Origin of the sequence: Streptomyces rectiviolaceus, from assembly GCF_039533825.1 — a bacterium.
GTDB lineage: Bacteria > Actinomycetota > Actinomycetes > Streptomycetales > Streptomycetaceae > Streptomyces > Streptomyces rectiviolaceus.
In genome coordinates this window covers 1-54,841 of the sequence record NZ_BAAAUG010000061.1, presented here as the reverse complement: position 1 = coordinate 54,841, position 54,841 = coordinate 1, and the positions used below count along the sequence as shown (strand labels likewise).

Below are 54,841 nucleotides of genomic sequence, written 5' to 3'. Positions count from 1 at the left end.
CTTCGAGGAGAAGTTCGACGTCACCGCCGCCGCCGCGGTCGCCGCTGCCCCGGCCGGCCCGGGCGCCGTTGCCGAGGCCGTCGAGGAGCAGGACGAGTTCGACGTCGTCCTCACCGGCGCCGGCGAGAAGAAGATCCAGGTCATCAAGGTCGTGCGTGAGCTCACCTCGCTCGGCCTGAAGGAGGCCAAGGACCTCGTCGACGGCACCCCGAAGCCGGTCCTCGAGAAGGTCGCCAAGGAGGCCGCCGAGAAGGCTGCCGAGTCCCTCAAGGCTGCCGGCGCCTCCGTCGAGGTCAAGTAACCTCGCGAGTCGTCTGACTCCTTTTGAGCGTCGCTCAGGCGACGCCTGCCAAGGGCGATCACCCATCTGGGTGGTCGCCCTTCGGCGTTCTCCGGCGCACCCCGACGGCTGCCTTGCGTAGCTTGCCGCGACGAGTATGGTGATCTTCGTCGTGCCTCGGAACGGCCGTGACGGTGACGATCGAGAGCCAAGTCGGGGCAGGGGGGCCTTGACGAACTGCACGCAGCGCGCAATTCTCAGGACGCGTCGTCACAACGATCCGGATCCGAGGCATGGATCGGCGGCGAAGAGGGCAGTATCGATGTGCATCGAGGGCGTGGCTTGCAGCAGGGGTTGAGAACAACGAGGGTCTTCAAAAACCCGCACTGGACATCAGTGGGCCTAGTGGCTACACTGACCCTTTGCGCTGCCTGTTAGCTGCCTCCTGCCCGTCACCAGGGGCATGCCCATGCTTGAGCACTGTGGATCGAAACTCCCCTGACCGGGGAATTCTGCCTCTGTGTCCAGCCTGGGACCGGTACGCGCGTAGTGAGTCCGAGCCCTCGGAAGGACCCCCTCTTGGCCGCCTCGCGCACTGCCTCGACCGCGAATACGAACAACGGCGCCAGCACCGCCCCGCTGCGCATTTCCTTTGCAAAGATCAAGGAGCCCCTCGAGGTTCCGAACCTTCTTGCGCTGCAGACCGAGAGCTTTGACTGGCTGCTCGGCAATGAAGCGTGGAAGGCTCGTGTCGAGGCGGCTCTGGACAGCGGACAGGACGTCCCCACCAAGTCCGGTCTGGAAGAGATCTTCGAGGAGATCTCTCCGATCGAGGACTTCTCTGGGTCGATGTCCTTGACGTTCCGCGACCACCGTTTTGAGCCTCCGAAGAACTCCATCGACGAGTGCAAGGAGCGCGACTTCACGTTCGCCGCCCCGCTCTTCGTCACTGCCGAGTTCACCAACAACGAGACCGGCGAGATCAAGTCCCAGACGGTCTTCATGGGCGATTTCCCGCTCATGACGAACAAGGGCACCTTCGTCATCAACGGCACCGAGCGTGTCGTCGTGTCGCAGCTGGTCCGTTCGCCGGGTGTCTACTTCGATTCCTCGATCGACAAGACGTCCGACAAGGACATCTTCTCCGCCAAGATCATCCCGTCCCGGGGTGCCTGGCTGGAGATGGAGATCGACAAGCGCGACATGGTCGGTGTGCGCATCGACCGCAAGCGCAAGCAGTCGGTCACCGTTCTGCTCAAGGCTCTCGGTTGGACGACCGAGCAGATCCTTGAGGAGTTCGGCGAGTACGAGTCCATGCGCGCCACCCTGGAGAAGGACCACACCCAGGGCCAGGACGACGCGCTGCTCGACATCTACCGCAAGCTCCGTCCGGGCGAGCCGCCGACGCGCGAGGCTGCTCAGACGCTGCTTGAGAACCTCTACTTCAACCCCAAGCGCTACGACCTCGCGAAGGTCGGCCGCTACAAGGTCAACAAGAAGCTGGGTGCGGACGCTCCGCTCGACGCGGGCATCCTCACGGTCGAGGACATCATCGCCTCGATCAAGTACCTGGTGAAGCTGCACGCCGGTGAGACCGAGACCGTTGGTGACAGCGGTACGTCGATCGTCGTCGAGACCGACGACATCGACCACTTCGGCAACCGTCGTCTGCGCAACGTCGGCGAGCTCATCCAGAACCAGGTCCGCACGGGTCTGGCTCGTATGGAGCGCGTCGTGCGTGAGCGCATGACGACCCAGGACGTCGAGGCGATCACGCCGCAGACCCTGATCAACATCCGGCCGGTCGTCGCCTCCATCAAGGAGTTCTTCGGCACCAGCCAGCTGTCGCAGTTCATGGACCAGAACAACCCGCTGTCGGGTCTCACCCACAAGCGCCGTCTTTCGGCGCTTGGCCCGGGTGGTCTCTCCCGTGAGCGGGCCGGCTTCGAGGTCCGTGACGTGCACCCGTCTCACTACGGCCGTATGTGCCCGATTGAGACTCCTGAAGGCCCGAACATCGGTCTGATCGGTTCGCTCGCCTCGTACGGCCGCGTCAACGCGTTCGGCTTCGTCGAGACGCCGTACCGCAAGGTCGTCGAGGGCGTCGTCACCGACGACGTCGACTACCTCACGGCCGACGAAGAGGACCGCTTCGTTATCGCCCAGGCCAACGCCGTGCTGGGTGAGGACATGCGCTTCACCGAGTCGCGCGTCCTGGTCCGCCGTCGTGGCGGCGAGATCGACTACATCCCCGGCGACGACGTCGACTACATGGACGTCTCGCCGCGCCAGATGGTGTCGGTCGCGACCGCGATGATCCCGTTCCTCGAGCACGACGACGCCAACCGTGCCCTCATGGGCGCGAACATGATGCGTCAGGCCGTGCCGCTGATCACCGCCGAGGCTCCCCTCGTCGGCACCGGCATGGAGTACCGCTGTGCGGTCGACGCCGGTGACGTGATCAAGGCCGAGAAGGCGGGTGTGGTCCAGGAGGTTTCCGCGGACTACGTCACGGTCACGAACGACGACGGCACGTACACCACGTACCGCATCGCCAAGTTCTCCCGGTCGAACCAGGGCACCTCGGTCAACCAGAAGGTTGTCGTCGACGAGGGCGCCCGCGTGATCGAGGGCCAGGTTCTGGCCGACGGTCCCGCGACCGAAGAGGGCGAGATGGCCCTCGGCAAGAACCTGCTCGTCGCGTTCATGCCCTGGGAAGGTCACAACTACGAGGACGCGATCATCCTGTCGCAGCGCCTCGTGCAGGACGACGTCCTCTCCTCGATCCACATCGAGGAGCACGAGGTCGACGCCCGTGACACCAAGCTGGGCCCGGAGGAGATCACCCGGGACATCCCGAACGTCTCCGAAGAGGTCCTCGCCGACCTCGACGAGCGCGGCATCATCCGTATCGGTGCCGAGGTCGTCGCCGGCGACATCCTCGTCGGCAAGGTCACGCCCAAGGGTGAGACCGAGCTGACCCCCGAGGAGCGCCTGCTCCGCGCGATCTTCGGTGAGAAGGCGCGCGAGGTGCGCGACACCTCGCTGAAGGTGCCGCACGGTGAGATCGGCAAGGTCATCGGCGTACGCGTCTTCGACCGTGAAGAGGGCGACGAGCTGCCGCCGGGCGTGAACCAGCTGGTTCGTGTCTACGTGGCGCAGAAGCGCAAGATCACGGACGGCGACAAGCTGGCCGGTCGTCACGGAAACAAGGGCGTCATCTCCAAGATCCTTCCGATCGAGGACATGCCCTTCCTTGAGGACGGCACGCCCGTCGACATCATCCTCAACCCGCTGGGTGTCCCGTCCCGAATGAACCCGGGTCAGGTCCTGGAGATCCACCTCGGCTGGCTCGCCAGCCAGGGCTGGGACGTCTCCGGTCTCAGCGAGGAGTGGGCGCAGAGCCTGCAGCGCATCGGCGCCGACCAGGTCGCCCCGCGGACGAACGTCGCGACTCCGGTCTTCGACGGCGCCCGCGAGGACGAGCTGACCGGCCTCCTCGAGCACACCGTCCCGAACCGCGACGGCGACCGCATGGTCATGCCGTCCGGCAAGGCGCGGCTGTTCGACGGACGCTCCGGCGAGCCGTTCCCGGACCCGATCTCGATCGGGTACATGTACATCCTCAAGCTGCACCACCTGGTCGACGACAAGCTCCACGCTCGCTCGACCGGTCCGTACTCCATGATCACCCAGCAGCCGCTGGGTGGTAAGGCTCAGTTCGGTGGCCAGCGCTTCGGTGAGATGGAGGTGTGGGCGCTTGAGGCTTATGGCGCCGCTTACGCCCTCCAGGAGCTGCTGACGATCAAGTCCGACGACGTGACCGGCCGCGTGAAGGTCTACGAGGCCATCGTCAAGGGCGAGAACATTCCCGAGCCCGGCATTCCCGAGTCCTTCAAGGTGCTCATCAAGGAAATGCAGTCGCTCTGTCTCAACGTGGAGGTGCTGTCCTCGGACGGCATGTCCATCGAGATGCGCGATACCGACGAGGACGTCTTCCGCGCGGCGGAGGAGCTCGGTATCGACCTGTCCCGGCGCGAGCCGAGCAGCGTCGAAGAGGTCTGACGGGTTGGCCGGCCGGATCTCGTATCCGGCCGGCTCTCCCCGGACCCGTTCAGACCATGATTGAGACACGACCCCGAAAGAGGGATTGACGACAAAGTGCTCGACGTCAACTTCTTCGACGAGCTGCGGATCGGCCTTGCCACCGCGGACGACATCCGACAGTGGTCCCACGGCGAGGTCAAGAAGCCGGAGACCATCAACTACCGCACGCTCAAGCCCGAAAAGGACGGACTCTTCTGCGAGAAGATCTTCGGTCCGACCCGGGACTGGGAGTGCTACTGCGGTAAGTACAAGCGTGTCCGCTTCAAGGGCATCATCTGCGAGCGCTGCGGCGTCGAGGTAACTCGCGCCAAGGTGCGTCGTGAGCGGATGGGCCACATTGAGCTGGCCGCGCCTGTCACGCACATCTGGTACTTCAAGGGCGTTCCGTCGCGCCTCGGATACCTGCTTGATCTTGCCCCGAAGGACCTCGAAAAGGTCATCTACTTCGCGGCGTACATGATCACGTTCGTGGACGAGGAGCGCCGCACGCGTGACCTGCCCTCCCTGGAGGCGCACGTCTCCGTGGAGCGTCAGCAGGTCGAGAACCGTCGCGACTCCGACCTCGAGGCCCGCGCCAAGAAGCTCGAGACCGACCTGGCCGAGCTTGAGGCCGAGGGCGCCAAGGCCGACGTACGCCGCAAGGTGCGCGAAGGTGCCGAGCGGGAGATGAAGCAGCTGCGCGACCGTGCGCAGCGCGAGATCGACCGTCTCGACGAGGTGTGGAACCGCTTCAAGAACCTCAAGGTCCAGGACCTGGAGGGTGACGAGCTGCTCTACCGCGAGCTGCGTGACCGCTTCGGCACGTACTTCGACGGTTCGATGGGTGCCGCTGCACTGCAGAAGCGCCTTGAGTCGTTCGACCTGGATGAGGAAGCCGAGCGGCTTCGCGAGATCATCCGTACCGGCAAGGGCCAGAAGAAGACCCGCGCGCTCAAGCGCCTCAAGGTCGTCTCCGCGTTCCTGCAGACCAGCAACAGCCCCAAGGGCATGGTGCTCGACTGCGTGCCGGTCATCCCGCCGGACCTGCGTCCGATGGTGCAGCTGGACGGTGGCCGCTTCGCGACCTCCGACCTGAACGACCTGTACCGCCGCGTCATCAATCGCAACAACCGCCTGAAGCGGCTTCTCGACCTCGGTGCTCCCGAGATCATCGTGAACAACGAGAAGCGCATGCTCCAGGAGGCCGTGGACGCCCTCTTCGACAACGGTCGTCGTGGTCGCCCGGTCACCGGTCCCGGTAACCGCCCGCTGAAGTCCCTGAGCGACATGCTCAAGGGCAAGCAGGGTCGTTTCCGTCAGAACCTTCTCGGTAAGCGCGTGGACTACTCCGCGCGTTCCGTGATCGTCGTCGGCCCGCAGCTGAAGCTGCACCAGTGTGGTCTGCCGAAGGCCATGGCTCTGGAGCTCTTCAAGCCGTTCGTGATGAAGCGCCTGGTTGACCTCAACCACGCGCAGAACATCAAGTCGGCGAAGCGCATGGTCGAGCGCGGCCGCACGGTCGTGTACGACGTCCTGGAAGAGGTCATCGCCGAGCACCCGGTTCTCCTGAACCGTGCGCCGACGCTGCACCGCCTCGGCATCCAGGCCTTCGAGCCGCAGCTGGTCGAGGGCAAGGCCATTCAGATTCACCCGCTCGTCTGCACCGCGTTCAACGCGGACTTCGACGGTGACCAGATGGCCGTGCACCTGCCGCTTTCGGCAGAGGCGCAGGCCGAGGCCCGCATCCTGATGCTGTCCTCGAACAACATCCTGAAGCCGGCAGACGGCCGTCCCGTCACCATGCCGACCCAGGACATGGTCCTTGGCCTCTTCTTCCTCACGACGGACGAGGAAGAGCGCAAGGTCATCGGTGAGGGCCGTTCCTTCGGCTCCTCGGCCGAGGCGACCATGGCGTTCGACGCCAAGGAGCTCTCGCTCCAGGCGAAGGTCGACATCCGCTTCCCGGTGGGCACCATCCCGCCGCGCGGCTGGACCCCCCCGGTCGTTGAGGACGGGGACCAGGAGTACCAGCAGGGCGACAGCTTCCGGCTGCGTACGACCCTGGGCCGCGCGCTCTTCAACGAGCTGCTGCCCGAGGACTACCCGTTCGTCGACTACTCGGTGGGCAAGAAGCAGCTCTCCGAGATCGTCAACGACCTGGCCGAGCGCTACCCCAAGGTCATCGTGGCGGCGACGCTCGACAACCTGAAGGCGGCGGGCTTCTACTGGGCGACCCGTTCCGGTGTCACCGTGGCCATCTCCGACGTCGTGGTCCCCGAGGCCAAGAAGGCGATCGTCGCGGGCTACGAGGCGCAGGACGAGAAGGTCCAGAAGCAGTACGAGCGCGGTCTGATCACCAAGGACGAGCGCACGCAGGAGCTCATCGCGATCTGGACCAAGGCGACCAACGAGGTTGCCGAGGCGATGAACGCGAACTTCCCCAAGACGAACCCCATCTTCATGATGGTTGACTCGGGTGCCCGAGGAAACATGATGCAGATGCGTCAGATCGCCGGTATGCGTGGTCTGGTGTCGAACGCCAAGAACGAGACGATCCCGCGCCCGATTAAGGCTTCGTTCCGCGAAGGCCTGTCGGTGCTCGAGTACTTCATCTCGACTCACGGTGCTCGTAAGGGTCTTGCGGACACGGCTCTCCGTACCGCTGACTCCGGTTACCTCACCCGTCGTCTGGTCGACGTCTCTCAGGACGTCATCATTCGCGAGGAGGACTGTGGCACCGAGCGCGGTCTGAAGCTGAAGATCGCGGTCAAGGGCGAGGACGGTGTGCTCCGCAAGACGGAGAACGTCGAGACCTCGGTGTACGCCCGCATGCTGGCCGAGGACGTCGTCATCGACGGCAAGGTCATCGCGCCGGCGAACGTCGACCTCGGTGACGTCCTGATCGACGCCCTGGTCGCCAACGGCGTCGAGGAGGTCAAGACCCGTTCGGTCCTGACCTGTGAGTCCGCGGTCGGCACCTGTGCCTTCTGCTACGGCCGTTCGCTCGCCACCGGCAAGCTGGTCGACATCGGTGAGGCGGTCGGCATCATCGCCGCCCAGTCCATCGGTGAGCCCGGCACGCAGCTGACGATGCGTACGTTCCACACCGGTGGTGTGGCCGGTGACGACATCACCCAGGGTCTGCCCCGTGTCGTCGAGCTCTTCGAGGCTCGTACGCCCAAGGGTGTCGCCCCGATCTCGGAGGCGGCAGGCCGCATCCGTATCGAGGAGACCGAGAAGACCAAGAAGATCGTCGTCACGCCGGACGACGGCAGCGACGAGACTCCCTTCCCGATCTCGAAGCGTGCCAAGGTCCTCGTGCGTGAGGGTGACCACGTCGAGGTGGGCCAGAAGCTCACCTTCGGTGCCACCAACCCGCACGACGTGCTGCGGATCCTCGGTCAGCGCGCGGTCCAGGTCCACCTGGTCGGCGAAGTCCAGAAGGTCTACAACAGCCAGGGCGTGTCGATCCACGACAAGCACATCGAGATCATCATCCGGCAGATGCTGCGCCGCGTGACGATCATCGAGTCCGGCGACGCTGAACTGCTGCCGGGCGAGCTCGTCGAGCGCTCGAAGTTCGAGACCGAGAACCGTCGTGTCGTGACGGAAGGTGGCCACCCGGCCTCCGGCCGTCCGCAGCTGATGGGTATCACCAAGGCCTCGCTGGCGACGGAGTCGTGGCTGTCCGCGGCTTCCTTCCAGGAGACGACCAGGGTCCTGACGGACGCGGCGATCAACGCCAAGTCCGACTCCCTGATCGGCCTCAAGGAGAACGTCATCATCGGTAAGCTCATCCCGGCCGGTACGGGTCTCTCCCGCTACCGCAACATCCGGGTGGAGCCGACCGAGGAAGCGAAGGCTGCGATGTACTCGGCCGTCGGTTACGACGACATCGACTACTCGCCCTTCGGCACGGGCTCCGGCCAGGCTGTTCCGCTGGAGGACTACGACTACGGCCCCTACAACCAGTAGGACCTACGTCTGTTGAAGGGCGGTCACCCCTCGGGGTGGCCGCCCTTCGGCGTGTTCAGGGGCGGGGCCCTTGGACGTACGACTGCAGATGGTGCAGTCGCGTGTAGTGGTCGGGGTGCGAGGACAGGAGCTTGTTCAGCGGGCTCTCCTGCGGGCGGGCACGCATTCCGTACTGTGCCGTGAGCGCCGCGGACTGCTGTTGCTCGGCCCGGTGCAGCTTGTCGAGCACGGACATCAGCATCGGGGCGAAGCCGAGAGCGGCCGCGTGCCGGTCGGCCCGCAGCTCCGCGCGGCGGCCGATGGCGGCAAGGGCGTAGGGCAGTCCGAGGAGCAGCAGCGGGAGACCGTACAGCGTGGAGATCGTCGCGAGGGCGATGCTGCCGAAGACCAGCAGCATGATCCCGATGCCGACACAGGAGAAGGAACGGGACACCCGGTAGACGACGCGGGAGAGGGCGCGGAGGAACCGCCAGGCGAGCCGACCCGGCAGCGCGTACCAGTAGCCGAGCAGCGACGACCAGGCATGGCCACCGACGTGGTGACCGAGTTCGTGGGCCATGACGGCGGCGAGTTCGCCGTTCGGCAGGTGGTTCATGGCGTAGCTGGTGACGCCGACGATGTGGCCCGCTGCCGCGACCGCGTTGAGGCTGTCGCTGTCCTCCACCCACAGCTCGTAGGCGCGTCCGTCGACGCCCGCGCGTGAGGTGACCTCACGCCATACGGGTTCGAGCCGGGCTCGTTCGTCCGGCATGGGGTAGCGCAGGCGCAGCAGGTGCCGGGCGATGGCGCTCTCCGTCGGGCGGTGGATGACGAGCAGGCCGCTGGCCAGCCAGGCGATGACGACGAGGATGCCGAGATCGCCGAAGAGCAGCGAGAGCAGAACCATCACCAGGAGGCTGCACAGGAAGTTCGGGACGTGCAGGAGGAGAGTGCCGATGGCGGTGGCGTCGGCACCGCGCTGGTGGGCGGAGAGGTGGATGCGGCGCGGGTCGGTGTTGATGTGGTGGGGGTGAGCGGGGTCGTCCGGGGTGGGTGCTGCGGGTGCTATGGGTGCTGTGGGGGCCGCTGGTGCGCTTGGCGCTGCGGGGGCGGGGATGGCGGGGGCCGTGGGGTCCGGGTACTGCGGTGGTGTCGGGGAAGGGGCTGCGGGGGTCGGGTACTGGGGAGGTGTGGGCCCGGGGTACTGGGGCTCGGGCGGTCGTGTCATGGCGGGTGTCCTTCGAGGGTCCGGGGAGCGGGGGCGGCGTCAGCCGATGAGCAGGGCGGCCGGGAGCAGCAGTGTTCCGGCGCAGAAGGCGATCAGGCCGGTGCGGATCCACTGGTGCTTGCGCGCGGCGATCCGGCTGGTCTCGGTGAGCGCCGCGGTCAGACCGGCGGTCGGGTCGTGCTCGGTCTCGGTGAGTGCGTTCGCCAACTGCCCGGAGCGAACGGCCTGTTGGATGTCGCCGAAGTACGACAGGGGCTGCCCGGGCCGCCAGGCTCCGACGCGATAGCGCGGCAGGACGGCCAGGAGGAGGGCGAAGAGCGACAGGGTGAGGGTGCCGCAGCCCGTCCACCAGGCGACCGTGCCGACACCGGTCAGCGCATCCGGCGTCCAGCCACGCCCGGCGAGGAGCCCGCTGAATACACCCGCCGTCATGCCGAGGGCCGCGACGAGCACGGAGGCCTTGCCGTCGGCGTGGATGATCTCGGCACGCAGATCGGCGAGCAGGCGCTCGGCGACGCGGGTGCCGGGAGGGGGAGTGGCGGGAGGGGGAGTGGCGGTGGTGGCGGCGGTGGTGGTACGCGGGGAGGCCGAGGAGGTCATGATTCTTGGTGCTCCTGAGGCTCCTGTGACCCCTGTGGCTCCTGCTGGGCCTGTGGCCGGCGCTCCGCAGCCGACGGCATCGTGGGGGTGCTTCCGTAGCCGGGCGGGGGCTGCCACCCCGGGATCGAGTCGTCAGGCCGTGGCTCCTGCGGTGTCAGCTGGGTCGGCATCGGCGGAGGCGCGGCCGGGCCCTGCTGCGGTACTCCCGGGAGCCGCCGGGTGAGGATGTCGCTCACGGTGCGCAGCGCCAGCTGTTTGGGCCCCTCCAGCTCGTAGTTCTCGGCGTTGTCGGCGCTCAGGAGCTGCTTCACCAACTCCATCTGGGCCTGGATCAGCTGGAGCTGGTCCTCCCGCATGCTCGTCATGACGAGCTGTGAGTCCTCGGGGTGCTGCGCGAGGTGCAGCGCCCACGCCTGCACACCGCCCTGCTCCAGGTGCCACTGGTAGAACGCGATCTTGTCCGCCTCGACGCGCTGGAGCTCCAGTTCCTGATGCCCTTGGAGCAGCGCCTGTTCGTGCTGCCACCGCTGCTGCTGGAGGGCGAGTTCCTGCTGCGCGGTGCCGTACTGCATGGCCCGCTCGACCTGCAGGGAGTCCTGCTGCCGTGCGCGCCGGTCGAACTCGACGTCGTACTCCATGCCTCGCCGCGTGGCGTGGACCTGCTCGGTGGAGCCGTGGTCGATGGCCTGGAGGCGTCGCTGGTGGTCGATGGACTCCCGGTCCCTGCGCAGCCGCAGCGTGCAGGTCACCCTGAGCCCCGCCCCGGCGCCGAGCGGCCCCCACCCGGACATGGCCCGCAGCAGCTCCGCCTCGGCCTCGGCGCTCCGGTCGATGGAGAGGCGGCGCGTGACCGGCCGGGCGGCCTGCTGGAGTTCGCTGCTGAGCAGGGCGGGTACGTCGCGATGGCCGCCGGCCACGAAGCACGCCGGGTCGGCCACCTGCCAGGTCATGTCGGCCTCGGCGCCGAACTCGAACGCGTCGTTGTCGCTGGGCAGAGCGAGCTCGGCCCGGAAGGGATGGACGCCCATGTCCACCTCGTACACGGCGGTGTACCGGCGGGCCGCCACCTCTGAGCGTGATGGCCGCAGCGGCGGCAGGAAGGCGTCGTACGCACCCTTCGGGCTGGTGAACACCAGGGCGTGGTCGATGCGGGTCAGCGTCTTGCGGGAGAACTCGAACCGGGACAGCTGCCGCACGGTCAGTACGGGGTCGACCAGTGAGGTGTGCCGGTCCGCCGACTGCTGCCACTCGGGCGGACGGCGTTGGAAGTCGGGCATGGCGTGGGCTCCTTGGGACGTGCGGTGGTGGCGTGAAGTGCGGGGAAGGGCAAGGGCACTCGGCGCGAGGACCTGCAAGGCCTGCGTGGACCTGCACGGACCTGCACGGACCTACGCCGAGCCAGGGCCGAGCGCGGTGGCCAGGCGTTCCGCGACCGGCGGAGGAGCGCCGGCGCCGTCCGCGCCGCGCATGGTGCGCAGGAGGTGGCTCACCCGCTGGTGCTCCGTGGCCGTCGTGACCAGGGCGGGGAGGAGCGCGGCCAGGGCCCACTCGGTGGCAGGCGCCCGGTCGGCGATGAGCACCCAGTCGCGCAGGACGTCGAGGGCGGGGCGCGTGAACGTGCGGTCGCCGAGGGCCCTGCGCCAGAGCGCGGCGATGTCGTGCCCCGCGGGGCCGCCGGCCGCCTTGGCGTACCAGTCCAGGACCAGCGGCATTCCGTATCGCTCGTCGTCCTCCGTGTGCCCGCAGGCGCTGATGAAGCCGCCGAGGGCCAGGCCCTGGACGGGTCGGTCGTCGTCGAGGGTGCGCAGGAGTTCGGTGAGCACGCGGTCGCGGGCGTCGGAGAGCAGGAGCAGGGACACCGCGTCGGCGAGCTCCCTCAGCATCAGCTCGTCCGCCTGGTCGGCATGGTCGGCCCGGTCGCCCTCGTCGTTCTTCTCGTACTGCTTGCGGACCGCTCCGCGCAGTGCGGTCAGGGTCTCCTCGGGGCGCTCGGGGCCGATCACGGAGTAGGCACGGACGGCGGCCCAGGCCGGCCCCGTGTCCTCGCCCTGGCACCAACTGTCCAGGATCCGGGGGATGTTGGGGGTGCCCAGGAGGTGGGTGAGGGCCAGTGCGTTGGCCGCGACCAGGCGGCGCCGGTAGGTCTTCGAGCACGCCCACGGCTCGATGACGAGCGCCATCGTGGACGGCAGATCGGTGCGGGCGAGCACGGCGACCGTCGAGGCCGCGCGGGTGCGCACCAGGGGCCGTCCGTCGTCGGCGAGCCGCTGCAGCCAGCGCACCAGGGCGGGCCGGGCCGACGGGTGGCCGGTCCACACCTCGCGCAGCAGCACGAGCGCGGCGCGGTCGTCGTGGTAGGAGGCCTTGAACTGGGTGACGGGGCCCCACTCGGTGTGCTCCTCCTCCTGATAGCTGTCCGCGCGGGCGAGCTGGAGGCGTTTGCCGATGTGGGTGCCGAAGACCGGGACGGTGGGGTGGATGCCGGGGTTCTCGGTCTTCTGCAGGAACGCGTAGAGCAGGTCGCTCAGTTCGGCGGTGAGCGCGTACGGCCCGCCGTCGAAGGCTGCGAGCGCGACGAGGAACGCCTTGTCCCGCAGGTGGATGACGGCCTCGTCCTCCTCGAACCACTCCTGCACCTGACCTTCCAGCGCGGCGAGGGAGAAGTCGGCGATCTCCGTCTCGCCGGTCTGCCCGATGGCGTACTTCCCGAGCTTGGCGGCGTACAGGGCGGCCTCGCGCACCTGGTGGTTCCGGCCCAGGAACTCGGCGACCTCGGGCCGGTCCAGCAGCTGCGCCGACCGGTCGGCGCCGACCAGGGCGCGCAGGCCGGCCTCGAGGACCGGACCGGGAGCGGGAGGGCGCCAGGCGTGGCCGCGGATGCCCTCAAGGGCGGTGTTGGGCCCGACGGTGATCACCAGCAGACCGTTGTCGGCAAGCTGGTCGCGGGCGGCCAGCAGATGGGTGTCCCGCAGCGGCTGGCCCCGGCGGGTGAGCGGATCACGCAGTACGTATCCCCGGACCCCTTCGGCTTCGCCGCCGAGCTGCCCGGCCAGCTCCGAGGGGGAGGTGTCCCGGTCGAGCAGGCGTACGGAGCCGGCGCCCAGGGAGTGCATCAGCATGAGGGCTGCGGTCCAGCGGCCGGAGTGCCGCGGCCCCGACAGGACGAGGACCCGCTCCTTGCGCAGCCGCTCCACCAGCTCGTCGAAGTCGGTTCCCGCGCTGACGAACAGCTTGGCAAGCCGGTCGAGACGCTCTTTGGGGATCTCGCCGGAGGACGTCGTGGCCGAGGCCCCCAACGGCCCGAACTGGTAGTAGATCTCGGTCTTGCCGCCCATGATCACGTCGCCCGCGACCCGGCCCCCGCTGACGCCGTGCTGGTCGCCCCCGACAGCACTGCCGCCGAAGCCCGCGCCGTCCGCGAAGCGCATGGTCCGGGGGCTGTGGTCACGCAGGTCACGCCGGGCCGACCAGGCGTTCTGCGGGCGGTCAGGCTCCTCACCCGCGGGTGGCTGTTCGGCACCCTGCTCCTGCTCGGGCTCGCCGGGCTCCGTGCCCTTGTCGCCCGGCGGCGGTGCCGGGCGCTCGGCCTCGTCCACGCTCACCGCTGCTCACCGCCGTCTGCTGCGCTGCCTGCTGCGCCGCCCGCTGTGCCGCCGAGGTGCACGTCTCCGGTGACCTGCCCGCCGGAGACCCCGTGCTGGTCACCGGCGACCAGGGCGCCTCCGAAGCAAGGGGAGCCGCCGTTGAACTGGAAGACGGCACCGCCCGATGCGGGGGCCGCCTGCCCGGTGGGGGCCTGTCCCGTGGGTGCCTGCTGCTCCGGTGCCGGACGGCCGTCCCCCTTGTCGTCCGGCACCGGAGCTCCCCCTTCCCCCGTGTCACCGTGGTTCTGGAAGCCCGCGGGCACCGGCCCGTGCAGCCAGGCCTGGAGCGGGCCGTTCTTGCTGTCGACGGTCACGGCGTGGAAGGCGTCGGCAGGCACGCCCAGGTGGTCGTGGCGCACGATCCCCTCGTACACGCTCTCCGCCACGCACAGCGTGTAGTCGTCCGTGCGCTCACGCAGCGCCGCGCGGAGGATGTCGGCGTCGAGCAGCCGGCAGGCTTGGTTGAGGGCCGAGCCGACCCAGCCGTCGTGCTCGTCGATCGCCACGTAGCCGGTGGCGAGGACGGCGCGCAGCCGGATCTGCGCGGAGGTCGACGCCATCCGGTTCATCGCGCGCAGCCGCACCGGCACCTCCGTGAGCAGGGCGCGCAGCAGCCCGATCACCGAGGCGTTGGCGTCCACCAGCTCCATCACGGAGTCACCGCGGTCGGCGCGAAGCCGCATCGTCTCGTCGACGCCCGCGCTCTCCAGGGTCCGGTCGGTGATGTCGTAGAGCATGCGCCGCAGGTAGGCCTGCTCCACGTCGTCGCGGTCGCTGTACCTCTCGATGTCGAGCAGCAGGATCGTGCGGCTCACGGGGTCGTTCATGTTCGCCCTTCGAGTCGGGGGGGGGTGCTGAGAAGCAGCGTGGCCGCGCCGCGGCCGTGGTGGTGAGGGCGGATGACGCACTCGGAGTGTGACCGTGTGCACAGAGTCGCTCTCGGGTCAGGCGCGGTCGCTGTGGGTCACTCAGGGGCGCGGGGTGCCGGTGTGCCGGGAGCGGGTGGCTCGGCACGGGCGATGCGTCGCAGGACGTCGGGCCGAGTGATCACCAGGGCCCGCCGCCCGGTGACCACCGCGCCGCGCGTCCGCAGCTCCTTCAGGAGCCGCTGCACCATTTCGCGGGAGGCCCCCACGGACCCGGCGAGTTCCTGCTTGCTGAGCGGCACGCCGAGCTCGATGCCTTCGTCCGTACGCCGCCCATGGGTGCGGGCCAGGTCGAGGAGCAGCGCGGCGAACCGCTCCTTCACGTTCATCGACGCGAATTCGAGGCGGCGCCGGTCGGCGGCACGGGTGCGGTCGGAGGTGAGTCCGAGCAGGGCGAAGGAGACGGCGGGCGAATGCGCGAGGAAGCCGGTGAACTCCTTGAGCTCCACGGCCACGGCCCGTACCGGTTCGAGGGCGGTCACCGTCGCCGAGCGCGGGCGCCCGGTCAGCGCGGCCGACTCGCCGATGATGTCGCCGGGGCCGCGCAGGGCGAGCAGGGCCTCGTACCCGTTGGCGGCCGACGCGGTCACCTTGGTCCAGCCGTTCACGATGAACAGCACGTGCGAGGAGGGCTCGTGCTGGTGCAGGAGTTCCACACGGGGTCCGAAGCGCAGTTCGTGGCCGAGCGAGAGCAGAGCGGAGCGGTCCTCGCCCTCCAGGCGGGCGAGGAAGGGCACCCGGTCGTCGAGGCCCCCGTCGCCGGGTAGATGCGCCGCCGTCATGAGTCCCCCGATCGTCCTGCCGATCGACGAAAGTAGGTGACGGCGGCCGTCGCGCGAGCGGTAACGGCTGAAAGCGGAGGTTCCTGGAGGACGAACGGCTGAATCGTGGTAGAAGCGGCGAGCCGGGGAGCGGCGAGGAGCAGCCGGAAGGGGCCGAAAAGCCCGGCGTGTCGCCCCCCACCGCATTTGTTTTGACCGAACCCGATGAGGTAGGTACGCTCAGACCTTGTGCCTGGGGTGTGCCTGGGCTCGTGCGCGTGTCTTCAGCCGCATCGCGAGTCCGAGAATGGCCACCGTAATCTGCGCCTCTTTCCGCCTTGCGGCGGGAGTCTGCAGCATTCGACACACCCGACCGCGTGGGTCGGCGACGTTCCAGGTTAGCTTTACTATTCGGCACACAGAAACCGGAGAAGTAGTGCCTACGATCCAGCAGCTGGTCCGGAAGGGCCGGCAGGACAAGGTCGAGAAGAACAAGACGCCCGCACTCGAGGGTTCGCCCCAGCGCCGCGGCGTCTGCACGCGTGTGTTCACGACCACCCCGAAGAAGCCGAACTCGGCACTCCGTAAGGTCGCGCGTGTGCGTCTGACCTCCGGGATCGAGGTTACGGCCTACATTCCGGGTGAGGGACACAACCTGCAGGAGCACTCCATCGTGCTCGTGCGTGGTGGCCGTGTGAAGGACCTGCCGGGTGTTCGTTACAAGATCATCCGCGGCTCCCTTGACACCCAGGGTGTCAAGAACCGCAAGCAGGCCCGCAGCCGCTACGGCGCCAAGAAGGAGAAGTAGAAATGCCTCGTAAGGGCCCCGCCCCGAAGCGCCCGGTCATCATCGACCCGGTCTATGGTTCTCCTCTGGTGACCTCCCTCATCAACAAGGTGCTGCTGAACGGCAAGCGCTCCACCGCCGAGCGCATCGTGTACGGCGCCATGGAGGGCCTGCGCGAGAAGACCGGCAACGACCCGGTCATCACGCTCAAGCGCGCGCTCGAGAACATCAAGCCGACCCTCGAGGTCAAGTCCCGCCGCGTCGGCGGTGCGACCTACCAGGTTCCGATCGAGGTCAAGCCCGGTCGCGCCAACACGCTGGCCCTGCGCTGGCTGGTCGGTTACTCCCGCGCCCGTCGCGAGAAGACGATGACCGAGCGTCTCCTCAACGAGCTCCTCGACGCCTCCAACGGCCTTGGTGCCGCTGTGAAGAAGCGTGAGGACACCCACAAGATGGCCGAGTCCAACAAGGCCTTCGCGCACTACCGCTGGTAGTCGCTACCCACATCGAGACCGAGAGAAGACTGAGCCGATATGGCTACCACTTCACTTGACCTGGCCAAGGTGCGCAACATCGGCATCATGGCCCACATCGACGCGGGCAAGACGACGACCACCGAGCGGATCCTGTTCTACACCGGTGTCTCGTACAAGATCGGTGAGGTTCACGACGGCGCCGCGACGATGGACTGGATGGAGCAGGAGCAGGAGCGTGGCATCACGATCACCTCTGCTGCCACCACCTGTCACTGGCCGCTGAACGATGTCGACCACACCATCAACATCATCGACACCCCGGGTCACGTCGACTTCACCGTCGAGGTAGAGCGTTCGCTCCGTGTCCTCGACGGTGCCGTGACGGTGTTCGACGGTGTCGCCGGTGTTGAGCCCCAGTCCGAGACTGTCTGGCGTCAGGCGGACCGCTACGGCGTCCCGCGTATCTGCTTCGTCAACAAGCTCGACCGTACGGGTGCCGAGTTCCACCGCTGCGTCGACATGATCGTCGACCGCCTCGGTGCGACCCCGATCGTCATGCAGCTGCCCATCGGCGCAGAGGCTGACTTCAAGGGTGTCGTCGACCTCGTCACGATGAAGGCCTTCGTCTGGTCCGCAGAGACCAAGATGGGCGAGGCGTACGACATCGTCGACATCCCGGCGACGCACACCGAGGCCGCTGATGAGTGGCGCGGGAAGCTCCTCGAGGCTGTCGCGGAGAACGACGAGCAGATGATGGAGCTGTACCTCGAGGGCCAGGAGCCCACCGAGGAGCAGCTGTACGAGGCGATCCGCCGCGTCACCATCGCCTCCGGCAAGGGCGGCGACACCACCGTCACCCCCGTGTTCTGCGGCACCGCGTTCAAGAACAAGGGCGTCCAGCCCCTGCTCGACGCGGTCGTGCGTTACCTGCCTTCCCCCCTGGACGTCGAGGCCATCGAGGGCCACGACGTCAAGGACCCCGAGGTCATCGTCAAGCGCAAGCCTTCTGACGAGGAGCCGCTCTCGGCTCTCGCGTTCAAGATCGCGAGCGACCCGCACCTCGGCAAGCTCACCTTCGTCCGGATCTACTCCGGTCGCCTCCAGGCCGGCACCGCGGTGCTGAACTCGGTCAAGGGCAAGAAGGAGCGCATCGGCAAGATCTACCGCATGCACGCGAACAAGCGTGAGGAGATCGAGTCGGTGGGCGCCGGCGACATCGTCGCCGTCATGGGCCTGAAGCAGACCACCACCGGTGAGACGCTGTGTGACGACAAGAAGCCGGTCATCCTGGAGTCCATGGACTTCCCGGCGCCGGTCATTCAGGTCGCCATCGAGCCCAAGTCCAAGGGTGACCAGGAGAAGCTGGGTGTAGCCATCCAGCGTCTCTCGGAGGAGGACCCCTCCTTCCAGGTGCACTCGGACGAGGAGACCGGCCAGACCATCATCGGTGGTATGGGCGAGCTTCACCTCGAGGTGCTCGTCGACCGCATGAAGCGCGAGTTCCGCGTCGAGGCGAACGTCGGCAAGCCCCAGGTCGCGTACCGCGAGACGATCCGCAAGGCCGTCGAGCGCGTGGACTACACCCACAAGAAGCAGACCGGTGGTACCGGTCAGTTCGCCAAGGTGCAGATCGCGATCGAGCCCATCGAGGGCGGCGAGGCGTCGTACGAGTTCGTGAACAAGGTCACCGGTGGCCGTATCCCGCGGGAGTACATCCCGTCGGTGGACGCCGGTGCGCAGGAGGCCATGCAGTTCGGCATCCTGGCGGGCTACGAGATGACTGGTGTTCGCATCACGCTTCTCGACGGCGCCTACCACGAGGTCGACTCCTCCGAGCTCGCCTTCAAGATCGCCGGATCGCAGGCCTTCAAGGAGGCCGCGCGCAAGGCCAGCCCTGTGCTGCTCGAGCCGATGATGGCCGTCGAGGTCACCACGCCCGAGGACTACATGGGTGATGTCATCGGTGACATCAACTCCCGCCGTGGCCAGATCCAGGCCATGGAGGAGCGCAGCGGCGCTCGCGTCGTGAAGGGCCTTGTGCCCCTCTCGGAGATGTTCGGCTACGTCGGAGACCTCCGCAGCAAGACGTCGGGTCGCGCAAGCTACTCAATGCAGTTCGACTCCTACGCCGAGGTTCCGCGGAACGTCGCCGAGGAGATCATCGCGAAGGCCAAGGGCGAGTAACTCAACCGAGTTGACGCTTTAGGCTTGACTCCGGAGTCTCCGGGGCATTCCGACCCTCTTCGGGCCGGGTGCCCCGGGCCCCGGGCATCCCAGCAAAGATCACCTGGCGCCGATGAAGCAAGGCGTACAGAACCACTCCACAGGAGGACCCAGTGGCGAAGGCGAAGTTCGAGCGGACTAAGCCGCACGTCAACATCGGCACCATCGGTCACATTGACCACGGTAAGACGACCCTCACGGCCGCCATTACCAAGGTGCTGCATGACGCGTACCCCGAGCTGAACGAGGCCTCGGCCTTCGACCAGATCGACAAGGCTCCCGAGGAGCGCCAGCGCGGTATCACGATCTCGATCGCGCACGTCGAGTACCAGACTGAGACGCGGCACTACGCCCACGTCGACTGCCCTGGTCACGCGGACTACATCAAGAACATGATCACGGGTGCCGCGCAGATGGACGGTGCCATCCTCGTGGTCGCCGCCACCGACGGCCCGATGCCGCAGACCAAGGAGCACGTGCTCCTGGCCCGCCAGGTCGGCGTCCCGTACATCGTCGTCGCCCTGAACAAGGCCGACATGGTGGACGACGAGGAGATCCTGGAGCTCGTCGAGCTCGAGGTCCGTGAGCTCCTCTCCGAGTACGAGTTCCCGGGCGACGACCTGCCGGTCGTCAAGGTCTCGGCGCTCAAGGCGCTCGAGGGCGACAAGGAGTGGGGTGAGTCCGTCCTCAACCTGATGAAGGCTGTCGACGAGTCCATCCCGGAGCCCGAGCGTGACGTCGACAAGCCGTTCCTGATGCCGATCGAGGACGTCTTCACGATCACCGGTCGTGGCACCGTCGTCACCGGTCGTATCGAGCGCGGCATCCTCAAGGTCAACGAGACCGTCGACATCATCGGTATCAAGACCGAGAAGACCACCACCACGGTCACCGGTATCGAGATGTTCCGCAAGCTGCTCGACGAGGGCCAGGCCGGTGAGAACGTCGGTCTGCTCCTCCGTGGCATCAAGCGCGAGGACGTCGAGCGCGGCCAGGTCATCATCAAGCCCGGTTCGGTCACGCCGCACACCGAGTTCGAGGCCCAGGCCTACATCCTGTCGAAGGACGAGGGTGGCCGTCACACCCCCTTCTTCAACAACTACCGCCCGCAGTTCTACTTCCGCACCACGGACGTGACCGGCGTCGTGACCCTCCCCGAGGGCACCGAGATGGTCATGCCGGGCGACAACACTGAGATGACCGTTGAGCTCATCCAGCCCGTCGCGATGGAAGAGGGCCTGAAGTTCGCCATCCGTGAGGGTGGCCGGACCGTCGGCGCCGGCCAGGTCACCAAGATCAACAAGTAAGCATTTCGCTTACGCGTTGATCGGGGATACCCGGTTGCTCTGAACTGAGCGCAGCGAAGAGCCCCGTCCACCTTCGGGTGGGCGGGGCTCTTTGCGTACGCGATGTCGGCCGTGCCAGCTTGACAGCCGGCCCGATTGGCCTTCGGCGTCCCACGTGTGGCACACTGTCCAGGTTGCTCGGTTGAGTGCCGATGCTGCGCGCCTCCCGCCGGGAGGACTGAAAGCGAGTCCCACAGTACTCGTCGCCCCATCTGTCAAACGGTCGTAAAAAACCCGCAGACAGCACTGGAGCGGACGTACGGGAATCTTTCGGGAAGTGCAGCGCGGAGGCTCGGCCAGGCGCCCGGTGGGTTTCTTCCCCCGGACCCGCGGTCATCTGGGCCGCAGCCCCTAGCAGGGAAATCCTTCGGGAAATCTCCGTGAGCGGGACTGCGACACGCCCGACCGCGTGGGTCGGAGGAAGTAGAAAAAAGGGCCTCCCGGGAGCCAGAGCGTTCGAGACAAAGGACTACCAAGTAGCCATGGCGGGACAGAAGATCCGCATCCGGCTCAAGGCCTACGACCACGAGGTCATCGACTCTTCGGCGAAGAAGATCGTCGAGACGGTGACTCGCACTGGTGCGTCGGTCGCAGGCCCGGTGCCGCTGCCCACTGAGAAGAACGTGTACTGCGTCATCAAGTCGCCGCACAAGTACAAGGACTCGCGCGAGCACTTCGAGATGCGCACGCACAAGCGCTTGATCGACATTCTCGACCCGACGCCCAAGACCGTTGACTCGTTGATGCGCCTGGACCTTCCGGCCGGCGTCGACATCGAGATCAAGCTCTGAGAGGCGCGGACAGATGACTAAGCAGATCAAGGGCGTCCTGGGCGAGAAGCTCGGCATGACCCAGGTCTGGGACGAGAACAACCGTGTCGTCCCGGTCACCGTCGTCAAGGCCGGGCCCTGCGTCGTTACCCAGGTCCGTACGAATGACTCCGACGGCTACGAGTCGGTCCAGATCGCCTTCGGCGAGATCGACCCTCGCAAGGTGAACAAGCCCCTCAAGGGTCACTTCGCCAAGGCCGACGTGACTCCCCGCCGCCACCTGGTGGAGATCCGCACCCCTGACGCCAGCGAGTACACGCTGGGCCAGGAGGTGACTGCCGAGGTGTTCGAGTCCGGCGTCAAGGTTGACGTCACGGGCAAGAGCAAGGGCAAGGGCTTCGCCGGTGTCATGAAGCGTCACAACTTCAAGGGACTCGGCGCGGGTCACGGTACCCAGCGCAAGCACCGCTCTCCCGGTTCCATCGGTGGCTGTGCCACCCCGGGCCGTGTGTTCAAGGGCCTCCGCATGGCGGGCCGTATGGGCAACGAGCGGGTCACCACCCAGAACCTGACCGTTCACGCCGTTGACGCGGAGAAGGGTCTGCTCCTCATCAAGGGCGCAGTCCCCGGTCCGAACGGTGGCCTCGTCCTGGTCCGTACCGCGGCCAAGGGGGTTTGAGGAACCGATGAGCACCATTGACATCCTTTCGCCGGTAGGCGACAAGGCCGGGACGGTCGAGCTCCCCGCGGAGATCTTCGACGTAGAGAAGATCAGCATCCCGCTTCTCCACCAGGTCGTTGTCGCTCAGCTGGCTGCTGCCCGTCAGGGCACGCACAAGACCAAGCGCCGCGGTGAAGTCCGCGGTGGTGGTAAGAAGCCGTACCGCCAGAAGGGCACCGGCCGCGCGCGCCAGGGTTCGACCCGTGCGCCGCAGTTCGCCGGCGGTGGCGTCGTCCACGGCCCGCAGCCGCGTGACTACTCGCAGCGGACCCCGAAGAAGATGAAGGCCGCGGCCCTGCGCCACGCCCTCACCGACCGGGCCCGCAACGCTCGTATCCACGTTGTCACCAACGTGGTCGAGGGCGACATCTCCACGAAGGCCGCGAAGACGCTGCTCGGCAAGGTCAGCGAGCGCAAGAACGTGCTCCTGGTCATCGACCGTGCGGACGAGACTTCGCTGCTCTCCGCCCGCAACCTGCCCCAGGTGCACATCCTGGAGCCGGGCCAGCTGAACACGTACGACGTGCTCGTCTCGGACGACGTGGTCTTCACCAAGGCCGCCTTCGAGTCCTTCGTGTCTGGCCCCAAGGCCGATGAGACCGAAGGGAGCGAAGCCTGATGGCTACGCGTCACCCGAGCATCGCCCCCAAGGCGGCCAAGGCCGCCAAGGCCGCGCGCCTCGCCAAGGCGAAGCGTCACGCCACCGAGGGCAAGAACACCGTTGAGACGCCGCTGAGCAAGAGCTTCACGGACCCCCGTGACGTCCTCGTCAAGCCGGTCGTCTCTGAGAAGAGCTACGCGCTTCTCGACGAGGGCAAGTACACCTTCGTCGTTGCGCCCGGCGCCAACAAGACCCAGATCAAGCAGGCCGTCGAGGCGGTCTTCTCGGTCAAGGTCACTGGGGTCAACACGATCAACCGCCAGGGCAAGCGCAAGCGCACCCGCACGGGGTTCGGTAAGCGCGCTGACACCAAGCGCGCGATCGTGACCCTTGCTGAGGGCGACCGTATCGACATCTTCGGCCAGGCCTCCTAACGGAGTGCCCTGGTCCGAATATCGGACGAGGACTGAGAAATGGGAATCCGCAAGTACAAGCCGACTACGCCGGGCCGTCGTGGCTCCAGCGTCGCCGACTTCGTCGAGGTAACGCGGTCCACGCCGGAGAAGTCGCTGGTCCGCCCGCTGCACAGCAAGGGCGGCCGTAACAACGCCGGTCGTGTGACCGTTCGCCACCAGGGTGGCGGACACAAGCGCGCCTACCGAGTGATCGACTTCCGTCGTCACGACAAGGACGGCGTGCCGGCGAAGGTCGCGCACATCGAGTACGACCCGAACCGCACCGCGCGCATCGCGCTCCTGCACTACGCGGACGGCGAGAAGCGCTACATCCTGGCCCCCCGCAACCTGTCGCAGGGTGACCGGGTCGAGAACGGACCGGGCGCGGACATCAAGCCGGGCAACAACCTGGCCCTCCGCAACATCCCGGTCGGTACGACCATCCACGCCATCGAGCTGCGGCCCGGCGGCGGCGCGAAGTTCGCCCGCTCCGCGGGTGCCTCCGTGCAGCTGCTGGCGAAGGAGGGCTCCATGGCCCACCTTCGTATGCCGTCCGGTGAGATCCGTCTGGTCGACGTCCGCTGCCGCGCCACCATTGGCGAGGTCGGCAACGCCGAGCAGTCGAACATCAACTGGGGCAAGGCCGGCCGTAAGCGCTGGCTGGGCGTTCGCCCGACCGTTCGCGGTGTGGCGATGAACCCGGTCGACCACCCGCACGGTGGTGGTGAAGGCAAGACTTCCGGTGGTCGTCACCCGGTCTCGCCGTGGGGTCAGAAGGAGGGTCGTACTCGTTCGCCGAAGAAGGCGAGCAACAAGTACATCGTCCGCCGCCGCAAGACGAACAAGAAGCGCTAGGAGCGGGTTTAGATGCCGCGCAGTCTCAAGAAGGGACCCTTCGTCGACGGACACCTCATCAAGAAGGTGGATGTCCAGAACGAAGCAGGTTCCAAGAACGTCATCAAGACCTGGTCCCGTCGCTCGATGATCGTCCCGGCCATGCTGGGCCACACGATCGCGGTGCACAACGGCAAGACCCACATCCCGGTGTTCGTCACCGAGGCGATGGTCGGCCACAAGCTCGGCGAATTCTCGCCGACTCGCACCTTCCGCGGCCACGTCAAGGACGACCGGAAGTCGAAGCGCCGCTAGCGCGGGGTGGAACGACTATGACTTACACCGAAGGGACAACCATGGAAGCCAGGGCCCAGGCGCGGTACATCCGCGTCACGCCCATGAAGGCCCGCCGAGTGGTGGACCTCATCCGTGGCATGGATGCCACGGAGGCTCAGGCGGTCCTGCGTTTCGCCCCGCAGGCCGCGAGCGTGCCGGTAGGCAAGGTGCTTGACAGCGCCATTGCCAATGCCGCGCACAACTACGACCACAGTGACGCCTCTTCGCTGGTTATCAGCGAGGCGTACGTGGATGAGGGTCCGACCCTGAAGCGGTTCCGTCCGCGTGCTCAGGGTCGCGCCTACCGGATCCGTAAGCGGACCAGCCACATCACCGTGGTCGTCAGCAGCAAGGAAGGAACCCGGTAATGGGCCAGAAGGTAAACCCGCACGGGTTCCGGCTCGGTATCACCACGGACTTCAAGTCCCGTTGGTACGCCGACAAGCTGTACAAGGACTACGTCAAGGAAGACGTCGCCATCCGTCGGATGATGACGTCCGGCATGGAGCGCGCCGGCATCTCGAAGGTTGAGATCGAGCGCACCCGTGACCGCGTGCGGGTGGACATCCACACCGCGCGTCCCGGCATCGTCATCGGCCGCCGTGGCGCCGAGGCCGACCGCATCCGCGGCGACCTCGAGAAGCTCACGGGCAAGCAGGTCCAGCTGAACATCCTCGAGGTCAAGAACCCCGAGGTCGACGCTCAGCTGGTCGCGCAGGCCGTTGCAGAGCAGCTGTCCTCCCGCGTCTCCTTCCGTCGCGCCATGCGTAAGAGCATGCAGTCGACGATGAAGGCCGGCGCGAAGGGCATCAAGATCCAGTGTGGCGGCCGTCTCGGCGGCGCCGAGATGTCTCGCTCGGAGTTCTACCGCGAGGGCCGCGTGCCCCTGCACACCCTCCGTGCGAACGTCGACTACGGCTTCTTCGAGGCCAAGACGACCTTCGGCCGTATCGGCGTGAAGGTCTGGATCTACAAGGGCGACGTCAAGAACATCGCCGAGGTCCGCGCCGAGAACGCCGCGGCCCGTGCGGGTAACCGCCCGGCCCGTGGTGGCGGCAACGACCGCCCGGCCCGTGGTGGCCGTGGTGGCGAGCGTGGCGGCCGCGGCCGCAAGCCGCAGCAGCAGTCCGCGCCGGCTGCCGAGGCCCCCAAGGCCGACGCTCCCGCCGCAGCTGCCGCTCCGGCTGAGAGCACCGGAACGGAGGCCTGACCGACATGCTGATCCCTCGTAGGGTCAAGCACCGCAAGCAGCACCACCCCAAGCGCAGCGGTATGTCCAAGGGTGGTACGCAGGTTGCGTTCGGCGAGTACGGGATTCAGGCCCTCACTCCGGCGTACGTGACCAACCGCCAGATCGAGGCGGCTCGTATCGCGATGACCCGCCACATCAAGCGTGGCGGCAAGGTCTGGATCAACATCTACCCGGACCGCCCGCTGACGAAGAAGCCCGCCGAGACCCGCATGGGTTCCGGTAAGGGTTCCCCCGAGTGGTGGGTCGCGAACGTCAAGCCCGGACGGGTGATGTTCGAGCTGTCCTACCCGAATGAGAAGACTGCGCGTGAGGCGCTTACCCGCGCTGCTCACAAGCTTCCGATGAAGTGCCGGATTGTTCGGCGCGAGGCAGGTGAGTCGTGATGTCGGCCGGTACCAAGGCGTCCGAGCTGCGCGAACTGGGCGACGAGGAGCTTCTCGCGAAGCTCCGCGAAGCCAAGGAAGAGCTGTTCAACCTCCGCTTCCAGGCGGCGACCGGTCAGCTCGAGAACCACGGTCGGCTCAAGGCCGTCCGTAAGGACATCGCGCGGATCTACACCCTGATGCGTGAGCGCGAGCTGGGCATCGAAACGGTGGAGAGCGCCTGATGAGCGAGAGCAACGTGACTGAGACCAAGACTGACCGCGGATTCCGCAAGACCCGTGAGGGTCTGGTCGTCAGCGACAAGATGGACAAGACCGTCGTCGTCGCTGTCGAGGACCGCGTGAAGCACGCGCTGTACGGCAAGGTCATCCGCCGTACCAACAAGCTCAAGGCGCACGACGAGCAGAACGCTGCCGGCGTCGGCGACCGCGTCCTCCTGATGGAGACGCGTCCGCTGTCGGCGACCAAGCGCTGGCGCATCGTCGAGATCCTCGAGAAGGCCAAGTAATTTCCGAGGGGGTTTCCCCTCGGATCAGTTCCGCCAGGCTCGGCGGGGGCCGTGTCCCGTAAGGGATTCGCCCCCGCCGGGAACCGGCAGACAATCAGGAGATAGACGTGATCCAGCAGGAGTCGCGACTTCGGATCGCCGACAACACGGGTGCGAAGGAAATTCTCACCATTCGTGTTCTCGGTGGCTCGGGTCGCCGCTACGCGGGCATCGGTGACGTCATCGTCGCCACCGTCAAGGACGCGATCCCCGGTGGCAACGTGAAGAAGGGTGACGTCGTCAAGGCCGTCATCGTTCGCACCGTCAAGGAGCGCCGCCGTCCCGACGGCTCGTACATCCGCTTCGACGAGAACGCCGCCGTCATTCTGAAGAACGACGGCGACCCTCGCGGCACCCGTATCTTCGGCCCGGTCGGTCGTGAGCTGCGCGAGAAGAAGTTCATGAAGATCATCTCGCTCGCGCCGGAGGTGCTGTAAGCATGAAGATCAAGAAGGGCGACCTGGTCCAGGTCATCACCGGTAAGGACAAGGGCAAGCAGGGCAAGGTCATTGCCGCTTACCCGCGCGACGAGCGTGTCCTGGTCGAGGGTGTCAACCGGGTCAAGAAGCACACGAAGGCCGGCCCGACCGCCAGCGGTTCGCAGGCCGGCGGCATCGTGACCACCGAAGCCCCTGTCCACGTGAGCAACGTTCAGCTCGTCGTGGAGAAGGACGGCAACAAGGTCGTCACGCGTGTCGGTTTCCGCTTCGACGATGACGGCAACAAGATCCGCGTTGCCAAGCGGACGGGTGAGGACATCTGATGACGACCACCACCAGCCCGCGTCTGAAGACGAAGTACCGCGAGGAGATCGCGGGCAAGCTGCAGGAAGAGTTCTCGTACGAGAACGTCATGCAGACCCCCGGCCTCGTCAAGATCGTGGTCAACATGGGTGTCGGCGACGCCGCCCGTGACTCGAAGCTCATGGACGGTGCCGTCCGTGACCTGACCACGATCACCGGTCAGAAGCCGGCCATCACCAAGGCCCGGAAGTCCATCGCGCAGTTCAAGCTGCGCGAGGGTCAGCCGATCGGCTGCCACGTCACGCTTCGTGGCGACCGCATGTGGGAGTTCCTGGACCGCACCCTGTCGCTCGCGCTTCCGCGCATCCGCGACTTCCGTGGTCTGTCCCCCAAGCAGTTCGACGGCCGTGGCAACTACACCTTCGGTCTCACGGAGCAGGTCATGTTCCACGAGATCGACCAGGACAAGATCGACCGCGTCCGGGGTATGGACATCACCGTGGTCACCACGGCGACCAACGACGCTGAGGGCCGTGCGCTCCTTCGTCACCTCGGCTTCCCGTTCAAGGAGGCGTAAGCGAGATGGCGAAGAAGGCACTTATTGCCAAGGCTGCTCGTAAGCCCAAGTTCGGTGTGCGCGGCTACACCCGCTGCCAGCGCTGTGGCCGTCCGCACTCCGTGTACCGCAAGTTCGGCCTGTGCCGCGTCTGCCTTCGTGAGATGGCTCACCGTGGCGAGCTGCCGGGCGTGACCAAGAGCTCCTGGTAATTCCCCTCTGTCCTTAGGGACTTGGGAATTACTGGAGGCTCTCGGTAAGTATCTGGTCGGTAGGTGGCCCACCTCTCCATGGCTTAGGCTAGGAGGGTTGGGCGCCTGCCGCCCTGACCGACTTACTACGCCGTAGGTCCCCGCGCCGCACCCGTCCCGCCTCTGAGTGGGGAGAGGGATGGCGCAGATAGGAAACCACGGCGAGAGAGGCCGAAGGCCAATTCATGACCATGACTGATCCGATCGCGGACATGCTGACTCGTCTGCGTAACGCGAACTCGGCGTACCACGACTCCGTGGCTATGCCGCACAGCAAGATCAAGTCTCACATCGCGGAGATCCTCCAGCAGGAGGGCTTCATCACGGGCTGGAAGGTCGAGGACGCCGAGGTTGGCAAGAACCTCGTTCTCGAGCTGAAGTTCGGCCCGAACCGTGAGCGCTCCATTGCGGGCATCAAGCGGATCTCCAAGCCCGGTCTCCGGGTTTACGCGAAGTCCACCAACCTGCCGAAGGTGCTCGGCGGCCTGGGCGTGGCGATCATCTCCACGTCGCACGGTCTCCTCACCGGCCAGCAGGCAGGCAAGAAGGGCGTAGGTGGGGAAGTCCTCGCCTACGTCTGGTAGTCGGGAACGGAGGAATAGCTAATGTCGCGTATTGGCAAGCTCCCCATCACGGTTCCCGCCGGCGTGGACGTCACCATCGACGGCCGGACGGTTTCGGTTAAGGGCCCCAAGGGTTCCCTTTCCCACACCGTTGTCGCGCCGATCGACATCGCTAAGGGTGAGGATGGCGTGCTGAGCGTCACCCGCCCCAACGACGAGCGTCAGAACAAGGCCCTGCACGGCCTGTCCCGCACGCTGGTGGCGAACATGATCACCGGCGTGACCACGGGTTACGTGAAGAAGCTCGAGATCAGCGGTGTCGGTTACCGCGTCCTCGCGAAGGGCTCCAACCTGGAGTTCTCGCTGGGCTACAGCCACCCGATCCTGGTCGAGGCCCCCGAGGGCATCACCTTCAAGGTGGAGTCCGCGACCAAGCTTTCGGTCGAGGGCATCGACAAGCAGAAGGTCGGCGAGGTTGCGGCCAACATCCGCAAGCTCCGCAAGCCCGACCCGTACAAGGCCAAGGGCGTCAAGTACGAGGGCGAAGTCATCCGGCGCAAGGTCGGAAAGGCAGGTAAGTAAGCCATGGCATACGGTGTGAAGATCGCCAAGGGTGACGCTTACAAGCGTGCCGCCAAGGCTCGCCGCCACATCCGCATCCGCAAGAACGTGTCGGGTACGGCGGAGCGTCCGCGCCTCGTCGTGACTCGCTCGAACCGCAACATCGTTGCTCAGGTCATCGACGACCTCAAGGGTCACACCCTTGCGTCGGCGTCGACCCTGGACACGACGATTCGCGGTGGCGAGGCTGACAAGTCCGCGCAGGCCAAGCAGGTCGGCGCGCTCGTTGCCGAGCGTGCCAAGGCTGCGGGTGTCGAGACCGTCGTGTTCGACCGCGGTGGCAACAAGTACGCCGGGCGCATTGCCGCTCTGGCGGACGCCGCCCGCGAAGCCGGGCTGAAGTTCTAAGCCCCGGTTCCGGAGCTAGCGGACGTAACAGAGAGAGGTAATTCCAATGGCTGGACCCCAGCGCCGCGGAAGCGGTGCCGGTGGCGGCGAGCGGCGGGACCGGAAGGGTCGCGACGGTGGCGCCGCCGCCGAGAAGACCGCATACGTTGAGCGCGTTGTCGCGATCAACCGTGTCGCCAAGGTAGTCAAGGGTGGTCGCCGCTTCAGCTTCACCGCGCTGGTCGTGGTGGGCGACGGTGACGGCACCGTAGGTGTCGGATACGGCAAGGCCAAGGAAGTTCCCGCGGCCATCGCCAAGGGCGTTGAAGAGGCCAAGAAGAACTTCTTCAAGGTTCCGCGTATCCAGGGCACCATCCCGCACCCGATCACGGGCGAGAAGGCCGCAGGCGTCGTCCTGCTCAAGCCTGCTTCCCCCGGTACCGGTGTTATCGCCGGTGGCCCGGTGCGTGCTGTGCTCGAGTGCGCCGGCGTTCACGACATCCTGTCGAAGTCGCTCGGCTCGTCGAACGCGATCAACATCGTGCACGCGACCGTGGCGGCCCTCAAGGGCCTGCAGCGTCCCGAGGAGATCGCGGCTCGCCGTGGTCTGCCCCTCGAGGACGTCGCTCCCGCGGCCCTGCTTCGTGCACGTGCCGGGGCGGGTGCGTAATGGCTCGCCTCAAGATCACGCAGACGAAGTCGTACATCGGCAGCAAGCAGAACCACCGCGACACGCTGCGTTCGCTCGGGCTCAAGCGCCTGAACGACGTGGTCGTCAAGGAAGACCGCCCCGAGTTCCGCGGAATGGCTAACACCGTCCGCCACCTCGTGACGGTTGAGGAGGTCGACTGACATGGCGGAGCAGAAGCCGCTGAAGGTCCACAACCTCCGGCCCGCCCCGGGCGCCAAGACCGCCAAGACCCGTGTGGGTCGTGGTGAGGCGTCCAAGGGTAAGACCGCAGGCCGTGGTACCAAGGGCACCAAGGCCCGTTACCAGGTTCCGGAGCGCTTCGAGGGCGGGCAGATGCCCCTCCACATGCGTCTCCCGAAGCTCAAGGGCTTCAAGAACCCGTTCAAGACCGAGTTCCAGGTCGTGAACCTCGACAAGCTGAGCGCGCTGTTCCCCGAGGGTGGCGAGGTCACCGTTGAGGGACTCGTCGCCAAGGGTGCCGTTCGCAAGAACAGCCTCGTCAAGGTCCTCGGCCAGGGTGAGGTCACCGTGGCGCTGCAGGTGACGGTTGACGCCGTCTCCGGCTCCGCCAAGGAGAAGATCACCGCCGCCGGCGGTACCGTCACCGAGCTCGTCTGAATTCTTCAGGCCTCTCGATGACTTGAGCGATTCCCAGCCGGGGATGCCCCACATATGGGGCATCCCCGGTTGGTCGTTCCAAGGGGGGCACGGTCGCCGGTAAGGTGGCGTGCACTGTCTAAGCTCCGTGCGGTCTGCCCGCGCGGTTTTTCTGACTGATACGTATTCGTCGATCCTCAAGACCACTACCTCTTGCGCACGCGCGCGGGGGTCGCAGGAGGCACCGTGCTCACCGCGTTCGCCCGGGCGTTCAAGACGCCCGACCTGCGCAAGAAGCTGCTCTTCACTCTCGGCATCATCGTGATCTACCGGATCGGTACGCATGTACCGATCCCCGGTGTCAGCTATAAGAACGTCCAGACCTGCATGGACCAGGCCAACTCCAACCAGGGGTTGTTCGGCCTGGTGAACATGATGAGTGGCGGGGCGCTCCTGCAGATCACGATCTTCGCCCTCGGCATCATGCCGTACATCACGGCGAGCATCATCCTGCAGCTGCTGACCGTGGTGATCCCGCGGCTCGAGGCCCTCAAGAAGGAGGGCCAGGCCGGCACGGCGAAGATCACGCAGTACACGCGTTATCTCACCGTCGCGCTCGCGATCCTCCAGGGGACCGGCCTCGTGGCCACCGCTCGCACGGGCTCGCTGTTCTCCGGATGCCCCGTCGCCACCGAGATCGTGCCGGACCAGTCGATCTTCGTGACCGTCACCATGGTCATCACGATGACCGCGGGAACGGCCTGCGTCATGTGGCTCGGTGAGCTCATCACCGACCGCGGCATCGGCAACGGCATGTCGATCCTGATGTTCATCTCGATCGCCGCGACCTTCCCGAGCGCCCTGTGGGCCATCAAGGAGCAGGGCTCCCTGGCCGGCGGTTGGATCGAGTTCGGCACCGTCATCGCGGTCGGTCTTGTCATGGTCGGTCTGGTCGTCTTCGTGGAGCAGGCTCAGCGCCGCATTCCGGTCCAGTACGCGAAGCGCATGATTGGCCGCCGTTCCTACGGCGGCACTTCGACGTACATTCCGCTGAAGGTCAATCAGGCGGGCATCATCCCTGTGATCTTCGCCTCTTCGCTGCTCTATATCCCCGCCCTGGTCGCCCAGTTCGCGGGTGGCAACTCCGGGTGGAAGCAGTGGATCGAGGCGAACCTGACCAAGGGCGACCACCCGATTTACATCGCGACGTACTTCTTGTTGATCGTGTTCTTCGCCTTCTTCTACGTGGCTATCTCGTTCAACCCCGAGGAAGTCGCGGACAACATGAAGAAGTATGGTGGCTTCATCCCGGGCATCCGGGCTGGCCGTCCGACCGCTGAGTACTTGAGCTACGTACTCAACCGGATCACGTGGCCGGGCTCGCTGTATCTGGGTCTGATCGCTCTCGTACCGACGATGGCGTTGGTGGGCTTCGGCGCGAACCAGAACTTCCCGTTCGGCGGGACAAGCATCCTGATCATCGTGGGTGTGGGTCTGGAGACCGTGAAGCAGATCGAGAGCCAGCTCCAGCAGCGCAATTACGAAGGGTTCCTCCGCTGATGCGAATCGTCCTCGTCGGGCCGCCCGGTGCGGGCAAGGGAACGCAGGCCGCGTTCCTCGCCAAGAACCTGAAGATCCCGCACATCTCCACGGGCGACCTCTTCCGCGCCAACATCAGCCAGGGCACGGAGCTGGGCAAGCAGGCGAAGGCGTTCATGGACGCCGGAAACCTCGTCCCCGACGAGGTCACCATCGGCATGGCGCACGACCGCATGACGCAGCCGGACGCCGAGAACGGCTTCCTGCTCGACGGCTTCCCGCGGAACGTGTCGCAGGCCGAGGCCCTGGACGAGTCGCTCAAGACGGACGGCCAGAAGCTCGACGCGGTGCTCGACCTCGAGGTTCCCGAGGACGAGGTGGTCAAGCGCATCGCCGGCCGCCGCATCTGCCGGAACGATTCCAGCCACGTCTTCCACGTGACGTACAGCAAGCCGAAGACCGATGGCGTCTGTGACGTCTGCGGCGGCGAGCTCTACCAGCGCGGTGACGACCAGGAAGAGACCGTGCGCAAGCGGCTCGACGTGTACCACCGCGAGACCGAGCCGATCATCGACCACTACAAGGCCCAGGGCCTGGTGGTGACGATCTCCGCGCTCGGCAAGGTGGACGAGGTCACCAAGCGCGCGATGGACGCCCTCAAGGGCGACAAGTAGCCAGTACGCTGTTTCGGCCGCGGTGCCCTTCGGGGGACCGCGGCCGTAGTGTTGTGTACGTAGCGGTTGTTGGACGGATGACGGAGAGCGGAAGCCCCATGGTGCAGATCAAGACCCCCGAGCAGATCGCGAAGATGCGTGAGGCGGGCCTTGTCGTCGCCGCCATCCACGCCGCGACGCGCGAGGCGGCGGTGCCGGGTGCCACCACGAAGGACCTGGACGACGTCGCCCGCAAGGTGATCGCCGAGCACGGCGCGAAGTCGAACTTCCTCGGGTACGGCGGCTTTCCCGCGACGATCTGCACCTCGGTCAACGAGGTCGTCGTGCACGGCATCCCGGACGACAAGACCGTCCTGAAGGACGGCGACATCATCTCCATCGACGCGGGCGCCATCATCGACGGCTGGCACGGCGACGCCGCCTACACCGCGTTCGTGGGCACCGGTCACGCCCCGGAGCTGATCGAGCTCTCCCGGGTGACCGAGGAGTCGATGTGGGCCGGCCTCGCCGCCATGAAGCTGGGCAACCGGCTCGTGGACATCTCCCGCGCGATCGAGACGTACATCCGCCGCCAGCCGAAGCCCGGGGGCGGCAAGTACGGCATCGTCGAGGACTACGGCGGCCACGGCATCGGCACCGAGATGCACATGGACCCGCACCTCCTGAACTACGTCGAGCGCCGCCGCGGCAAGGGCCCCAAGCTGGTCCCCGGCTTCTGCCTCGCCATCGAGCCCATGGTCTCCCTCGGCACGCCCCGTACGGAGACCCTGGAGGACGACTGGACCGTCATCACGACGGACGGCACCTGGTCCTCCCACTGGGAGCACTCCATCGCGCTGACGGAGGAAGGGCCGATCGTCCTCACGTCGCCCGACTGCGGCAAGGCGAAGCTGGCGGAGTACGGCGTCACCACGGCTCCCGACCCGCTGGCGAAGTGACCCCCCCTTGCTTAAGGATCTTGTTCGTGGGGCATTCTTCCTCGATTCGTCTTTCCGAGTGGCCTGACGTAGACTGACGCGTCGGCTCTCGTGCATCCGTGTGTCTGCATACGGGGAGCGAAGTCGATCAAGGTAGTCGATTCGAAGGGCAGAGCGTGGCCAAGAAGCAAGGTGCCATCGAGATCGAGGGCACTGTCGTTGAGTCTCTTCCGAACGCCATGTTCAAGGTAGAGCTCCAGAACGGCCACCAGGTCCTGGCACACATCAGCGGCAAGATGCGTATGCACTACATCCGCATCCTCCCTGACGACCGGGTCGTGGTGGAGTTGTCTCCTTACGACCTGACCCGTGGCCGGATCGTCTACCGGTACAAGTAGATCTTGCCCGCACCTCATTCACGTGGGGTGTGGCACTGACCCGGAGAACCTCACCAATGAAGGTCAAGCCGAGCGTCAAGAAGATCTGCGACAAGTGCAGGGTGATCCGCCGTCACGGCCGGGTCATGGTTATCTGCGACAACCCGCGCCACAAGCAGCGCCAGGGCTGACGCACGACTGCAGTTCGCAGATTTTCGCGCGACGCACGTAAGCACATATGCAGGACCCGTCCCTCTTCAGTGATGGAGGGCGACACCCCCGGTCGGAGGCCGGGGACCTGGGATGTACCACTTCTCTTGAGGGAGCGGTCGGCACCTGGGAACGGTCCTGCTGAAGACCTCCGAAAATCAACAGGAGCCTTGAATGGCACGCCTTGAAGGTGTTGACCTCCCGCGCGAAAAGCGTGTTGAGGTCGCCCTCACGTACGTGTTCGGCATTGGCCGCACGCTGTCCCAGCAGACGCTGGACGCCACCGGTGTGGACCGCAACACCCGTGTTCGTGATCTGTCCGAAGAGGACATGATCAAGATCCGCGAGTACGTGGACGCGAACATCCAGACCGAGGGTGACCTCCGTCGCGAGATCCAGGCCGACATCCGCCGCAAGGTCGAGATCGGTTGCTACCAGGGTCTTCGTCACCGTCGTGGCCTGCCCGTCCGCGGTCAGCGCACCAGCACCAACGCCCGCACCCGTAAGGGCCCGCGTCGCGCCATCGCCGGTAAGAAGAAGCCGGGCAAGAAGTAGTCCTCAGCGGTCGATCGACAGCTGTCGCTGCAGGACCGACCACCTCGCGTAGGAGTTAATAGATGCCCCCCAAGGGTCGTCAGGGCGCTGCCAAGAAGGTGCGCCGCAAGGAAAAGAAGAACGTCGCTCACGGGCACGCCCACATCAAGAGCACGTTCAACAACACCATCGTCTCGATCACGGACCCCACGGGCAACGTGATCAGCTGGGCCTCCGCCGGCCACGTCGGCTTCAAGGGCTCGCGCAAGTCGACTCCGTTCGCCGCGCAGATGGCCGCCGAGTCGGCCGCGCGTCGCGCCCAGGAGCACGGCATGCGCAAGGTTGACGTCTTCGTCAAGGGTCCCGGCTCCGGCCGTGAGACCGCGATCCGCTCCCTCCAGGCCACTGGCCTCGAGGTCGGTTCGATCCAGGACGTCACGCCGACGCCGCACAACGGCTGCCGTCCCCCCAAGCGCCGCCGCGTCTGACGCACGTCGCTTGACTCAGGGATTTTCGGGCGGTGCGGCTCCTCGGAGCCGTACCGCCCGTACCCTTGTAGTACTCAAGGACATCAAATAGTGGGTGTCCATGACTGAAGGAAACACTTCATGCTGATCGCTCAGCGTCCCTCGTTGACCGAAGAGGTCGTCGACGAATTCCGCTCCCGGTTCGTGATCGAGCCGCTGGAGCCGGGCTTCGGCTACACCCTCGGCAACTCTCTGCGTCGGACCCTTCTCTCCTCGATCCCGGGTGCGGCTGTCACGTCCATCCGCATCGACGGTGTCCTGCACGAGTTCACCACCGTGCCGGGCGTCAAGGAAGACGTCACCGACCTCATCCTCAACATCAAGCAGCTCGTCGTGTCGTCCGAGCACGACGAGCCTGTCGTGATGTACCTGCGCAAGCAGGGCCCGGGCCTCGTGACCGCCGCGGACATCGCGCCGCCGGCCGGTGTCGAGGTGCACAACCCCGACCTGGTCCTCGCCACGCTCAACGGCAAGGGCAAGCTGGAGATGGAGCTGACCGTCGAGCGCGGTCGCGGCTACGTCTCCGCCGTCCAGAACAAGCAGGTGGGCCAGGAGATCGGTCGTATTCCGGTCGACTCCATCTACTCGCCGGTCCTCAAGGTCACGTACAAGGTCGAGGCGACCCGTGTCGAGCAGCGCACCGACTTCGACAAGCTGATCGTCGACGTCGAGACCAAGCAGGCCATGCGGCCGCGTGACGCCATGGCGTCCGCCGGTAAGACCCTGGTCGAGCTGTTCGGTCTGGCGCGCGAGCTCAACATCGACGCCGAGGGCATCGACATGGGCCCCTCGCCGACGGACGCGGCCCTGGCTGCTGATCTCGCCCTGCCGATCGAGGAGCTCGAGCTCACCGTTCGGTCGTACAACTGCCTCAAGCGCGAGGGCATCCACTCCGTGGGTGAGCTCGTGGCCCGCTCCGAGGCGGACCTGCTCGACATCCGCAACTTCGGTGCGAAGTCGATCGACGAGGTCAAGATGAAGCTCAATGGCATGGGTCTTGCGCTGAAGGACTCGCCTCCCGGCTTCGACCCGACCGCCGCCGCGGATGCCTTTGGCGCCGACGACGACGCTGACGCCGGGTTCGTCGAGACCGAGCAGTACTAAGAGCTCGGGACTGACGGTTTGATTTTGGCTGCGCGTGCGTTTTGGTTGCTCGCGCAGTTCCCCGCGCCCCTTACGGGGTGCGGTGCCACTGACTCCGGTACCTGATACGGCCGGGGCAGACAACAAGGAGAAACACCATGCCGAAGCCCACCAAGGGCGCCCGTATGGGCGGCAGTGCCGCGCACGAGAAGCTTCTTCTGGCGAACCTCGCCAAGCAGCTCTTCGAGTACGGCCGCATCACCACCACCGAGGCGAAGGCCCGTCGTCTGCGTCCCTACGCGGAGCGTCTGGTCACCAAGGCGAAGAAGGGTGACCTTCACAACCGCCGCCAGGTGCTCCAGGTGATCACGGACAAGAGCATCGTCCACACGCTCTTCACCGAGATCGGCCCGCGCTACGAGAACCGCCCGGGTGGCTACACCCGTATCACCAAGATCGGTAACCGTCGTGGCGACAACGCGCCCATGGCGATCATCGAGCTGGTGGAGGCCCTGACCGTGGCGCAGGCTGCCACCGGTGAGGCCGAGGCGGCCACGAAGCGTGCCGTCAAGGAAGACGCCCTCAAGAAGGACGACGCGCCCGTCGAGGACGCGAAGCCGGTTGAGGCCGCCGAGGAGTCGAAGGACGCCTGAGGCTCTGCCTTGCTGTGAGCGGGTCCGCCCTTCGGGGCGGGCCCGCTTTCGCATGTCCCTGGTGCTGAGAGGATTACTGGTGTGAGTGATGAAGTAGAGCCCGGGTTCGTGCGGGTGCGTCTCGACCTTTCGTACGACGGCAAGGACTTCTCCGGCTGGGCCAAGCAGCGGCAGGGGCAGCGGACCGTCCAGGGGGAGATCGAGGACGCGCTGCGGACCGTGACGCGGTCGCAGGAGACGTACGAGCTGACCGTCGCCGGGCGGACCGACAGCGGAGTGCACGCGCGGGGACAGGTCGCTCATGTCGATCTGCCTGAGGGGGTGTGGGCCGAGCACAGTGACAAGCTGCTGCGCAGGCTTGCGGGGCGGCTGCCGCACGACGTGCGGGTCTGGAAGGTCGCCGAGGCCCCCGCGGGGTTCAACGCGCGGTTCGCGGCCGTGTGGCGGCGCTACGCCTATCGCGTGACCGATCACCCGGGCGGTGTCGATCCGCTGTTGCGCAGCCATGTGCTGTGGCACGACTGGGAGTTGGATCTCGACGCCATGAACGCCGCGGCCGAGAAGCTCATCGGCGAGCATGATTTCGCGGCCTACTGCAAGAAGCGTGAGGGCGCCACGACGATTCGTACGCTCCAGGAACTGCGCTGGGAGCGGCGGCCGGACGGGATTCTCGAGGCGACCGTGCGGGCCGATGCCTTCTGCCACAACATGGTGCGGTCCCTGGTCGGTGCCATGTTGTTCGTGGGTGATGGACACCGGCCTGTGGAGTGGCCTGCCAAGGTGCTCGCCGCGGGCGTGCGGGACTCCGCCGTCCATGTCGTACGGCCGCACGGGCTGACCCTGGAGGAAGTCGGCTACCCCGCCGACGAGTTGCTCGCCGCGCGCAGCAAGGAAGCACGCAACAAGCGGACGTTGCCCGGCGCCGGGTGCTGCTGAGCCCCGACTGCCGGACCCTCGACTGCCTGCCTGCTACGGGGCGTTGGCCGCGGCGGAGGCCTGGGCCTCGCCCCGCCGGTTGATCTGGCCGAAGGCGAAGCGGGCCAGGTCGTCGCCGACGGTGTAGACCTTGCGCTCCTTCGTCGTGACGTCCTTGTCGCTGGTGAAGCCGGAGGTCGTGAAGTAGGCGTAGCGGCCGTAGGCGTTGTACGTGCCGCGGCAGACCGCCGTACGGCAGAAGGCGGGGATGCCCTTGCCGGGCAGCGCGACGACCAGGCCTTCCTTCGCCTGTTCGTTGGCCTTGGCGGCCTGGGCGGCCGTGTCGAAGACGGCGACGCCGACCGTGACGGCGATGTTGTCCTTGACGTAGCTGGCGCGGAAGAGCTGCGTGCAGTCGTTCTTGGTGAGGACCGCGCCGAGCTTGGCCTGCGTGACGCTCGCGCACTTCTTCGTGCCGCTGGTGGCGCCCTTCTTGTAGACGCGGTCGCCCGAGGTCAGCGACTTGCCGGGGAAGAGCGTGTCGGCGCTGAGCGGCGCCTTGTCCTTCTTGGCGCTGGAGATGAACTCCTTGGGGTCCGGCGGGGGCGGCGGCGTCGTCTCCTCGAAGGACGGGCCGGGCTTCTCGCTCGCGCCGGGGATGTCCGCGGTCGAGGGCAGCTCGCTGGCCGGTTTGTTCGACGCGGAGGAGTTGTCGCTGTTCGCGGAGACGACCGCGACGGCGACGGCGGCCGCGACCACGACGGTGGCGAGCGCGCCGCCACCGATCATCAGCCATTTGCGGCGCCGGGTGCGCGATTCGGACGCCTCGGCGAGCGCCGCCCAGTCAGGGGTCTGTGAATCCCCTGGACCCCACTGAGGTCCCCCTTGCCCAAAGCTCATGCGCCGCATCTTAGACGGGGAGTTGGGGATGTTGAGCGGGGGTCGGGGGAGGGGCCCGGCCTAGCCTGATCCGTATGAATACGGGCAAAGTAGCTGTTAGTGGGTGGTTGCTGCGGCCGGTGACCTGGCACGGCTGGGCGGCGCTCGGGGCCGTGCTCGTCGCCGCGGTCGTCCGGGTGGGGCTGCGGGGTCCGGACGGCGGGATGGACAACGCCATCGTGGTGCGGGCGGCCGAGGCCTGGCTTGAGGGGCGTTCGCCCTATGCCGACCGGCACTTCCTCTATCTGCCGGGCGCCGTGCTCGCCGCGGTGCCGCAGGCGCTGCTTCCGCAGTCCGTCGTGCGCTTCCTCGTCCCTGCGGGGGTCACGGGTTCGCTCGTCTTCGGGTGGGGGTGTGCGCTGCGGATCTACGGGGTGCCGTGGCGCAGCCGGTTCGCGGTGCTCGGTCTGCTGGCGCTCGCCGTGGGGTTCGCGCCGTTCGGGCACCTTGTCCAGCTCGGCAACTGGACCGTGGCGTCGGCCGCCGCGCTGCCGCTCGCGCTGCTGCTCGTGTGCCGGGGGCGGTGGGTGGCCGCCGGGCTTGTGATCGGGGCCGCCGTCGCCGTGAAGCCGCTGCTCGCGCCGGTGGTGCTGCTCTTCGTCTTCGCGCGGCGTTGGCGGGGACTCGGGGGAGCGGTGCTCGTCCCGGCGCTGGTCTCGGCGGTGGCGGCGCTCGCCATGCCGGACCCGGCGGGCTTCTTCACGCGGACGCTGCCGTTCCTGCTGCGGGGCGACGACAGGTTCGTACGGCTCTACGAGGCTTCGCCCGCCGCCGTCCTGCCGCGGCTCGGGGTGCCGCAGGGGGCGGCGACGCTGCTCGCCCTCGTGGCTGCCGGGGCGGGGGTGTGGTGCGCGTGGCGGCGCTGGCGGGGCGGTGGCGGGTCGCGGGAGGCCCGGGTCGTCGAGACGGCCGTGATGCTGATGCTGGCGGCCTTCCTGGTGTCCAGGCCGTCGTACGACCACTATCTGCTCGTCGTCGTGCCGCTGCTGCTCGCCGGGGCGCTGGTGCCGGGGGCGGTGGCCCGGGGGCCGTGGTTCTGGCTGGCGCTCGTCCCGCAGGTCCCGGGGTTCGCCTGGCCCTGGCTGGAGCCGGGTACGCGGCGGGCCTTCAAGGACTCGCTCACGCTCTGTGTGCTGGCCTTCACGGTCGCCCGGTCCGGTCTGCGGCCGAGTGTGGCTAGTCTGGATGGCGCAGAACCGCCTGAGGCGGTGGAGTCGCCGGTGCCGGTCTCCAGAGGCGCGTTTTGACCCGTACGGGGCGGCGCGGGTAGTCTCGGGGATTGTTATGCGTATTGGTGTCGTCGTTCTCACGCGAAGGGCCCATACGTAGGTTCCCTGGAGCAGTTACCAGTGGCTCGCATACGGGCAGCGTCCCCGGCATTGTGAGCCCCAGCTGCATGATCGCTTCCTGGGTGCCGTGTGTCTGGACCCCATCCACTGAAGAAGCGAAGGCTACGAAGTGCGTACGTACAGCCCTAAGCCCGGCGATGTGACCCGCCAGTGGCACGTCATTGACGCTCAGGACATCGTCCTGGGCCGTCTGGCGACCACTGCCGCCAACCTCCTGCGGGGCAAGCACAAGGCGATCTACGCCCCCCACATGGACATGGGCGACTTCGTCATCATCATCAACGCCGACAAGGTTCACCTGTCCGGCAACAAGAAGACCCAGAAGATGGCGTACCGCCACTCCGGCTACCCGGGTGGTCTGCGTTCCGTCCGCTACGACGAGCTTCTTGCGAAGAACCCCGAGAAGGCCGTCGAGAAGGCCGTCAAGGGCATGATCCCCAAGAACACCCTGGGTCGTCAGATGCTCTCGAAGCTGAAGATCTACGCGGGCGACCAGCACCCGCACGGCGCTCAGCAGCCGGTCCCGTTCGAGATCACCCAGGTCGCGCAGTAGTTCCGGCCACCCCCAAAGACGTAAAGAAATCTGAGGAGAATCGTGGCCGAGACCACCGTTGAGCAGCCGGTCGAAGAGACCGAGGTTGTTGACGTAGAGCAGTACACCACCGAGTCCGAGGCGCCCGTCGAGGGCGAGTACACCTCGGAGTCGAACGCCGCGCGCTTCGGCGACCCGCAGCCGGCCGCCGGCCTGGGCCGTCGCAAGAACGCCATCGCCCGCGTCCGGATCGTCCCGGGCACCGGCAAGTGGAAGGTCAACGGGCGCACGCTCGAGGACTACTTCCCGAACAAGGTCCACCAGCAGGAAGTCAACGAGCCCTTCAAGGTGCTCGAGCTCGACAACCGCTACGACGTCATCGCCCGCATCTCGGGTGGCGGCGTCTCCGGTCAGGCCGGTGCGCTCCGTCTCGGTGTCGCCCGTGCGCTGAACGAGGCCGACGTCGACAACAACCGCGCCGCCCTCAAGAAGGCCGGTTACCTCAAGCGTGACGACCGCGCGGTCGAGCGCAAGAAGGCCGGTCTCAAGAAGGCCCGCAAGGCTCCGCAGTACAGCAAGCGCTAATCTGCCTGCTTGTACTTTTCGTTCGCCCCGGCGGCACGTTGTGTGCTGCCGGGGCGTTCGTTTATCGGAAACCTGGTGATCCTGGTGATCCCGGGTCGGGACCCCGGTGACCCCGGGGTAGAACTCCGGAGGAGGACAGCAGTGGGACAACTCTTCGGCACGGACGGCGTGCGCGGTGTCGCCAACGCGGATCTGACGGCCGAGCTCGCGCTCGGGCTCTCCGTGGCAGCGGCTCATGTGCTCGGCGAAGTGGGCACGTTCGAGGGCCATCGGCCGGTCGCGGTGGTCGGACGAGACCCCCGCGCGTCAGGGGAGTTCCTGGAGGCCGCGGTGGTCGCCGGTCTCGCGAGCGCAGGCGTGGACGTCCAGCTCGTCGGTGTGCTGCCCACCCCCGCGGTGGCGCATCTCACCGGTGCGCTGGGCGCCGACCTCGGCGTGATGCTCTCCGCGAGCCACAACGCCATGCCGGACAACGGCATCAAGTTCTTCGCGCGCGGCGGCCAGAAGCTGGCCGACGAGCTCGAGGACCGCATCGAGTCCGTGTACGAGGAGCACCGCACCGGTGCTCCCTGGCAGCGCCCCACGGGCGCGGGCGTCGGCCGTGTGCGGACGTACGACCAGGGCCTCGACCAGTACGTCGCGCATCTCCTCGGTGTGCTGCCCAACCGCCTCGACGGACTGAAGATCGTCCTCGACGAGGCGCACGGCGCCGCCGCCCGCGTCTCGCCCGAGGCGTTCGCGCGCGCCGGTGCCGAGATCATCACGATCGGCGCCAAGCCGGACGGCCTGAACATCAACGACGGCTGCGGATCCACGCACCTGGGCCTCCTGAAGGCCGCCGTCGTCGAGCATGGCGCCGACTTCGGTGTCGCGCACGACGGTGACGCGGACCGCTGCCTCGCCGTGGACCACACGGGCGCCGAGATCGACGGGGACCAGATCCTCGCCGTCCTGGCCCTGGCCATGCGCGAGCACGGCACGCTGCGCTCGGACACCGTCGTCGCGACGGTCATGTCGAACCTCGGCTTCAAGCTCGCCATGGAGCGCGAGGGCCTCTCCCTGGTGCAGACCGCCGTCGGCGACCGCTATGTGCTCGAGTCGATGAAGGAGCACGGCTTCGCGCTCGGCGGCGAGCAGTCCGGGCACGTGATCGTCCTGGACCACGCGACCACGGGTGACGGCACGCTGACGGGGCTTCTGCTCGCGGCGCGCGTCGCCGAGACCGGGCGCAGTCTCGCGGACCTCGCCGGGGTCATGGAGCGCCTTCCGCAGGTCCTGATCAATGTGCCCGACGTCGACAAGTCGCGGGTCACGACCTCCGCCGAGCTGACGGCCGCCGTCGCCGACGCCGAGCGTGAACTGGGCGCCACGGGACGGGTGCTGCTGCGGTCGTCCGGCACGGAGCCGTTGGTGCGCGTCATGGTCGAGGCCGCCGACATCGACCAGGCGCGGTCCGTGGCCAGCCGCCTCGCCGATGTGGTGAAGTCCGCGCTGGGCTAGGCCAGTTGTGACCTGGCGGTACGCTCGCGCTGCTTGGCCCAGAGGAACTTCTGGAGCAGGAGCGTGAGCGTACCGGCGAGGACGATGCCCAGCAGGTTGAGCAGGAGCTGCTCCGTGGAGCCCCACGCCTGCTTGTACTCGTTGTAGCTGAAGGCCACGGCCGCGTTCGCCGCCGCAGGGACCGTCGTCACCGAGATCGCGACGCCGACCAGGGCACCCGACTTCGCCGAGGTGAGGGACAGCATGCCCGCCGCGCCCGCGAGGACCGCCACCACGAACGAGAACCAGTCGGGGCGGTAGATGAAGTTCGTGTTCGGGCGCTCCGACTTCAGGGCGTCGTCGCTGAACAGGTTCATCGCGTCCATGAAGTAGCTGAAGCCGACCGTCACCACCATCGCCACCGCGAAGCCCACCAGGATCGCGATGAGCGAGCGCAGGGCCAGGCGCGGGACGCGCCGGACCAGGGCGGTGCAGAAGCCCGCCAGGGGGCCGAACTCGGGGCCCACCGCCATCGCGCCGACGATCAGGATCGCGTTGTCGAGGACCACGCCGCAGGCCGCGATCATCGTGGCGAGCGTGATGAACGCCACGTAGGTGATCGAGAGCGTCGACTCCTCGTGGGTCGCGTCGGAGAGCTGCTCCCACAGGACCGCGTCCGCGCCCTCGCCCGGGGCCTCGTCCTCCGCCCTGTCCGCGCGCAGGGAGAGCGACAGGTCGATGTTCTCCAGGGCGATCGAGCCCGACTTGTCGATGCCCAGCGTGCGCAGGCCGCCGATCAGCGTGTCGCCCGCCTCACGGGCGACGTCGCACATCACGACGTCGCCCGCGGGATTGCGGGCCGCGCCCGGCATGACCGCGAGGTGCGTGGCGCCGACCGTCCTCTCGATCAGACGCACCACGTCGTCCGTCTTGTCCGCCGGGGTGATCAGGCGTAGATGCAGCATGCGCGCAGGGTAGCCGCCTGTCCGGGGTACGTGGGTTCAGAGCTTGCGCAGGCTCAGCTTCTGCACCTTGTGGTCGGGGCCCTTGCGGATGACCAGGGCGGCTCGGCCGCGCGTCGGGGCCACGTTCTCCAGGAGGTTGGGCTTGTTGATCGTGCGCCAGGTCGTGCGGGCGTAGTCCAGGGCCTCCTCCTCCGAGACCTGGGTGTACTTGCGGAAGTACGAGGACGGGTCCTGGAACGCCGTGGCGCGGAGCTTCTTGAAGCGGTTCAGGTACCAGCGCTCGATGTCCTCGGCGCGCGCGTCCACGTACACACTGAAGTCGAAGTAGTCGGCGAGGCCCACGCGCGTGCGGCCGTCCTTGCCGGGGAGGGCCGGCTGGAGGACGTTGATGCCCTCGACGATGAGGATGTCGGGACGGCGGACCGTGAGGCGCTGGTCCGGCACGATGTCGTAGATCAGGTGGGAGTAGACGGGCGCCGTCACCTCGTCCTTGCCCGCCTTGATGTCGGCGACGAAGCGGGTCAGGGCGCGGCGGTCGTACGACTCGGGGAAGCCCTTGCGGGACATCAGGCCGCGGGCCTCCAGCTCCTTGGTGGGCAGGAGGAAGCCGTCCGTCGTCACCCGCTCGACGCGGGGGTGCTCGGGCCAGCGGGAGAGCAGGGCCTGGAGGAGACGGGCGACGGTCGACTTGCCCACGGCCACGGAGCCCGCGACTCCTATGACGAAGGGCGTGCCCGACTGGGAGCCCTTCTCGCCGAGGAAGGTGTTGAGCGCGCCGCGCAGGCCGTCCGTGGCGCCTACGTAGAGGTTGAGGAGACGGGAGAGCGGCAGATAGATGTCCCGCACTTCGTCCAGGTCGATGACATCACCCAGGCCGCGCAGCTGCTCCAGCTCCTCGGCGGTCAGAGGGAGCGGCGTCTTGTCACGCAGGGCGCTCCACTCGGTGCGGGTGAGGTCGACGTAGGGAGTCGCCTCCGGCCTGTGCCGGTGGGCGCTCCGCGCGGTCGTCGGGGGTACGGAGACCGATGAGATCACAGTCCATTGTTACGGCTGTTTGAACGGGGCGGGGGGTGGGGTGCATCACCCCCTGCGGGGCTTGAACCGTTAGGGTGCGCGGGCTCGTAGGCTGCTGCTCGTGATTATTGGGGTCGGTATCGACGTGGCCGAGATCGAGCGGTTCGAGGCGGCGCTGGAGCGTACGCCGGGGATGGCGGAGCGGCTGTTCGTGGAACGGGAGTTGCTGCTGCCGAGCGGGGAACGGCGGGGGATCGCCTCGCTGGCGGCGCGGTTCGCGGCCAAGGAGGCGTTGGCCAAGGCTCTGGGCGCGCCGGCGGGTCTGCGGTGGACGGACGCGGAGGTGTTCGTCGAGGAGAGCGGGCAGCCGCGGCTGCGGGTGAAGGGGACGGTTGCCGCGCGGGCCGCCGAATTGGGGGTGCGGTCGTGGCATGTCTCGCTCAGTCATGACGCGGGGGTCGCTTCCGCCGTGGTGATTGCTGAGGGGTAGGCACTGTGCGCGGCACTGTGCGTGGCACTGGGCGCCGGGTGACACTCGGGGTATGCGTACTGCGTATTCGGTGGAGACGGTCAGGGCTGCTGAGCGGGAGTTGATGGCGCGGGTGCCGGAAGGTGCCCTGATGCAGCGGGCCGCGGCGGGGCTCGCGGTGGTCTGTGCCGAGGTGCTCGGCAAGGTGTACGGCTCCCGGGTCGTGCTGCTCGTGGGGAGCGGGGACAACGGGGGCGACGCGCTGTACGCCGGGGCGCGGCTGGCCCGGCGTGGGGCCGGGCTGTCTGCGGTGCTGCTTTCGCCTGAACGGGTGCATGCGGGGGGGCTCGCGGCCTTCCGGGGGGCTGGGGGGCGGGTTGCCGCGCGTGACGGCGCGGAGGACGTTCTTCGTGGGGCCGATCTTGTCGTGGACGGGATCGTGGGCATCGGGGGGAAGGGCGCACTTCGGGACCGGGCTTCTCAACTGGCAGGTGCTGTACGGGTATTGGGGAAACCTGTGGTCGCCGTCGACCTGCCGAGCGGTGTCGACGCGGACAGCGGGGTGGTCGTCGGCGAGGCGGTGAGAGCCGATGTGACGGTGACCTTCGGGGCGTACAAGCCGGGGCTTTTGATCGATCCCGGGCGGGAGTACGCGGGTGTGGTTCGGCTTGTCGACATCGGGCTCGGGCTTGGGCTGGGGGAGGGGGGCGGCGAGGTCGAGGCTCTGCAGTACGTCGATGTCGCCTCGCTCCTGCCGATGCCGACCGGGGAGAGCGACAAGTACCGGCGGGGTGTCGTGGGGATCGTCGCCGGGTCCGAGCGGTACCCCGGAGCGGCTGTGCTTGCCGTCGCCGGTGCGCTGCGGGGTGGTGCGGGGGCCGTGCGTTACGTGGGGCACGCGGCGGATGCCGTCATCGCGCGGTTCCCGGAGACCCTCGTCTCCGCCGGACCGCCGTCCAAGGCGGGGCGGGTGCAGGCCTGGGTGGTCGGGCCCGGGATCGGGGACGACTCCGAGCGGCTCGCGGACGTGGTCGGCGCCGATGTGCCCGTGCTGATCGACGCGGACGGGCTGCGGCTTGCCGATGCGGCGGCGGTGCGGGGGCGGGGCGCGTCCACGTTGCTCACGCCGCATGCGGGGGAGGCCGCCGCGCTGTTGGGGGTCGCGCGGGAGGAGGTCGAGCGGGGGCGCCTTGCCGCTGTGCGGGAGTTGGCGGGTCTGTACGGGGCGACCGTGCTGCTGAAGGGGTCCACGACGCTGGTCGCCGGTCCGGCGGGTGGTGCGGTGCGGGTCAACCCGACGGGGACGCCCTGGCTGGCCACCGCGGGCAGCGGGGATGTGCTTTCGGGGCTGGCGGGAGCGTTGCTCGCGGCGGGGCTCGGTGCGGGGGACGCGGGGGCGGTGGGCGCGTATCTGCATGGGCTCGCGGGGCGGCGTGCGGCGGATGGGGCGCCGGTGGGGGCGCAGGACGTGGCGGAGGCGATTCCTGTGGCTTGGCGGGATGTACGGGGGGACTAGCGTCCGGCTTGGCGGGGCGGTGCGGGTTCGTCCTGGGGCGGCCTCGGCGCTTCGTCCCCTCGGGTGCGTTGCCGCCTGCGGGTGCTTGCCCGGTGCGGGGCTTGTTCGTCTGTGGGGGCGGGGCCGCGCCGGTATGTCCGTCCTCGCTATCGTCCGGTGGCCGCTTTGGTGCTTCGGGGCCGGAGTGTCGGGAGCCGTGCTCCGGGCGGACATACCGGCACGTCCCCTCGCGTGCGCCGCCGACTGCGGGCTCGTGGGGGCTGGTCTCCCTAGCCTCCGCAGCCCCCGCCCCCGCCCCACCTCCATTGCTGTACGCGCACTGCGGGGCAATCGGGTGGGTGGGCGGGAAAGCTTGTTCGTCCAGGGGCGGATGCGGGGTGATCGGGCGGGTGGGCGGGAAAGGCTTGTTCGGGCAGGGGGGATGCGGGGGGACGGGCCGGAGGGCGGCAGAGGCCCGGCATTTCAAGGGTGTCAGCGGGCTCTGAGACACTGGTCGGCGTTATGACTGAGACCGCACCTTTGCGTGCCCGCGCCGAGATCGACCTGGCCGCCCTTCGGGCCAACGTGCGGACTTTGCGCGCCCTCGCGCCCGGCGCCGCCTTCATGGCCGTCGTGAAGGCGGACGCGTACGGCCACGGGATGGTGCCCTGCGCCCGTGCCGCCGTCGAGGCGGGAGCCACCTGGGTGGGCGCCGCGACCCCCGAGGAGGCGCTCGCGCTGCGGGCCGCCGGGATCCAGGGGCGCCTCATGTGCTGGCTGTGGACCCCGGGCGGGCCCTGGCGCGAGGGTGTCGAGGCCGATCTCGACATGTCGGTGAGCGGGCTCTGGGCGTTGCGGGAAGTGTCCGCCGCCGCGCGGGCCGTGGGGCGCACCGCGCGTATTCAGTTGAAGGCCGACACCGGCCTCGGGCGCAATGGCTGTATGCCTGCCGACTGGCCCGAACTGGTCTCGCAGGCGCGGCAGGCCGAGGACGAGGGACTGGTGCGCGTCACCGGGCTCTGGTCGCACTTCGCGTGCGCGGACGAGCCCGGACATCCGTCCATCGCCGCTCAACTGGCGCTGTTCCGCGAGATGGTCGCGGCCGCGGAGGAGCGGGGGATCCGGCCCGAGGTGCGCCACATCGCCAACTCGCCGGGCACGCTCACGCTTCCGGAGACCCACTTCGATCTCGTACGTCCCGGGATCGCGATGTACGGGATCTCGCCCAGCCCCGAGGTCGGCACATCGGAGGAGTTCGGGCTGCGGCCCGTCATGAGGCTCAGCGCCTCGCTCGCCCTCGTGAAGCACGCCCCGGGTGGTCACGGCGTGAGTTACGGGCATCACTACGTCACACCCGGCGAGACGACGCTGGGGCTCGTCCCGGTCGGGTACGGGGACGGGATCCCGCGCCACGCGTCCGGCACCGGACCCGTGCTCGTCGGCGGCAAGTGGCGGACCGTCGCCGGAAGGGTGGCGATGGACCAGTTCGTGGTCGACCTCGGCGGTGACGAGCCGGCGGTGGGCTCCGAAGCCGTCCTGTTCGGTCCCGGTGACCGGGGCGAGCCGACCGCCGAGGACTGGGCACAGGCGGCGGGCACCATCGCGTACGAGATCGTCACCCGCATCGGATCGCGTGTTCCCCGCGTCTATGTGAATGAGCGACCCGACGAGTGAGTAGGAGCGGCACGTGAGCGAGACCAGCACGGGGGCGGCCGCTGAAGCGGTGACGGAAGTGGCCGCGGCGGCCGGGAACTGGCGTAGGGCCGGATTCGCCGGCGCCGCGATAGGCGTCGTCGCTGCGGGCGCCGCGGCCGGTGTCGCCATCGAGCGGCTGACCGTCGGCCGCGGCATGCGCAAGAAGGCACGGCTCGCGCTCGACGCGTCCGGGCCGTACGGCTCGCTGCGCGGCATGCCGGGCCAGGCGTACGCCGACGACGGCACGGAGCTCTCGTACGAGGTCGACGAGGTCGACAAGGCATCGGCGGACAGCGCGCAGGCGCCGCGCCGCCGCAGGCTCTTCGGGCGCAAGGCACCCGCTCCCGTCACCGTCGTCTTCAGCCATGGCTACTGCCTGAGCCAGGACTCCTGGCACTTCCAGCGGGCGGCCCTGCGCGGCGTCGTGCGCTGTGTGTACTGGGACCAGCGCAGCCACGGCCGGTCGGGGCGCGGCGTGGCGCAGGTGGAGGACGGGAAGCCGGTCTCCATCGACCAGTTGGGGCGTGATCTGAAGGCCGTCATCGACGCGGCCGCGCCCGAGGGGCCGCTGGTTCTCGTCGGGCACTCCATGGGTGGCATGACGACGATGGCTCTCGCCGACCATTTCCCGGAGCTGATCCGCGAGCGGGTCGTCGGCGTCGCCCTCGTCGGTACGTCGTCCGGGGGGCTCGGCCAGGTCAACTTCGGGCTTCCGGTCGCGGGGATGAACGCCGTGCGGCGCGTGCTCCCGGGTGTGCTGAAGGCGCTCGGATCGCAGGCCGATCTCGTGGAGAAGGGGCGGCGGGCCACCGCGGACCTCTTCGCGGGCATCATCAAGCGCTATTCGTTCTCGTCGAAGGACGTGGACCCGGCGATCTCGCGGTTCGCCGAGCGGATGATCGAGTCGACGCCCATCGACGTGGTCGCGCAGTTCTACCCGGCGTTCGCCGAGCACGACAAGACGGAGGCGCTGAAGCACTTCGCCGAGCTCCCGGTGCTCGTCCTGGCCGGGGACAAGGACCTGGTGACGCCGAGCGAGCACAGCGAGGCCATCGCCGATCTGCTCCCGGACGCCGAGCTCGTGCTCGTCCCGGACGCCGGGCACCTGGTCATGCTGGAGCACCCAGAGGTGGTCACGGACCGTCTCGCGGACCTCCTCGCGCGCACGGGAGCCGTACCGAGCGCGGCCGATGCACGGACGTCCAGCGGCTAACGTTGGGGGGCATGGAAGCACCGCACAACCCGGCCCCCGTGAACTCCCTCGGCATCACCGTCACCTCGCCCGAGCAGATGGGTGACCTGGGTCGCCGCCTGGCCAAGCTGCTCCGCCCCGGCGACCTCGTGATGCTCACCGGCGAGCTCGGCGCCGGCAAGACGACCCTGACCCGCGGCCTGGGCGAGGGCCTCGGCGTGCGCGGCGCCGTCACGTCCCCGACCTTCGTCATCGCCCGCGTCCACCCGTCCCTGTCCGAAGGGCCGCCCCTGGTGCACGTGGACGCGTACCGCCTGGGCGGCGGGCTCGACGAGATGGAGGACCTCGACCTCGACGTCTCGCTGCCCGAATCGGTGATCGTCGTGGAGTGGGGCGACGGCAAGGTCGAGGAGCTCTCGGACGACCGCCTTCGCGTCGTCATCGACCGGGCCGTCGGCGACACGACGGACGAGGTCCGCGAAGTGACGCTGACCGGGGTCGGGACGCGGTGGGCGGCGGCCGACCTCACGCTGCTCTCGGCCTGATCCTCGTCTTTTCGCCCGAACATTCCGACAAGCCGTCGGGAAGATGTTGCGCGGCGTGCTCCGGGCGTGGTCACATGGATACCAGTACTGGTTAGGTCTACCTAACCACGTCTGCCCCCGGAGCCCAGGAGGCATCCATGTCGGCTTCAGAACGTGACGTACAGCCCCGGCCGCACGGGCTGTCGGGGCCATCGGGGATTTCCATGCGCGATCTGCTGGCGTCCTGCGCGGCCGCGAGCGCGGTCTCGACACCGCCGCGCGATCCGGAGCCCAGGGGCGACGCGGCTACGGAACGACGACGACCTTCTTGCTGATCGTCGCGAACTCCCACATCGCGTTGCCGTCCTTGCGCGACTCACGGATGCCGCCGGTCTTCTTCGACGGGTCCGGCTTCGGCGTCGAGCCGTCCGTCGCCGCGCTGAAGCCGATCGCGATGCCGTCCACGTTCGCGAAGCGCACGACATGCTCGATCGCCACGCCGTCCGTTCCGGTGACGGTGCCCGAGCGCGAGGTGACGGCGTACGTGCCGGGGACCGGGTCCACCGTGCTCGGCGTGACCTTGAACGTGCGCCGCGCCTTGCCGGACCCCGCGACCAGCCATACGCGGTCGTCGCCCACCGAGTAGACGACCCTCTCGCCCGTGCCGGACTGCGCCGGGACCGCCGTGGGGTCGGCCTTGTCCTTGGGGGAGCGCGAGGCCGCCGCGGAAGGGGACTTGTCCGGCTTCTTGCCCAGGTTGTCCGGCGCGCTGGCCGAGGCCTGGTAAGCGAGGAAGCCGACCGCGGCGAGCGCAGCGGCGGTGAGCCCGGCCACGAATCCCGAGCTGCTCCTGGACACCTGCGCCACCCTCTTCGTACTCCGTACGGCTACGGGGTGACGTTAGCAGCAGGTGTGCGGCATCCTCGGTCGGCCGTGCTCCGGGCGCCGGAGCCGTAGGCTATTCGCGTGCTCTTGCTCGCTCTGGATACCGCCACCCCCGCCGTCACCGTCGCGCTGCACGACGGCTCGTCCGTCGTCGCAGCCTCCAGCCAGGTGGACGCCCGCCGCCACGGCGAGCTGCTGCTTCCCGCCGTCGACCGGGTGCTCGCCGATGCGGGGCTCAGACTCGACGCCGTGACCGGCATCGTCGTCGGCGTGGGTCCCGGCCCGTACACGGGTCTGCGCGTCGGCCTGATGACCGCCGACACCTTCGGCCTCGCGCTCGGCGTGCCGGTGCACGGCGTGTGCACGCTCGACGGCCTCGCGTACGAATCCGGCGTCGAGGGCGGCCCCTTCGTCGTCGCCACGGACGCGCGGCGCAAGGAGGTCTACTGGGCGCGGTACGCGGACCCGCGCACCCGCCTCACCGAGCCCGCCGTGGACCGCCCCGCCGACATCGCGGACGAGGTGGCGGGCCTGCCCGCCGTCGGCGCGGGGGCCGTGCTCTACCCCGAGACCTTCCCGGACGCCCGCGCCCCCGAGCACGTCTCGGCGGCCTCGCTGGCCTCGCTCGCCGCCGAGAAGCTCGCCGCGGGCGAGGAACTACTGGCCCCCAGGCCGCTGTACCTGCGCCGCCCTGACGCGCAGGTCCCCAAGAACTACAAGGTGGTCACCCCCAAGTGACATCCGTGACGACAGTTGTCCTGCGCGAGATGCGCTGGTGGGACATCGAACCCGTCTTCGTCCTGGAGAAGGAACTCTTCCCGGACGACGCCTGGTCGCGCGGCATGTTCTGGTCCGAGCTCTCCCACGCGCGCGGGCCGCTGGCCACCCGCCGCTATGTGGTGGCGACGGACGAGGACCGGCTCGTCGGGTACGCGGGACTCGCGTCGGCCGGGGACCAGGCAGACGTACAGACCATCGCGGTGGCCCCGAGCCACTGGGGCACGGGGCTCGGCTCCCGGCTCCTCACCGATCTGCTGGGCGCGGCCACCGCCTTCGAGTGCGCCGAGGTCATGCTCGAGGTGCGGGTCGACAACACACGGGCGCAGAAGCTGTACGAGCGCTTCGGCTTCGAGCCCATCGGCTTCAGGCGCGGCTACTACCAGCCGGGCAACGTGGACGCCCTGGTGATGCGCCTGACCGATCCATCAACTTCAGTCAATCCCGTACAAGGAACCGACACCCATGGCTGACTCGCGCGACCAACCTCTCGTTCTCGGCATCGAGACCTCTTGCGACGAGACCGGTGTCGGCATCGTCCGCGGCACGACCCTGCTCGCCGACGCCGTCGCCTCCAGCGTCGACGAGCACGCGCGCTTCGGCGGCGTCGTGCCCGAGGTCGCCTCGCGCGCGCACCTGGAGGCGATGGTGCCGACCATCGACCGCGCCCTGAAGGAAGCGGGCGTGAGCGCGAAGGACCTGGACGGCATCGCGGTGACCGCGGGACCCGGCCTCGCGGGCGCGCTGCTCGTGGGCGTGTCGGCGGCCAAGGCGTACGCGTACGCGCTCGGCAAGCCGCTCTACGGCGTGAACCACCTCGCCTCGCACATCTGCGTCGACCAGCTGGAGCACGGCACGCTGCCCGAACCGACGATGGCGCTGCTCGTCTCCGGCGGCCACTCATCGCTGCTGCTCTCCACCGACATCACATCGGACGTACGCCCCCTGGGCGCGACCATCGACGACGCGGCGGGCGAGGCCTTCGACAAGATCGCGCGGGTGCTCGACCTCGGCTTCCCCGGCGGTCCCGTCATCGACCGGTACGCGAAGGAGGGCGACCCGAAGGCGATCGCCTTCCCGCGCGGCCTCACCGGGCCGCGCGACGCCGCGTACGACTTCTCCTTCTCCGGCCTGAAGACGTCGGTCGCGCGCTGGATCGAGGCCAAGCGGGCCGCGGGCGAGGACGTTCCCGTCCGTGACGTGGCGGCGTCCTTCCAGGAGGCGGTGGTCGACGTGCTGACCCGCAAGGCCGTGCGGGCCTGCAAGGACGAGGGCGTGGACCACCTGATGATCGGCGGCGGCGTGGCGGCCAACACCCGGCTGCGGGCCCTCGCCCAGGAGCGGTGCGAGGCGGCCGGGATCCGGCTGCGGGTGCCGCGGCCGAAGCTGTGCACGGACAACGGCGCGATGGTGGCCGCGCTCGGCGCGGAGATGGTGGCGCGCAACCGCTCGGCGTCCGACTGGGACCTCTCGGCGGACTCCTCGCTGCCGGTGACGGAGCCGCACGTCCCGGGCCGCTCCCACGGCCACGACCACGACCACGATCATGTGCACGAGGTCAGCAAGGAGAACCTGTACTCGTGACCGTCGCGCTGATGTGGGAGGCCCGAGCCGTCGACGGCCGGGGCGAGGAACTGCTCGCGTGGGCGCGGGCGCAGGTCCTGGACGGCGACCCGGTCCGGCGGGAGAGCTTTCGCGCCCCGCAGGACCGGGTCCTCGTCCTGACGTGGTGGGACGCCGCGTACGACGCCGACCTCCCCGAACTGCCGGAGCCCGCGACGGAGTTGGTGACGCGGGCGGTCCACAGGTGGCGGTTCGAGTCGGCGGGCCTGGACTGACGCCCCGCATCGGCCGGGGGTGATTCAGGGGCGCCGCGCCTGCCCCAGGAGCCCGTCGATGACCGCTCCCAGTTGCGTGGACACGTCGTAGTCCGCCGTCAGTTCCAGCCAGCGGTCGGCGAGTGCGGCCATGTGGGGCAGCTCCTCGGCGTCCGCTTCCGTGATCATGTCGGGGAAGTGGCGCCTGCGGTCGGGCTCCTCGGCGCGGCGGGCCATCGCCTGGCGGAAGACCAGGTCGCCGTAGACGCAGTGCCAGATGGTGCGGTAGGCGGCGACGGACTGGGCCGGTGTCAGCCCGCAGGCGACGCACGAAGCGATGATCTCCTCGACCATCCACAGGGCACCCTTGTCGGTGAGGTCGCCGAGGCTCAGCACCTCGACCACCCAGGGCATCCGGGCCAGCGTGCCGTGCATGTGTACGGAGACCGTGAGCAGCCTCTCGCGCGGGTCGTCGGGGAGCTCGGGGCGCGGGACCGTGGCGGCCATCCCGGACAGGGTGAGCATCAGGAGCTCGTCCTTGTCGCGTACGTGGTGGTAGAGCGCCATCGGGGTCGTGCCGACCTCTTTGGCGACCCGGCGCATGCTCAGGGCGGCCACGCCCTCCTCCTGGAGGATGCGGCGCGCGATGCCGACGATCGTGTCGACGTCGATGCGGCTGGGGCGGCCGCGTTTCTTCTTCTCTGCTTCCACGTGGCTCATTGTCGCGCCCGCGGTGTGCGGGTGACGCATGCCGCTGGATTTTCTATACGCGTATAGTTAATGTGCGTGAGCATGGTGAACCTCGCTGACTCGAAGCCCTTGCAGACCCGTTGGCTGCTCCCGGTGCTGCTCACCGTGCAGTTCCTGGTCTCTCTCGACATGTCCGTCGTGAACATCGCGCTGCCCGACATCGGCGACGACCTCGGCTTCGGAGCGGATTCGCTGCTGTGGGTCGTCAACGCCTACGCACTCGCCTTCGGCGGCCTCCTCATGCTGGGCGGGCGCCTCGCCGACCTGGTGGGGCGGCGGCGCACCCTGATCGCCGGGTTCGCGGTCTTCGGCGTCGCGAGCCTGGCGGGCGGGCTCGCGCAGACGCCGGGGCAGCTCGTCGCGGCGCGGGCCGTGCAGGGCGCGGG

General features: G+C 67.9%; 62 protein-coding genes and 1 pseudogene (1 of these 63 cut by a window edge). 52 read left to right on the top strand and 11 right to left on the bottom strand.

All coding sequences use genetic code 11. The features are described from left to right. The 3 genes from rplL to ABD378_RS18525 all read left to right on the top strand — a co-directional run. Window positions 1-301, top strand: the 3' portion of a protein-coding gene (gene rplL / locus ABD378_RS18535) for a 50S ribosomal protein L7/L12 (protein ID WP_344522025.1). It extends 80 nt beyond the left edge of the window; the window shows 301 of its 381 coding nt (coding positions 81-381); its start codon lies off the left edge, out of view; it ends in the stop codon at window positions 299-301. A 558-nt stretch (window positions 302-859) separates the two neighbouring features. Further along, window positions 860-4,345, top strand: a complete 3,486-nt coding sequence (rpoB, locus tag ABD378_RS18530; RefSeq protein ID WP_344522024.1) for a DNA-directed RNA polymerase subunit beta — start codon at window positions 860-862, stop codon at window positions 4,343-4,345. Window positions 4,346-4,441: 96 nt separating this feature from the next. Next, on the top strand, window positions 4,442-8,341 hold the full coding sequence (locus ABD378_RS18525; RefSeq protein ID WP_344522023.1) for a DNA-directed RNA polymerase subunit beta': 3,900 nt from the start codon (window positions 4,442-4,444) through the stop codon (window positions 8,339-8,341). Between the two features lie 55 nt (window positions 8,342-8,396). Here the strand turns inward: ABD378_RS18525 and ABD378_RS18520 are convergent, their stop codons facing one another. From ABD378_RS18520 to ABD378_RS18495, 6 genes are all read right to left on the bottom strand, one after another. Then, window positions 8,397-9,548 carry a M48 family metalloprotease gene (locus tag ABD378_RS18520; RefSeq protein WP_344522022.1) on the bottom strand — a complete coding sequence of 384 codons (1,152 nt, stop codon included), beginning with the start codon at window positions 9,546-9,548 and terminating at the stop codon, window positions 8,397-8,399. Between the two features lie 39 nt (window positions 9,549-9,587). Then, entirely contained in the window at window positions 9,588-10,148 is a 561-nt protein-coding gene (locus tag ABD378_RS18515; RefSeq protein ID WP_344522021.1) for a Pycsar system effector family protein, read from the bottom strand. Further along, window positions 10,145-11,425 carry a hypothetical protein gene (locus tag ABD378_RS18510; protein ID WP_344522020.1) on the bottom strand — a complete coding sequence of 427 codons (1,281 nt, stop codon included), beginning with the start codon at window positions 11,423-11,425 and terminating at the stop codon, window positions 10,145-10,147. Before ABD378_RS18510 ends, ABD378_RS18515 begins: the two co-directional genes overlap by 4 nt. 111 nt (window positions 11,426-11,536) lie before the next feature. Beyond that, window positions 11,537-13,750, bottom strand: coding sequence for a hypothetical protein (locus ABD378_RS18505; RefSeq protein ID WP_344522019.1), 2,214 nt, complete (start codon window positions 13,748-13,750; stop codon window positions 11,537-11,539). Continuing rightward, entirely contained in the window at window positions 13,747-14,619 is an 873-nt protein-coding gene (locus ABD378_RS18500; RefSeq protein ID WP_344522018.1) for a hypothetical protein, read from the bottom strand. Before ABD378_RS18500 ends, ABD378_RS18505 begins: the two co-directional genes overlap by 4 nt. A 137-nt stretch (window positions 14,620-14,756) precedes the next feature. Further along, window positions 14,757-15,500: a Crp/Fnr family transcriptional regulator gene (locus ABD378_RS18495; RefSeq protein ID WP_344522017.1), complete on the bottom strand. Its 744-nt coding sequence runs from the start codon at window positions 15,498-15,500 to the stop codon at window positions 14,757-14,759. 415 nt (window positions 15,501-15,915) lie between these two features. Between ABD378_RS18495 and rpsL the strand changes: the two genes are divergently transcribed. The 35 genes from rpsL to truA all read left to right on the top strand — a co-directional run bounded on the left by rpsL (window position 15,916) and on the right by truA (window position 38,009). Next, window positions 15,916-16,287, top strand: coding sequence for a 30S ribosomal protein S12 (gene rpsL, locus ABD378_RS18490; RefSeq protein WP_003948652.1), 372 nt, complete (start codon window positions 15,916-15,918; stop codon window positions 16,285-16,287). Between the two features lie 2 nt (window positions 16,288-16,289). Continuing rightward, window positions 16,290-16,760, top strand: coding sequence for a 30S ribosomal protein S7 (gene rpsG, locus ABD378_RS18485; protein ID WP_003974303.1), 471 nt, complete (start codon window positions 16,290-16,292; stop codon window positions 16,758-16,760). 39 nt (window positions 16,761-16,799) lie between these two features. Further along, window positions 16,800-18,926, top strand: coding sequence for an elongation factor G (fusA, locus tag ABD378_RS18480; RefSeq protein WP_344522016.1), 2,127 nt, complete (start codon window positions 16,800-16,802; stop codon window positions 18,924-18,926). Between the two features lie 152 nt (window positions 18,927-19,078). Then, window positions 19,079-20,272, top strand: a complete 1,194-nt coding sequence (gene tuf, locus ABD378_RS18475; protein WP_160506655.1) for an elongation factor Tu — start codon at window positions 19,079-19,081, stop codon at window positions 20,270-20,272. Window positions 20,273-20,793: 521 nt separating this feature from the next. Beyond that, a complete protein-coding gene (gene rpsJ / locus ABD378_RS18470; RefSeq protein ID WP_003948644.1) occupies window positions 20,794-21,102 on the top strand; it encodes a 30S ribosomal protein S10 in 309 nt (102 codons plus the stop codon). Between the two features lie 13 nt (window positions 21,103-21,115). After that, window positions 21,116-21,760, top strand: a complete 645-nt coding sequence (rplC, locus tag ABD378_RS18465; RefSeq protein ID WP_160506658.1) for a 50S ribosomal protein L3 — start codon at window positions 21,116-21,118, stop codon at window positions 21,758-21,760. A gap of 7 nt (window positions 21,761-21,767) precedes the next feature. After that, on the top strand, window positions 21,768-22,421 hold the full coding sequence (rplD, locus tag ABD378_RS18460; protein WP_344522015.1) for a 50S ribosomal protein L4: 654 nt from the start codon (window positions 21,768-21,770) through the stop codon (window positions 22,419-22,421). Further along, on the top strand, window positions 22,421-22,837 hold the full coding sequence (gene rplW / locus ABD378_RS18455; RefSeq protein WP_190084419.1) for a 50S ribosomal protein L23: 417 nt from the start codon (window positions 22,421-22,423) through the stop codon (window positions 22,835-22,837). Before rplD ends, rplW begins: the two co-directional genes overlap by 1 nt. 39 nt (window positions 22,838-22,876) lie before the next feature. Continuing rightward, a complete protein-coding gene (rplB, locus tag ABD378_RS18450) occupies window positions 22,877-23,713 on the top strand; it encodes a 50S ribosomal protein L2 (RefSeq protein ID WP_160506661.1) in 837 nt (278 codons plus the stop codon). Window positions 23,714-23,725: 12 nt separating this feature from the next. Beyond that, the gene (gene rpsS / locus ABD378_RS18445) at window positions 23,726-24,007 is read left to right on the top strand and encodes a 30S ribosomal protein S19 (protein ID WP_160506662.1); all 282 of its coding nucleotides are present in this window, start codon (window positions 23,726-23,728) and stop codon (window positions 24,005-24,007) included. A gap of 41 nt (window positions 24,008-24,048) precedes the next feature. Next, window positions 24,049-24,396, top strand: a complete 348-nt coding sequence (gene rplV / locus ABD378_RS18440) for a 50S ribosomal protein L22 (RefSeq protein WP_016645177.1) — start codon at window positions 24,049-24,051, stop codon at window positions 24,394-24,396. Continuing rightward, window positions 24,396-25,238, top strand: coding sequence for a 30S ribosomal protein S3 (gene rpsC, locus ABD378_RS18435; RefSeq protein ID WP_160506663.1), 843 nt, complete (start codon window positions 24,396-24,398; stop codon window positions 25,236-25,238). The genes rplV and rpsC overlap by 1 nt, the downstream gene beginning before the upstream one ends. Window positions 25,239-25,243: 5 nt before the next feature. Further along, complete coding sequence (gene rplP, locus ABD378_RS18430) at window positions 25,244-25,663, top strand: 50S ribosomal protein L16 (protein WP_135332557.1); 420 nt, start codon at window positions 25,244-25,246, stop codon at window positions 25,661-25,663. Then, window positions 25,663-25,887, top strand: coding sequence for a 50S ribosomal protein L29 (gene rpmC / locus ABD378_RS18425; protein ID WP_003998824.1), 225 nt, complete (start codon window positions 25,663-25,665; stop codon window positions 25,885-25,887). The genes rplP and rpmC overlap by 1 nt, the downstream gene beginning before the upstream one ends. Next, window positions 25,887-26,171, top strand: coding sequence for a 30S ribosomal protein S17 (gene rpsQ, locus ABD378_RS18420; protein WP_055564830.1), 285 nt, complete (start codon window positions 25,887-25,889; stop codon window positions 26,169-26,171). Before rpmC ends, rpsQ begins: the two co-directional genes overlap by 1 nt. Before the next feature lie 107 nt (window positions 26,172-26,278). Continuing rightward, window positions 26,279-26,647 carry a 50S ribosomal protein L14 gene (gene rplN, locus ABD378_RS18415; protein WP_073768975.1) on the top strand — a complete coding sequence of 123 codons (369 nt, stop codon included), beginning with the start codon at window positions 26,279-26,281 and terminating at the stop codon, window positions 26,645-26,647. A gap of 2 nt (window positions 26,648-26,649) precedes the next feature. Further along, window positions 26,650-26,973, top strand: coding sequence for a 50S ribosomal protein L24 (gene rplX / locus ABD378_RS18410; protein ID WP_160506664.1), 324 nt, complete (start codon window positions 26,650-26,652; stop codon window positions 26,971-26,973). Beyond that, on the top strand, window positions 26,973-27,530 hold the full coding sequence (gene rplE / locus ABD378_RS18405) for a 50S ribosomal protein L5 (protein WP_344522014.1): 558 nt from the start codon (window positions 26,973-26,975) through the stop codon (window positions 27,528-27,530). Before rplX ends, rplE begins: the two co-directional genes overlap by 1 nt. 5 nt (window positions 27,531-27,535) lie before the next feature. After that, the gene (locus ABD378_RS18400; protein WP_003948630.1) at window positions 27,536-27,721 is read left to right on the top strand and encodes a type Z 30S ribosomal protein S14; all 186 of its coding nucleotides are present in this window, start codon (window positions 27,536-27,538) and stop codon (window positions 27,719-27,721) included. A gap of 224 nt (window positions 27,722-27,945) precedes the next feature. Continuing rightward, on the top strand, window positions 27,946-28,344 hold the full coding sequence (rpsH, locus tag ABD378_RS18395; RefSeq protein WP_030359017.1) for a 30S ribosomal protein S8: 399 nt from the start codon (window positions 27,946-27,948) through the stop codon (window positions 28,342-28,344). A 21-nt stretch (window positions 28,345-28,365) separates the two neighbouring features. Further along, window positions 28,366-28,905 (top strand): 50S ribosomal protein L6, encoded by a 540-nt coding sequence (gene rplF / locus ABD378_RS18390; protein ID WP_249588331.1) that lies wholly within the window; start codon window positions 28,366-28,368, stop codon window positions 28,903-28,905. A gap of 3 nt (window positions 28,906-28,908) precedes the next feature. After that, entirely contained in the window at window positions 28,909-29,292 is a 384-nt protein-coding gene (gene rplR, locus ABD378_RS18385) for a 50S ribosomal protein L18 (RefSeq protein ID WP_344522013.1), read from the top strand. Between the two features lie 46 nt (window positions 29,293-29,338). After that, entirely contained in the window at window positions 29,339-29,941 is a 603-nt protein-coding gene (rpsE, locus tag ABD378_RS18380; RefSeq protein WP_160506669.1) for a 30S ribosomal protein S5, read from the top strand. Further along, window positions 29,941-30,123 carry a 50S ribosomal protein L30 gene (gene rpmD, locus ABD378_RS18375; protein WP_041985698.1) on the top strand — a complete coding sequence of 61 codons (183 nt, stop codon included), beginning with the start codon at window positions 29,941-29,943 and terminating at the stop codon, window positions 30,121-30,123. The genes rpsE and rpmD overlap by 1 nt, the downstream gene beginning before the upstream one ends. 1 nt (window position 30,124) lies before the next feature. After that, window positions 30,125-30,580, top strand: a complete 456-nt coding sequence (gene rplO, locus ABD378_RS18370; RefSeq protein WP_344522012.1) for a 50S ribosomal protein L15 — start codon at window positions 30,125-30,127, stop codon at window positions 30,578-30,580. A gap of 225 nt (window positions 30,581-30,805) precedes the next feature. After that, complete coding sequence (gene secY, locus ABD378_RS18365; RefSeq protein ID WP_344522011.1) at window positions 30,806-32,119, top strand: preprotein translocase subunit SecY; 1,314 nt, start codon at window positions 30,806-30,808, stop codon at window positions 32,117-32,119. Then, window positions 32,119-32,772 carry an adenylate kinase gene (locus ABD378_RS18360; RefSeq protein WP_344522010.1) on the top strand — a complete coding sequence of 218 codons (654 nt, stop codon included), beginning with the start codon at window positions 32,119-32,121 and terminating at the stop codon, window positions 32,770-32,772. Before secY ends, ABD378_RS18360 begins: the two co-directional genes overlap by 1 nt. Window positions 32,773-32,870: 98 nt before the next feature. After that, window positions 32,871-33,710 carry a type I methionyl aminopeptidase gene (gene map, locus ABD378_RS18355; protein ID WP_344522009.1) on the top strand — a complete coding sequence of 280 codons (840 nt, stop codon included), beginning with the start codon at window positions 32,871-32,873 and terminating at the stop codon, window positions 33,708-33,710. Between the two features lie 155 nt (window positions 33,711-33,865). Then, window positions 33,866-34,087, top strand: coding sequence for a translation initiation factor IF-1 (infA, locus tag ABD378_RS18350; protein WP_003948620.1), 222 nt, complete (start codon window positions 33,866-33,868; stop codon window positions 34,085-34,087). A 56-nt stretch (window positions 34,088-34,143) separates the two neighbouring features. Beyond that, the gene (rpmJ, locus tag ABD378_RS18345) at window positions 34,144-34,257 is read left to right on the top strand and encodes a 50S ribosomal protein L36 (protein ID WP_003974245.1); all 114 of its coding nucleotides are present in this window, start codon (window positions 34,144-34,146) and stop codon (window positions 34,255-34,257) included. A 193-nt stretch (window positions 34,258-34,450) separates the two neighbouring features. Then, on the top strand, window positions 34,451-34,831 hold the full coding sequence (gene rpsM / locus ABD378_RS18340) for a 30S ribosomal protein S13 (protein WP_344522008.1): 381 nt from the start codon (window positions 34,451-34,453) through the stop codon (window positions 34,829-34,831). A 62-nt stretch (window positions 34,832-34,893) separates the two neighbouring features. Further along, a complete protein-coding gene (rpsK, locus tag ABD378_RS18335; protein WP_003948617.1) occupies window positions 34,894-35,298 on the top strand; it encodes a 30S ribosomal protein S11 in 405 nt (134 codons plus the stop codon). Window positions 35,299-35,418: 120 nt separating this feature from the next. Beyond that, on the top strand, window positions 35,419-36,441 hold the full coding sequence (locus ABD378_RS18330; RefSeq protein ID WP_016645160.1) for a DNA-directed RNA polymerase subunit alpha: 1,023 nt from the start codon (window positions 35,419-35,421) through the stop codon (window positions 36,439-36,441). Between the two features lie 137 nt (window positions 36,442-36,578). Continuing rightward, window positions 36,579-37,073, top strand: a complete 495-nt coding sequence (gene rplQ, locus ABD378_RS18325; RefSeq protein WP_249588326.1) for a 50S ribosomal protein L17 — start codon at window positions 36,579-36,581, stop codon at window positions 37,071-37,073. Window positions 37,074-37,154: 81 nt separating this feature from the next. Further along, the gene (gene truA / locus ABD378_RS18320; RefSeq protein WP_344522007.1) at window positions 37,155-38,009 is read left to right on the top strand and encodes a tRNA pseudouridine(38-40) synthase TruA; all 855 of its coding nucleotides are present in this window, start codon (window positions 37,155-37,157) and stop codon (window positions 38,007-38,009) included. A 33-nt stretch (window positions 38,010-38,042) separates the two neighbouring features. Here the strand turns inward: truA and ABD378_RS18315 are convergent, their stop codons facing one another. After that, a complete protein-coding gene (locus ABD378_RS18315) occupies window positions 38,043-38,888 on the bottom strand; it encodes a hypothetical protein (RefSeq protein WP_344522006.1) in 846 nt (281 codons plus the stop codon). Window positions 38,889-38,962: 74 nt separating this feature from the next. On the opposite strand from ABD378_RS18315, the gene ABD378_RS18310 reads away from it, so the two are divergent. From ABD378_RS18310 to glmM, 4 genes are all read left to right on the top strand, one after another. Then, a complete protein-coding gene (locus tag ABD378_RS18310; RefSeq protein ID WP_344522005.1) occupies window positions 38,963-40,174 on the top strand; it encodes a glycosyltransferase family 87 protein in 1,212 nt (403 codons plus the stop codon). 211 nt (window positions 40,175-40,385) lie between these two features. Beyond that, entirely contained in the window at window positions 40,386-40,829 is a 444-nt protein-coding gene (rplM, locus tag ABD378_RS18305) for a 50S ribosomal protein L13 (protein WP_344522004.1), read from the top strand. A 42-nt stretch (window positions 40,830-40,871) separates the two neighbouring features. Further along, the gene (gene rpsI / locus ABD378_RS18300; protein ID WP_249588321.1) at window positions 40,872-41,393 is read left to right on the top strand and encodes a 30S ribosomal protein S9; all 522 of its coding nucleotides are present in this window, start codon (window positions 40,872-40,874) and stop codon (window positions 41,391-41,393) included. 141 nt (window positions 41,394-41,534) lie between these two features. After that, window positions 41,535-42,893, top strand: coding sequence for a phosphoglucosamine mutase (glmM, locus tag ABD378_RS18295; protein ID WP_344522003.1), 1,359 nt, complete (start codon window positions 41,535-41,537; stop codon window positions 42,891-42,893). Here glmM and ABD378_RS18290 read toward each other — a convergent pair. Further along, window positions 42,890-43,837, bottom strand: coding sequence for a DUF389 domain-containing protein (locus tag ABD378_RS18290; RefSeq protein ID WP_344522002.1), 948 nt, complete (start codon window positions 43,835-43,837; stop codon window positions 42,890-42,892). The two genes, glmM and ABD378_RS18290, sit on opposite strands and share 4 nt — an antisense overlap. A 36-nt stretch (window positions 43,838-43,873) precedes the next feature. Next, a complete protein-coding gene (gene coaA, locus ABD378_RS18285; RefSeq protein ID WP_344522001.1) occupies window positions 43,874-44,872 on the bottom strand; it encodes a type I pantothenate kinase in 999 nt (332 codons plus the stop codon). Window positions 44,873-44,972: 100 nt separating this feature from the next. On the opposite strand from coaA, the gene ABD378_RS18280 reads away from it, so the two are divergent. From ABD378_RS18280 to tsaE, 5 genes and pseudogenes are all read left to right on the top strand, one after another. After that, entirely contained in the window at window positions 44,973-45,341 is a 369-nt protein-coding gene (locus tag ABD378_RS18280) for a holo-ACP synthase (RefSeq protein WP_344522000.1), read from the top strand. A gap of 52 nt (window positions 45,342-45,393) precedes the next feature. Next, window positions 45,394-46,836, top strand: a complete 1,443-nt coding sequence (locus ABD378_RS18275) for an NAD(P)H-hydrate dehydratase (RefSeq protein WP_344521999.1) — start codon at window positions 45,394-45,396, stop codon at window positions 46,834-46,836. A 501-nt stretch (window positions 46,837-47,337) separates the two neighbouring features. Continuing rightward, a complete protein-coding gene (alr, locus tag ABD378_RS18270; RefSeq protein WP_344521998.1) occupies window positions 47,338-48,489 on the top strand; it encodes an alanine racemase in 1,152 nt (383 codons plus the stop codon). Window positions 48,490-48,502: 13 nt separating this feature from the next. After that, window positions 48,503-49,808, top strand: a pseudogene (locus ABD378_RS18265) (alpha/beta fold hydrolase). Further along, complete coding sequence (gene tsaE, locus ABD378_RS18260) at window positions 49,735-50,247, top strand: tRNA (adenosine(37)-N6)-threonylcarbamoyltransferase complex ATPase subunit type 1 TsaE (RefSeq protein ID WP_344521996.1); 513 nt, start codon at window positions 49,735-49,737, stop codon at window positions 50,245-50,247. The pseudogene ABD378_RS18265 and the gene tsaE overlap by 74 nt, the downstream one beginning before the upstream one ends. Window positions 50,248-50,532: 285 nt before the next feature. Here tsaE and ABD378_RS18255 read toward each other — a convergent pair whose 3' ends face one another. Then, complete coding sequence (locus ABD378_RS18255; protein WP_344521995.1) at window positions 50,533-51,084, bottom strand: hypothetical protein; 552 nt, start codon at window positions 51,082-51,084, stop codon at window positions 50,533-50,535. 108 nt (window positions 51,085-51,192) lie between these two features. Between ABD378_RS18255 and tsaB the strand changes: the two genes are divergently transcribed. Genes tsaB through ABD378_RS18235 form a run of 4 tightly spaced genes read left to right on the top strand, consistent with a single transcriptional unit; the run spans window position 51,193 to window position 53,726 of the window. Then, the gene (gene tsaB / locus ABD378_RS18250) at window positions 51,193-51,849 is read left to right on the top strand and encodes a tRNA (adenosine(37)-N6)-threonylcarbamoyltransferase complex dimerization subunit type 1 TsaB (RefSeq protein WP_344521994.1); all 657 of its coding nucleotides are present in this window, start codon (window positions 51,193-51,195) and stop codon (window positions 51,847-51,849) included. 29 nt (window positions 51,850-51,878) lie between these two features. Further along, window positions 51,879-52,361: a ribosomal protein S18-alanine N-acetyltransferase gene (gene rimI, locus ABD378_RS18245; RefSeq protein WP_344522036.1), complete on the top strand. Its 483-nt coding sequence runs from the start codon at window positions 51,879-51,881 to the stop codon at window positions 52,359-52,361. Then, a complete protein-coding gene (tsaD, locus tag ABD378_RS18240; protein WP_344521993.1) occupies window positions 52,354-53,472 on the top strand; it encodes a tRNA (adenosine(37)-N6)-threonylcarbamoyltransferase complex transferase subunit TsaD in 1,119 nt (372 codons plus the stop codon). The genes rimI and tsaD overlap by 8 nt, the downstream gene beginning before the upstream one ends. After that, entirely contained in the window at window positions 53,469-53,726 is a 258-nt protein-coding gene (locus tag ABD378_RS18235) for a hypothetical protein (RefSeq protein ID WP_344521992.1), read from the top strand. Before tsaD ends, ABD378_RS18235 begins: the two co-directional genes overlap by 4 nt. A 24-nt stretch (window positions 53,727-53,750) precedes the next feature. Here ABD378_RS18235 and ABD378_RS18230 read toward each other — a convergent pair whose 3' ends face one another. Next, on the bottom strand, window positions 53,751-54,425 hold the full coding sequence (locus ABD378_RS18230; protein ID WP_386546734.1) for a TetR/AcrR family transcriptional regulator: 675 nt from the start codon (window positions 54,423-54,425) through the stop codon (window positions 53,751-53,753). A 72-nt stretch (window positions 54,426-54,497) separates the two neighbouring features. Here ABD378_RS18230 and ABD378_RS18225 point away from each other — a divergent pair. Beyond that, a partial coding sequence (locus ABD378_RS18225) for an MFS transporter (RefSeq protein WP_344522035.1) occupies window positions 54,498-54,841 on the top strand: 344 nt, incomplete at its 3' end.

Excerpts from the sequence above, each read along its gene's own strand:
- ABD378_RS18275 (WP_344521999.1), top strand. The coding sequence starts at position 45,394 with ATGCGTACTGCGTATTCGGTGGAGACGGTCAGGGCTGCTGAGCGGGAG.
- rpsG (WP_003974303.1), top strand. The coding sequence starts at position 16,290 with ATGCCTCGTAAGGGCCCCGCCCCGAAGCGCCCGGTCATCATCGACCCG.
- rplF (WP_249588331.1), top strand. The coding sequence starts at position 28,366 with ATGTCGCGTATTGGCAAGCTCCCCATCACGGTTCCCGCCGGCGTGGAC.
- rpsK (WP_003948617.1), top strand. The coding sequence starts at position 34,894 with ATGCCCCCCAAGGGTCGTCAGGGCGCTGCCAAGAAGGTGCGCCGCAAG.
- ABD378_RS18510 (WP_344522020.1), bottom strand. The coding sequence starts at position 11,425 with ATGCCCGACTTCCAACGCCGTCCGCCCGAGTGGCAGCAGTCGGCGGAC.
- rplR (WP_344522013.1), top strand. The coding sequence starts at position 28,909 with ATGGCATACGGTGTGAAGATCGCCAAGGGTGACGCTTACAAGCGTGCC.
- rplC (WP_160506658.1), top strand. The coding sequence starts at position 21,116 with ATGACTAAGCAGATCAAGGGCGTCCTGGGCGAGAAGCTCGGCATGACC.
- rplO (WP_344522012.1), top strand. The coding sequence starts at position 30,125 with ATGGCGGAGCAGAAGCCGCTGAAGGTCCACAACCTCCGGCCCGCCCCG.
- rplD (WP_344522015.1), top strand. The coding sequence starts at position 21,768 with ATGAGCACCATTGACATCCTTTCGCCGGTAGGCGACAAGGCCGGGACG.
- rpmD (WP_041985698.1), top strand. The coding sequence starts at position 29,941 with ATGGCTCGCCTCAAGATCACGCAGACGAAGTCGTACATCGGCAGCAAG.
- rplP (WP_135332557.1), top strand. The coding sequence starts at position 25,244 with ATGCTGATCCCTCGTAGGGTCAAGCACCGCAAGCAGCACCACCCCAAG.
- rpsQ (WP_055564830.1), top strand. The coding sequence starts at position 25,887 with ATGAGCGAGAGCAACGTGACTGAGACCAAGACTGACCGCGGATTCCGC.
- rplV (WP_016645177.1), top strand. The coding sequence starts at position 24,049 with ATGGAAGCCAGGGCCCAGGCGCGGTACATCCGCGTCACGCCCATGAAG.
- tsaD (WP_344521993.1), top strand. The coding sequence starts at position 52,354 with ATGGCTGACTCGCGCGACCAACCTCTCGTTCTCGGCATCGAGACCTCT.
- ABD378_RS18330 (WP_016645160.1), top strand. The coding sequence starts at position 35,419 with ATGCTGATCGCTCAGCGTCCCTCGTTGACCGAAGAGGTCGTCGACGAA.
- ABD378_RS18290 (WP_344522002.1), bottom strand. The coding sequence starts at position 43,837 with ATGCTGCATCTACGCCTGATCACCCCGGCGGACAAGACGGACGACGTG.
- rpsH (WP_030359017.1), top strand. The coding sequence starts at position 27,946 with ATGACCATGACTGATCCGATCGCGGACATGCTGACTCGTCTGCGTAAC.
- rplX (WP_160506664.1), top strand. The coding sequence starts at position 26,650 with ATGAAGATCAAGAAGGGCGACCTGGTCCAGGTCATCACCGGTAAGGAC.
- ABD378_RS18500 (WP_344522018.1), bottom strand. The coding sequence starts at position 14,619 with ATGAACGACCCCGTGAGCCGCACGATCCTGCTGCTCGACATCGAGAGG.
- fusA (WP_344522016.1), top strand. The coding sequence starts at position 16,800 with ATGGCTACCACTTCACTTGACCTGGCCAAGGTGCGCAACATCGGCATC.
- rplE (WP_344522014.1), top strand. The coding sequence starts at position 26,973 with ATGACGACCACCACCAGCCCGCGTCTGAAGACGAAGTACCGCGAGGAG.
- ABD378_RS18515 (WP_344522021.1), bottom strand. The coding sequence starts at position 10,148 with ATGACCTCCTCGGCCTCCCCGCGTACCACCACCGCCGCCACCACCGCC.
- rpsS (WP_160506662.1), top strand. The coding sequence starts at position 23,726 with ATGCCGCGCAGTCTCAAGAAGGGACCCTTCGTCGACGGACACCTCATC.
- alr (WP_344521998.1), top strand. The coding sequence starts at position 47,338 with ATGACTGAGACCGCACCTTTGCGTGCCCGCGCCGAGATCGACCTGGCC.
- ABD378_RS18315 (WP_344522006.1), bottom strand. The coding sequence starts at position 38,888 with ATGAGCTTTGGGCAAGGGGGACCTCAGTGGGGTCCAGGGGATTCACAG.
- rpsC (WP_160506663.1), top strand. The coding sequence starts at position 24,396 with ATGGGCCAGAAGGTAAACCCGCACGGGTTCCGGCTCGGTATCACCACG.
- rpmJ (WP_003974245.1), top strand. The coding sequence starts at position 34,144 with ATGAAGGTCAAGCCGAGCGTCAAGAAGATCTGCGACAAGTGCAGGGTG.
- ABD378_RS18230 (WP_386546734.1), bottom strand. The coding sequence starts at position 54,425 with ATGAGCCACGTGGAAGCAGAGAAGAAGAAACGCGGCCGCCCCAGCCGC.
- ABD378_RS18400 (WP_003948630.1), top strand. The coding sequence starts at position 27,536 with ATGGCGAAGAAGGCACTTATTGCCAAGGCTGCTCGTAAGCCCAAGTTC.
- rpmC (WP_003998824.1), top strand. The coding sequence starts at position 25,663 with ATGTCGGCCGGTACCAAGGCGTCCGAGCTGCGCGAACTGGGCGACGAG.
- ABD378_RS18310 (WP_344522005.1), top strand. The coding sequence starts at position 38,963 with ATGAATACGGGCAAAGTAGCTGTTAGTGGGTGGTTGCTGCGGCCGGTG.
- rpsE (WP_160506669.1), top strand. The coding sequence starts at position 29,339 with ATGGCTGGACCCCAGCGCCGCGGAAGCGGTGCCGGTGGCGGCGAGCGG.
- rplQ (WP_249588326.1), top strand. The coding sequence starts at position 36,579 with ATGCCGAAGCCCACCAAGGGCGCCCGTATGGGCGGCAGTGCCGCGCAC.
- ABD378_RS18360 (WP_344522010.1), top strand. The coding sequence starts at position 32,119 with ATGCGAATCGTCCTCGTCGGGCCGCCCGGTGCGGGCAAGGGAACGCAG.
- rpsM (WP_344522008.1), top strand. The coding sequence starts at position 34,451 with ATGGCACGCCTTGAAGGTGTTGACCTCCCGCGCGAAAAGCGTGTTGAG.
- rplB (WP_160506661.1), top strand. The coding sequence starts at position 22,877 with ATGGGAATCCGCAAGTACAAGCCGACTACGCCGGGCCGTCGTGGCTCC.
- rpsJ (WP_003948644.1), top strand. The coding sequence starts at position 20,794 with ATGGCGGGACAGAAGATCCGCATCCGGCTCAAGGCCTACGACCACGAG.
- ABD378_RS18520 (WP_344522022.1), bottom strand. The coding sequence starts at position 9,548 with ATGACACGACCGCCCGAGCCCCAGTACCCCGGGCCCACACCTCCCCAG.
- rplW (WP_190084419.1), top strand. The coding sequence starts at position 22,421 with ATGGCTACGCGTCACCCGAGCATCGCCCCCAAGGCGGCCAAGGCCGCC.
- tsaE (WP_344521996.1), top strand. The coding sequence starts at position 49,735 with ATGGAAGCACCGCACAACCCGGCCCCCGTGAACTCCCTCGGCATCACC.
- map (WP_344522009.1), top strand. The coding sequence starts at position 32,871 with ATGGTGCAGATCAAGACCCCCGAGCAGATCGCGAAGATGCGTGAGGCG.
- ABD378_RS18495 (WP_344522017.1), bottom strand. The coding sequence starts at position 15,500 with ATGACGGCGGCGCATCTACCCGGCGACGGGGGCCTCGACGACCGGGTG.
- rimI (WP_344522036.1), top strand. The coding sequence starts at position 51,879 with ATGCGCTGGTGGGACATCGAACCCGTCTTCGTCCTGGAGAAGGAACTC.